This window comes from Vibrio sp. V08_P9A1T1 (genome assembly GCF_963874405.1).
GTDB classification, from domain to species: domain Bacteria; phylum Pseudomonadota; class Gammaproteobacteria; order Enterobacterales; family Vibrionaceae; genus Vibrio; species Vibrio anguillarum.
The window spans coordinates 1-48,023 of record NZ_CAWNIB010000272.1; the positions used below are offsets into that span (position 1 = coordinate 1).

At 47.1% G+C, this 48,023-nt stretch carries 38 protein-coding genes and 1 pseudogene; 28 read left to right on the top strand and 11 right to left on the bottom strand.

All coding sequences use genetic code 11. From position 1 onward, the window contains the following. Positions 1-94: 94 nt before the first annotated feature. The 8 genes from arcA (at position 95) to AACT21_RS12885 (ending at position 8,980) form a co-directional block, all read left to right on the top strand. Complete coding sequence (gene arcA, locus AACT21_RS12850) at positions 95-1,318, top strand: arginine deiminase (protein ID WP_017046788.1); 1,224 nt, start codon at positions 95-97, stop codon at positions 1,316-1,318. Positions 1,319-1,391: 73 nt separating this feature from the next. After that, positions 1,392-2,303: a carbamate kinase gene (arcC, locus tag AACT21_RS12855; RefSeq protein WP_013855827.1), complete on the top strand. Its 912-nt coding sequence runs from the start codon at positions 1,392-1,394 to the stop codon at positions 2,301-2,303. A gap of 115 nt (positions 2,304-2,418) precedes the next feature. Further along, entirely contained in the window at positions 2,419-3,429 is a 1,011-nt protein-coding gene (locus AACT21_RS12860; RefSeq protein WP_013855826.1) for an ornithine carbamoyltransferase, read from the top strand. A 441-nt stretch (positions 3,430-3,870) separates the two neighbouring features. After that, positions 3,871-4,800, top strand: a complete 930-nt coding sequence (pyrB, locus tag AACT21_RS12865; RefSeq protein ID WP_017042200.1) for an aspartate carbamoyltransferase — start codon at positions 3,871-3,873, stop codon at positions 4,798-4,800. Between the two features lie 15 nt (positions 4,801-4,815). Further along, complete coding sequence (pyrI, locus tag AACT21_RS12870; RefSeq protein WP_017042201.1) at positions 4,816-5,280, top strand: aspartate carbamoyltransferase regulatory subunit; 465 nt, start codon at positions 4,816-4,818, stop codon at positions 5,278-5,280. Positions 5,281-5,687: 407 nt separating this feature from the next. Beyond that, a complete protein-coding gene (locus tag AACT21_RS12875) occupies positions 5,688-6,146 on the top strand; it encodes an arginine repressor (RefSeq protein ID WP_088718009.1) in 459 nt (152 codons plus the stop codon). Between the two features lie 160 nt (positions 6,147-6,306). Then, the gene (locus AACT21_RS12880; protein ID WP_094164659.1) at positions 6,307-8,109 is read left to right on the top strand and encodes a protein-disulfide reductase DsbD; all 1,803 of its coding nucleotides are present in this window, start codon (positions 6,307-6,309) and stop codon (positions 8,107-8,109) included. Positions 8,110-8,350: 241 nt separating this feature from the next. Next, positions 8,351-8,980: a response regulator transcription factor gene (locus AACT21_RS12885; RefSeq protein WP_013855820.1), complete on the top strand. Its 630-nt coding sequence runs from the start codon at positions 8,351-8,353 to the stop codon at positions 8,978-8,980. 4 nt (positions 8,981-8,984) lie between these two features. On the opposite strand, the gene AACT21_RS12890 is transcribed toward AACT21_RS12885, so the two are convergent. Next, on the bottom strand, positions 8,985-10,730 hold the full coding sequence (locus AACT21_RS12890) for a potassium/proton antiporter (RefSeq protein ID WP_013855819.1): 1,746 nt from the start codon (positions 10,728-10,730) through the stop codon (positions 8,985-8,987). 387 nt (positions 10,731-11,117) lie between these two features. Here AACT21_RS12890 and AACT21_RS12895 point away from each other — a divergent pair, with 387 nt between their 5' ends. Next, entirely contained in the window at positions 11,118-11,384 is a 267-nt protein-coding gene (locus AACT21_RS12895) for a DUF4212 domain-containing protein (protein WP_013855818.1), read from the top strand. Between the two features lie 12 nt (positions 11,385-11,396). After that, positions 11,397-13,100: a sodium:solute symporter family protein gene (locus tag AACT21_RS12900; RefSeq protein ID WP_013855817.1), complete on the top strand. Its 1,704-nt coding sequence runs from the start codon at positions 11,397-11,399 to the stop codon at positions 13,098-13,100. A gap of 97 nt (positions 13,101-13,197) precedes the next feature. On the opposite strand, the gene AACT21_RS12905 is transcribed toward AACT21_RS12900, so the two are convergent. Then, entirely contained in the window at positions 13,198-16,632 is a 3,435-nt protein-coding gene (locus AACT21_RS12905) for a PAS domain-containing hybrid sensor histidine kinase/response regulator (RefSeq protein WP_094164660.1), read from the bottom strand. Positions 16,633-16,718: 86 nt separating this feature from the next. Next, entirely contained in the window at positions 16,719-17,909 is a 1,191-nt protein-coding gene (locus AACT21_RS12910) for a 3-phenylpropionate MFS transporter (protein WP_088732921.1), read from the bottom strand. Between the two features lie 202 nt (positions 17,910-18,111). On the opposite strand from AACT21_RS12910, the gene AACT21_RS12915 reads away from it, so the two are divergent. The 10 genes from AACT21_RS12915 (at position 18,112) to AACT21_RS12960 (ending at position 29,779) form a co-directional block, all read left to right on the top strand. Next, on the top strand, positions 18,112-19,938 hold the full coding sequence (locus AACT21_RS12915) for a DUF294 nucleotidyltransferase-like domain-containing protein (protein ID WP_094164669.1): 1,827 nt from the start codon (positions 18,112-18,114) through the stop codon (positions 19,936-19,938). Between the two features lie 13 nt (positions 19,939-19,951). Continuing rightward, the gene (locus AACT21_RS12920) at positions 19,952-20,584 is read left to right on the top strand and encodes a 3'-5' exonuclease (protein ID WP_026027882.1); all 633 of its coding nucleotides are present in this window, start codon (positions 19,952-19,954) and stop codon (positions 20,582-20,584) included. Between the two features lie 141 nt (positions 20,585-20,725). Then, positions 20,726-22,675 (top strand): acetate--CoA ligase, encoded by a 1,950-nt coding sequence (gene acs, locus AACT21_RS12925; RefSeq protein ID WP_026027881.1) that lies wholly within the window; start codon positions 20,726-20,728, stop codon positions 22,673-22,675. Positions 22,676-22,960: 285 nt separating this feature from the next. Continuing rightward, complete coding sequence (aroQ, locus tag AACT21_RS12930; RefSeq protein WP_017048888.1) at positions 22,961-23,410, top strand: type II 3-dehydroquinate dehydratase; 450 nt, start codon at positions 22,961-22,963, stop codon at positions 23,408-23,410. A gap of 83 nt (positions 23,411-23,493) precedes the next feature. After that, positions 23,494-23,949 (top strand): acetyl-CoA carboxylase biotin carboxyl carrier protein, encoded by a 456-nt coding sequence (gene accB / locus AACT21_RS12935; RefSeq protein ID WP_013855810.1) that lies wholly within the window; start codon positions 23,494-23,496, stop codon positions 23,947-23,949. 14 nt (positions 23,950-23,963) lie between these two features. Next, a complete protein-coding gene (accC, locus tag AACT21_RS12940) occupies positions 23,964-25,310 on the top strand; it encodes an acetyl-CoA carboxylase biotin carboxylase subunit (protein ID WP_013855809.1) in 1,347 nt (448 codons plus the stop codon). A gap of 113 nt (positions 25,311-25,423) precedes the next feature. Next, positions 25,424-26,311, top strand: coding sequence for a 50S ribosomal protein L11 methyltransferase (gene prmA, locus AACT21_RS12945; RefSeq protein WP_013855808.1), 888 nt, complete (start codon positions 25,424-25,426; stop codon positions 26,309-26,311). A 139-nt stretch (positions 26,312-26,450) separates the two neighbouring features. Next, complete coding sequence (gene dusB / locus AACT21_RS12950) at positions 26,451-27,419, top strand: tRNA dihydrouridine synthase DusB (RefSeq protein WP_010320339.1); 969 nt, start codon at positions 26,451-26,453, stop codon at positions 27,417-27,419. 23 nt (positions 27,420-27,442) lie between these two features. Then, a complete protein-coding gene (fis, locus tag AACT21_RS12955) occupies positions 27,443-27,739 on the top strand; it encodes a DNA-binding transcriptional regulator Fis (RefSeq protein ID WP_010320338.1) in 297 nt (98 codons plus the stop codon). A 399-nt stretch (positions 27,740-28,138) separates the two neighbouring features. Beyond that, positions 28,139-29,779: a methyl-accepting chemotaxis protein gene (locus AACT21_RS12960; RefSeq protein ID WP_017048451.1), complete on the top strand. Its 1,641-nt coding sequence runs from the start codon at positions 28,139-28,141 to the stop codon at positions 29,777-29,779. 28 nt (positions 29,780-29,807) lie between these two features. Here AACT21_RS12960 and zntR read toward each other — a convergent pair whose 3' ends face one another. After that, entirely contained in the window at positions 29,808-30,206 is a 399-nt protein-coding gene (zntR, locus tag AACT21_RS12965; protein ID WP_017046798.1) for a Zn(2+)-responsive transcriptional regulator, read from the bottom strand. 164 nt (positions 30,207-30,370) lie between these two features. On the opposite strand from zntR, the gene purH reads away from it, so the two are divergent. Continuing rightward, positions 30,371-31,981: a bifunctional phosphoribosylaminoimidazolecarboxamide formyltransferase/IMP cyclohydrolase gene (gene purH / locus AACT21_RS12970; RefSeq protein WP_094164661.1), complete on the top strand. Its 1,611-nt coding sequence runs from the start codon at positions 30,371-30,373 to the stop codon at positions 31,979-31,981. A 53-nt stretch (positions 31,982-32,034) separates the two neighbouring features. Next, positions 32,035-33,330 (top strand): phosphoribosylamine--glycine ligase, encoded by a 1,296-nt coding sequence (purD, locus tag AACT21_RS12975; protein WP_094164662.1) that lies wholly within the window; start codon positions 32,035-32,037, stop codon positions 33,328-33,330. A 119-nt stretch (positions 33,331-33,449) separates the two neighbouring features. On the opposite strand, the gene AACT21_RS12980 is transcribed toward purD, so the two are convergent. Further along, on the bottom strand, positions 33,450-34,139 hold the full coding sequence (locus tag AACT21_RS12980) for a DUF1481 domain-containing protein (protein WP_017046802.1): 690 nt from the start codon (positions 34,137-34,139) through the stop codon (positions 33,450-33,452). 42 nt (positions 34,140-34,181) lie between these two features. Further along, on the bottom strand, positions 34,182-34,454 hold the full coding sequence (gene hupA / locus AACT21_RS12985) for a nucleoid-associated protein HU-alpha (RefSeq protein WP_010320328.1): 273 nt from the start codon (positions 34,452-34,454) through the stop codon (positions 34,182-34,184). Positions 34,455-34,940: 486 nt separating this feature from the next. On the opposite strand from hupA, the gene AACT21_RS12990 reads away from it, so the two are divergent. Both AACT21_RS12990 and AACT21_RS12995 read left to right on the top strand, forming a co-directional pair. Then, positions 34,941-35,996: a CNNM domain-containing protein gene (locus AACT21_RS12990; RefSeq protein ID WP_017048893.1), complete on the top strand. Its 1,056-nt coding sequence runs from the start codon at positions 34,941-34,943 to the stop codon at positions 35,994-35,996. A 17-nt stretch (positions 35,997-36,013) separates the two neighbouring features. After that, positions 36,014-36,370 (top strand): endonuclease domain-containing protein, encoded by a 357-nt coding sequence (locus AACT21_RS12995; protein ID WP_094147270.1) that lies wholly within the window; start codon positions 36,014-36,016, stop codon positions 36,368-36,370. 385 nt (positions 36,371-36,755) lie between these two features. Here the strand turns inward: AACT21_RS12995 and AACT21_RS13000 are convergent, their stop codons facing one another. Then, the gene (locus AACT21_RS13000; protein ID WP_094164663.1) at positions 36,756-37,343 is read right to left on the bottom strand and encodes a YjaG family protein; all 588 of its coding nucleotides are present in this window, start codon (positions 37,341-37,343) and stop codon (positions 36,756-36,758) included. Positions 37,344-37,414: 71 nt separating this feature from the next. Here AACT21_RS13000 and AACT21_RS13005 point away from each other — a divergent pair, with 71 nt between their 5' ends. Then, a complete protein-coding gene (locus tag AACT21_RS13005; RefSeq protein WP_094164664.1) occupies positions 37,415-38,341 on the top strand; it encodes a D-2-hydroxyacid dehydrogenase in 927 nt (308 codons plus the stop codon). A gap of 168 nt (positions 38,342-38,509) precedes the next feature. Continuing rightward, positions 38,510-39,745, top strand: a complete 1,236-nt coding sequence (locus tag AACT21_RS13010; RefSeq protein ID WP_013855795.1) for a mechanosensitive ion channel family protein — start codon at positions 38,510-38,512, stop codon at positions 39,743-39,745. 66 nt (positions 39,746-39,811) lie between these two features. Here the strand turns inward: AACT21_RS13010 and AACT21_RS13015 are convergent, their stop codons facing one another. From AACT21_RS13015 to AACT21_RS13030, 4 genes and pseudogenes are all read right to left on the bottom strand, one after another. Continuing rightward, entirely contained in the window at positions 39,812-41,701 is a 1,890-nt protein-coding gene (locus tag AACT21_RS13015; RefSeq protein ID WP_094164665.1) for a methyl-accepting chemotaxis protein, read from the bottom strand. 227 nt (positions 41,702-41,928) lie between these two features. Then, the gene (locus tag AACT21_RS13020) at positions 41,929-43,245 is read right to left on the bottom strand and encodes an MBL fold metallo-hydrolase RNA specificity domain-containing protein (RefSeq protein WP_094164666.1); all 1,317 of its coding nucleotides are present in this window, start codon (positions 43,243-43,245) and stop codon (positions 41,929-41,931) included. Between the two features lie 181 nt (positions 43,246-43,426). After that, the gene (locus AACT21_RS13025) at positions 43,427-45,364 is read right to left on the bottom strand and encodes a polysaccharide biosynthesis protein (protein WP_094164667.1); all 1,938 of its coding nucleotides are present in this window, start codon (positions 45,362-45,364) and stop codon (positions 43,427-43,429) included. A gap of 81 nt (positions 45,365-45,445) precedes the next feature. After that, a pseudogene (locus tag AACT21_RS13030) lies at positions 45,446-45,595 on the bottom strand (sugar transferase); the annotation flags it as partial. 230 nt (positions 45,596-45,825) lie between these two features. Between AACT21_RS13030 and AACT21_RS13035 the strand changes: the two are divergent. Together AACT21_RS13035 and AACT21_RS13040 are read left to right on the top strand one after the other, a co-directional pair. Continuing rightward, the gene (locus AACT21_RS13035; RefSeq protein ID WP_094164671.1) at positions 45,826-46,992 is read left to right on the top strand and encodes a nucleotide sugar dehydrogenase; all 1,167 of its coding nucleotides are present in this window, start codon (positions 45,826-45,828) and stop codon (positions 46,990-46,992) included. Positions 46,993-47,045: 53 nt separating this feature from the next. Then, positions 47,046-48,023 (top strand): NAD-dependent epimerase (locus tag AACT21_RS13040; protein ID WP_094164668.1); only part of this gene is annotated, 978 nt, incomplete at its 3' end.

Consider the following 48,023-nt stretch of genomic DNA (forward strand, 5'->3'; position numbering starts at 1 on the left):
CTACAGAAATAATTATGTATTTATCCAGAACAAGTTGAATTTAATGTCAAAAATATAACGGCATAAATGCATATAAATTAAGAGAGATACTATTATGAGTAAGTTATATGTTGGTTCTGAAATTGGTCAATTACGTCGAGTTCTTGTTCACCGCCCAAGACGCTCACTCACTCACCTAACACCATCCAACTGTCACGACCTTTTGTTTGATGATGTATTGGCCGTAGAGCGTGCGGGGAAAGAGCATGATGCGTTCACACAAACGCTACGTGACCAAGGTGTTGAAGTTTTACTGCTGACCGATCTATTAGCCGACACGCTAGCGGTTCCCGTCGCAAAAGAGTGGCTGCTTACTCAACAAGTATCGGATTACCGCCTTGGCAAAACATTTGCGAATGACGTGCGCTGCTACCTCAGCGATCTGCCAAACCTTGAATTGGCAAAAATCCTGACAGGTGGTTTGTCTTACGCTGAAATGCCAATGAAATCCTCTTCAATGATGCAAGGCTTGCATGCACCAACCGATTTCATCATTGAACCACTGCCAAACCATCTATTTACTCGCGATACGTCTTGCTGGGTATACGGTGGCGTGTCAATCAACCCGATGGCAAAACCTGCACGTCAACGTGAAACCAACCATGTGCGTGCGATTTACCGCTGGCATCCAAGCTTTGCGGGCCAAGACTTCATTAAATACTTCGGTGATGACGAGAGCATTAATTACGATAATTCAACCATTGAAGGTGGCGACGTTCTTGTGATTGGCAAAGGTGCAGTACTGATTGGTATGTCTGAGCGCACCACAGCGCAAGGTGTTGAACACTTAGCTGCGGGCCTATTTAAACATGGCCAAGCGAAGCAAATCATTGCGATGGAACTACCAAAACACCGCTCTTGCATGCACTTAGATACCGTCATGACACACATGCGTGAAGACACCTTCTCTGTTTACCCAGAAGTAGTACGCAAAGATGTGAAATGCTGGAGCCTCACAGGCGATGAGTCTGGTGCCGTGAACGTGAAAGAAGAAGGTTACTTCGTTACCGCCATCGAAAAAGCACTTGGCGTTGACAAGCTCAACCTAATCACAACGGGCGGTGACAACTTCAACGCAGAACGTGAACAGTGGAACGATGCAAACAATGTCCTAACCGTCAAACCTGGCGTAGTGATTGGCTATGAAGGCAACACCTATACCAATGAAAAATACGACAAAGCAGGCATCACCGTTCTGTCTATTCCTGGTGACGAATTGGGCCGTGGCCGTGGCGGTGCACGCTGCATGAGCTGCCCAATTGAGCGTGACGGTATCTAGCCCTTAGGTTAATCAAATGGGTTGAGGAAAATCTCCTCTGCACGCCTCAACCCACCTTAGAAGAGATAGAATTATGAGCAAACAAACTGTTGTTGTTGCATTAGGTGGAAACGCGCTACTTCGTCGTGGTCAGCCATTAGAAGCAGATGTTCAACGTCGCAACATTGAAATTGCAGTCAAAACCATTTCCGAAATAGCCAAACACTATAACGTGGTGCTAGTGCATGGCAATGGCCCTCAAGTTGGCCTGCTGGCACTACAAGGTCTCGAATACAAAAAAGTAGCGCCGTACCCACTCGACGTATTGGGCAGTGAAACTCAAGGGATGATTGGCTACATGTTGATGCAAGAGTTCAAAAACATGCTGCCTGAACGCAACATTTCGTGCATGTTGACCCAAATGATGGTCGACCCGAAAGACCCTGCATTTGCCAACCCAACTAAACCGATTGGCCCAGTTTATCAAGAAGCAGAAGCGCGTGAATTGGCTGAGAAATACCACTGGACAGTCAAGCCCGACGGCCAATACTTCCGCCGTGTGGTTCCGAGCCCTCAACCGATAGGCATCGTCGAACATGATGCGATTTCCCAGCTTATCAGTGCCGGTCATTTAGTGATTTGCACTGGTGGTGGCGGTATTCCAGTCAAACGTGAAAACGGCAAATTAGTCGGTGTAGAAGCAGTGATCGATAAAGACATGTCTGCTGCCTTTCTTGCCAAACAATTGAACGCCGACGCGCTGCTCATTTTGACCGATGCTGACGCCGTTTACCTTGATTGGGGTAAACCAACCCAACATGCGCTGCGCAGCACAACGCCAAGCGAGCTTGCCAACTATCAATTTGATGCTGGTTCTATGGGGCCAAAAATTGAAGCCTCGTGCGAATTCATTCAACAAGGCGGGAAAGTCGTTGGGATCGGCGCGTTAGAAGATGGCCTACGCATCTTAGAAGGCACAGCAGGTACCAATATTACGCGTGACTAAAACATTGTTTTTAAAATCTATTTTATAAACCGAATCTGTTTTTAACTTTAAACAAATATTAACGCTTTCTTCCACCCTCTCATCAGAAGCAAGCGTTGCAAATGAGGAAAAGATCATGGCTTTTAACTTACGCAATCGTAACTTTCTAAAACTTCTTGATTTCACTCCACGCGAAATCCAGCACCTATTGGATCTATCCCTTGAGCTGAAAAAAGCCAAATACAACGGTTATGAGCAGCCTCGTCTCAAAGGCAAAAACATTGCACTTATCTTTGAAAAAACCTCAACTCGCACTCGCTGTGCATTCGAAGTAGCAGCATTTGACCAAGGTGCTCAAGTCTCCTACTTAGGCCCATCAGGTTCACAAATTGGCCACAAAGAGTCGATGAAAGATACCGCGCGCGTCTTAGGCCGTATGTATGACGGCATCGAATATCGCGGCTTTGGTCAAGAGATCGTTGAAGAGCTTGGTGCCTACGCTGGCGTACCAGTATGGAACGGCTTAACTGACGAATTCCACCCAACACAAATTCTGGCTGATTTCCTTACCATGATCGAACATGGCCGTGGCAAACGCCTCCATGAAATGAAATTTGCCTACCTCGGTGATGCACGCAACAACATGGGTAACTCCTTGATGGTGGGCGCTGCGAAAATGGGCATGGACATTCGCCTTGTTGCACCAAAAGCGTTCTGGCCAACCGAAGAATTAGTCGCGGAATGTCGCACTATTGCAAAGCAAACAGGCGCGAAAATTACGCTTACAGATGATGTTCAAGAAGGCGTTCAAGGCTGTGATTTCCTTTACACCGATGTTTGGGTATCGATGGGTGAAGCGAAAGAAGCATGGGCAGAGCGCATTGAATTGATGCTGCCTTACCAAGTGAATATGGCGATGTTAAAAGCCACTGGTAACCCACATGTGAAATTCATGCACTGCTTGCCTGCTTTCCACGGCGAAGATACCACCGTTGGCAAAGAGCTTGCGAAAAACTACCCAGTGCTTGCCAAAGGCGTTGAAGTGACCGATGAAGTGATTGAATCTGAGCATTCCATCGTGTTCGATGAAGCTGAAAACCGCATGCACACCATCAAAGCCGTGATGGTGGCCACCTTAGGTAACTAACTTAGGTAACGAATAGTAGATAATGAATCGTCTACTTTATCTCTTTGATGTTGAATCGATGCGAGCTTGAATAAAGCTCGCATTTTTTTTCAGTCAATAACACTCACAAATCACGCTTATGCTTTAGCTGTAAACGCGTAGTAAATAACATCGAAATCAAGCTAATTTCGCATAAAAATCCATTTTCTGGATATTTTCCAAAGAGTATTGCCAGCGTGTTTTTTGTCCGTATAATCCTTCGCAATTTGTCTAAACGGAGCAGAAAATGAACCGCAGCACTCCCCATCAACGCCATCCATTACACCCGGCGCCGGTCGAGTTAGCTGTTTTGTTTTTCTGTTCTGAACGTTATTGAAGCCTCCTATTTTAGGGGGCTTTTTTTTAAGCAAAATTTCGCAAAGGCTAGTAGCCAAAGCGAACCATACAGAGGGAAGACACGTTATGGCGCATTCGTTATTTAACAAGCACATCATTTCCATTCCAGAACTGAGCCGCGCGGAACTGGAGCTGATTGTTGAAACTGCAACAAGGCTTAAAGCGGAACCAAACCCTGAACTTCTCAAAAATAAAGTAGTAGCAAGCTGCTTCTTTGAACCTTCTACACGTACCCGCTTGTCGTTTGAAACGGCAGTGCAGCGCCTAGGCGGCACAGTGATTGGTTTTGATAATGGCGGCAATACGTCACTTGCCAAGAAAGGGGAAACCTTAGCTGACTCGGTGCAAGTTATTTCCTCTTATGTCGATGCATTTGTCATGCGCCACCCACAAGAAGGCGCTGCACGTTTAGCCTCTGAGTTTTCCAACGGCGTTCCCGTAGTCAACGGTGGCGATGGTGCTAACCAGCATCCCACTCAAACCTTGCTCGATCTGTTTTCCATTTATGAAACGCAAGGCAGGCTCGATAACCTTAACGTCGCGTTCGTCGGCGACTTAAAATATGGCCGCACCGTCCATTCGCTCACCCAAGCCTTATCGAAATTCAACAATGTACGTTTCTTTTTTATCGCCCCAGAAGTGCTGGCGATGCCAGATTACATTTGCGAAGAACTCTCAGAGGCTGGCATTGCGTTTAGTTTGCACGCTAGCATTGAAGAGGTCGTGCCTGAACTGGATGTGCTGTACATGACGCGCGTACAAAAAGAGCGCTTTGATGCATCCGAATACGCACACATGAAATCGGCTTACATCTTAACCGCAGAAACATTAAAAGAAGCTCGCCACAATTTAAAAGTGCTGCACCCACTGCCTCGGGTCGATGAAATCACCACCGATGTCGATAAAACACCTTACGCCTACTATTTCCAACAAGCCGAAAACGGCGTTTATGCGCGTGAAGCTTTATTAGCCCTTGTTCTTAACCCAACCTTATAAGTAGGAGATAACATCATGGTAAAAGAGACCCAATTGCAAGTTGAAGCGATTCGTAACGGTAGCGTGATTGACCATATCCCTGCCAACCTTGGGATCAAAATTCTCTCTTTGTTTAAGTTAAATGAAACCAATCAACGTGTGACGATTGGCCTAAACCTACCCTCTTCTGCGTTAGGTAATAAAGATCTGATTAAAATAGAAAACCTTTATCTCACCAAAGAGCAAGCGAACCAATTAGCACTGTATGCCCCGAAAGCCACCGTCAATCAAATTGAAGAGTATAAAGTGGTCAACAAACTGACCCTCACTTTGCCAGAGAGAATTGACAGCGTATTTCGTTGCCCAAACAGCAACTGCATCTCTCATGGCGAGCCTGTCGAGAGCCGCTTTAAAGTGCAACTCAAACAAGAGAATGTGCATCTCAAATGCCACTATTGTGAGAAAGTATTCTCGCGCGAAATCATGACTGAACGTTGCTAAAACAGCACTAAGCGCGCATCCATCGCGTTTACAGCCCTGCCAGCCTCCAGCGTCCTAACTCGGCGCTGGACAACTTCCGAATCTTGCATATTTCCGTGCATATTATTCCATCAAATCAACATAAAACGCCAAAAATCAATCGGTAATCTAGTTTATTATTTGGTGATCCCCCGCAAAAAGCGACACATTGATTAATGTTAAGCTACAGGCATCAATAATAATCCCCCACCACTTATAGAGGGGAAAAGAGCAATGCTCAACCGTTGCGCCATTGGCGTCAAACATAACGTGAACTCACACTCTATGGCTTTGGGAGTGTGCTGGCATGGTAAGGATCACCGATACCCCAGACGCAGTAGCGTGTATAAAAGGAACCGCCCGTGAACAGAAAAATCCCCCACGGCGCAATGCAAACCGATGACAAAACGTTAGCTTCCGCTTGTAAAAAAATCCTACAACAACAAAGTTTTGCTAACCAAAATGAGCTACGACTCAGGCTAATAGAGCTCGGCTACGAAGGCATTAGCCAATCCACTGTGTCACGCTTGCTTTCCCAACTTGGTGTGGTGAAAGTGCAAAATGCGTGCGGCAAAAAAGTGTACTGCATTACGGTCGAAACCGCGCCAGTGCGTGTTGAGTCATCTATCGCCTCACAAATTGAGTTTATCACTCACAATCAATCCACTGTGGTGGTGAAAACTCATCCTGGAAGTGCTCAATTGGTCGCGCGATTGGTTGATATTGATCCCCACACTGAGATTTTAGGAACGGTCGGTGGTAATGACACTGTGCTTATTATTCCCAAAGACATCAATAATATTGAAGCGTGTGAAGCGGTGGTGAAAACTCGCCTAGGTGTCGCTTAACCCCCATCGCCCAGCCAAGTGAGGTCCACAACCTCACTTGGCTTTTCTCGCTTCACTGCCTCATCAGCGACGATTTTTCCATCACTGTGAAACTTATTGCGCCGAAAAGCGGTCTGATTGGGTTAAGATGACACTCACCTAATGAAGACTCGATTTTTGTATGCGCCTACTCTTTTCCTTTGTACTGCTAGCTCTGCTGACACTTTCCCAACCTGCGTTGGCGGTCTTCGGCAATGACAATCCATTCAATAGTGGTAACAACCTCGGTTTGGCCTCAGCCGACAATCAATTTGTCCCAGTTGACCAAGCGTTTCCTTTTCATGCCGAGCAGCAAGGTAAGCAGATCTTCTTAGATTGGCAGGTCAAGCAGGGCTATTACCTCTACCAAGATCGGATCAGTATCAGCGCCGAAAATGCACAGCTTGGTGAAATCGAGATGCTCGATGGTCAGCCATATCACGATGAATTTTTTGGTGATGTGAAGATTTATACTGAGCCACTGTTTGTCGACGTACCGCTCCTCAGTGCAGCAGCGAACGCCAAATTAATTATCCAGTACCAAGGGTGTGCAAAAGCGGGCTTTTGCTATCCACCAGAAACGCGAATTATCGACCTTCAAGCTGTGGCAAGCGATACTCGCTCTGACAACAACACGGCGGCCAATATGGCGAAAAGCGAAACAGATTCGCCAAAAGCGCCCGTGGCTGAACAAGACGGGCTAGCAAACCGCCTCGCCGATTCTTGGTGGACACCGCTACTCTTTTTAGCACTTGGCGTTGGCCTAGCCTTTACCCCTTGCGTACTCCCGATGTACCCAATCCTCACCAGTATCGTGCTTGGCCGTGGTCAACTTTCACAACAGCGCGCGTTGATTTTATCGTTTATTTACGTGCAAGGTATGGCGCTCACTTATACCGTACTTGGCCTAGTCGTCGCTTCGGCTGGGTTACAATTTCAAGCCGCGATGCAGCACCCTTATGTACTGATTGGCCTCAGTACCCTATTTGTGCTACTCGCCCTGTCGATGTTTGGCGTTTATACCTTGCAACTGCCAAGCAAAGTGCAGACGTGGCTAAACAGCCTGAGTAATAAGCAGCAAGGCGGGAACAGTCTTGGCGTGTTTGCCATGGGCGCGATTTCCGGTTTGGTTTGCTCACCGTGCACCACCGCGCCTCTTTCTGGCGCGCTGCTGTATGTCGCGCAAAGTGGCGACCTATTCACAGGGGCGATTGCACTGTATGCCTTAGCTATGGGCATGGGGATTCCGCTGATTTTGGTCGCCGTATTTGGTAACAAACTACTCCCTAAAGCCGGTGGCTGGATGGAGAGAGTCAAAACACTATTTGGCTTTATTTTACTGGCTGCGCCGATCTTCTTACTAGAACGCTTATTACCACCAGTGTGGTCAACGGCGCTCTGGTCCGCGCTTGGGATCGCCGCGTTTGGTTGGCTCTATCATTGTAAAAACAGCTTGCCGTTTGGTGGCTGGAAACAGAGCATGGTTGGCATTATTGCGGTATTGGGTCTGTTTGCTTCAGCGCAACCTGCGTTGGATGTGTGGTTTAAGCCAGAACAAACCAACCTAGCAAGCCGTAGCCATGTCGAGTTCATTCGGGTGAATAATATTGCCGAGCTCAACTTGCAGTTGAGCCAAGCCAAATTAGCAGGTAAACCCGTCATGCTCGATTTCTACGCCGACTGGTGCGTGGCGTGTAAAGAGTTTGAAAAGTACACTTTCCATCAGCAAGAGGTCGCGCAGAAACTGCAAAACTTTGTGCTATTGCAAGCGGACGTCACCAAAAATCAGCCACAAGATATTGAGCTGCTCAAGGCGATGAACGTGCTAGGGTTACCGACGATTGATTTTTGGAATGCGCAAGGTGAACGCGTTTCAAACGCACGTATCAGCGGTTTTATGCCAGCCGATCGCTTTTTAGCGCACCTCACCGCCCACCAGCTTTAAGGTTTACCGATTATTGCCGCCTGTTTGAGCAAGCCATTGCAACCGTCGGCAATAATAGCGCGTGAACGCCATCACTTCTTCTCGAACCGCTTGGCATGCACCACTCTCAGATCAGGCTCAGTCACTACTAAGTATCAGACAAAAAGTGGATACAGTTCAGACTTTTAGCGTATAAAGATTGTTCAGTGAGAGATCGCGGTCAATAATCGATTTAACGACATTGCTAAAAGTGTAAAACGTCATGGATTCGACCTACACCATCATCATTGCTGACGACCACCCTCTGTTTCGCAATGCGCTATTTCAATCGGTGCATATGGCGATAAGCGGTGCCAATTTATTGGAAGCGGATTCGCTAGATGCCCTGTTAGCCTTATTAACCAAACAGAGCGATGTGGATTTGCTGCTGTTGGATCTCAAAATGCCAGGCGCAAATGGGATGTCAGGGCTGATTCACTTGCGAGCCGAATACCCTGATTTACCGATTGTGGTGATTTCAGCCAGTGAAGAACCTTCAGTGGTGGCGCAAGTAAAAAGCCACGGTGCCTTTGGTTTTATTCCTAAATCGAGTGACATGCGTGCGCTGATCTCGGCGCTCAATCAAGTCCTAGCCGGTGACCCATTTTTCCCTGAAGGGCTAATTGCCAATCACGCCGCATGCAATGATTTAACCAAGAAAATTGCCGCCTTAACCCCGCAACAATACAAAGTATTAGGCATGCTCTCTGATGGGCTACTCAACAAACAAATCGCCTATGAGCTTAATGTTTCTGAGGCGACCATCAAAGCGCACATGACGGCTATTTTCCGTAAACTTGGGGTTAAAAACCGCACTCAAGCAGTAATTTTACTCAATGAGTTGGGCGAGTAGTCGGCTACTCGCTCGCTTCATCTAACGTCTCTTCTAAAGGTAATCGTAAACCGACTTTGGTTGCTTGCCAATCGGCCACGTCCGCCACGACCAGATACAGACCTTGCCATTCAAAATGGTCACCCAATACTTGTGTGGCTCCGAGCTCTTGGATCAGCAAATCGTTGAGCGTCATCTCTTGATTGAGGTGTTCAATCGTCAAACCATAATAGGCAGCAACGTCAACGAGTTTTGCATCCACATCCAAAAAGAAGTCACCAAAGAAGCGCTCTAACGAGGCTTTTTCTGGCGCTTCACTAAATAGGTTGCTCAGTGATTCGAGATCTTTCTCCTGTGCTAACACGCACAAGACATCGCCCTCTTGCAACTTGGTGCTGCCCGATGGGTGAAGCAGTTGCTCGTCACGAAACACAGCGGTAATACGTGTTCCTTCAGGCATAGAAAGGTTGCGTAATGGCTCACCAATACACCATTTATCTTGCTTGAGTTTATAGACCAACATTTCCCATTCGCTGCACGGGTATATCTCAACACCGGTACGTGAAATTGGCTCAGGTTTGGGCGGTAGTTCAACGCGAGCCAAAGCGGCCGCTTTCATCAAGGTTCCCCCTTGTACCACTAGCGACACCATCACCACGAAGAAAGCTAAGTTGAAATAGAGCTGCGCATTCGGCAAACCGGCCATCATTGGGAAAACCGCTAAAATAATGGGTACAGCGCCGCGCAGTCCAACCCAAGAGATAAACCACTTTTCACGTGCAGTAAATGCTTTGAATGGCAATAAACCAATCCATACAGAAATGGGGCGCGCAAACAAAATCATACCAAAGGCGAGCGCAAAGCCCGGCACCGCAATGGTCAGCAATTCAGAAGGTGTGACCAATAACCCAAGCACCAAGAACATGCCAATTTGGCTAAGCCACGTCATCCCATCCAGTACGTTCAGAATGGAATAGCGGCAACGAGTCGGTTTATTGCCCAGCAATAAACCCGTCAAGTAGATGGATAGAATACCACTGCCGCCGAGTGAATTGGACAGCGCAAAGATAATCAAACCGCCACTGATGGCCAAAATGGAGTAGAGCCCTTCTGGAAGTTGATTGCTATTAATCAGCTTCCAGAGCAGCCAACCTCCGGCTAATCCAAATAAAGCCCCTAGACCAAATTGCTGGATAAAACTCAGCAGCAAGAATCCTGCGCTGAGATCATCGCCTTGGCTACCCAGAACCGCAATTAATGTCACGGTTAAAAACACCGCCATTGGATCGTTAGTGCCCGATTCAATCTCTAACGTTGAACCGACGCGCTCATTCAAGCTTCTCCCTTTAAGCAGGGAAAAAACCGCCGCCGCATCGGTTGAGCCAACAATCGCACCCACCAAAATACCTTGCAGCAATTCCAAATTAAACAGCCACGCCGCCATCAAGCCGGTGAGAATGGTGGTGATCGCCACCCCAAACGTCGCTAACGAAACTGACGGCCAAAAGGCAATCCGAAAACTGGCAACACGGGTACGCATGCCGCCATCCAATAAGATGATGGCAAGCGCTAAGTTACTGACTAAATAAGCAATCGGATAATTATCAAATAAGATGCCACCGGGGCCATCCTCCCCAGCCAACATACCCACCAATAAAAAAACGAGCAGAATAGGAATTCCTAACTTAGAAGAGACTGGACTTAACAACACACTTAATGCAATCAGCAAAGCACCTACGAGAAAAAAACCATTGATAGCGATTGCATCCATATTCCTTCCTTATTGATTTAATTATTATTGATTGAATAACCAACATAAATTCGCGTTCCATTGTGCCTTAGTTTAATCCGTTTTTAAGACAACTTTATGTAAACATTGATCGTTTTTATCGCGGCATGAATAACCAACCACATAAAAAATCGTTAACTCGCCATGAGCAATTTTCCAATCAAGAGCTTATGATCTTATACTTTTGGCTAATTTAACATTTACTCAACATAAGAAAGGCCTTCTAAATTGAGGAATTTCATTTAGTTACAATGAATTAAAAAAAACAACCTCCCGACTAAAGTTGCACAGACCCACCACCCTTTCACTGCTATCTTAATTTCGTAACATTAAATTAACACTACGATATGCAAACCGAAGGAGAAGGTCATGGCGTTCCAATCAACCGAACATGCTCAAGCCTACTGGAAGGAAAACTTGGGAATTATGGGCTCACTGCTGGCAGTGTGGTTCTTGGTATCATATGGTGCAGGCGTTCTTTTCGTCGACGCACTTAATACGATTCATTTAGGCGGGTTCAAACTAGGGTTCTGGTTCGCACAACAAGGGTCCATCTATACCTTTGTCGCCTTGATCTTTATTTACGTTGTGCGCATGAATGCGCTCGACAAGAAATACAACGTGCAGGAAGACTAAGAGGTTTACGAAATGGATATTCAAACTTGGACGTTTATTCTGGTCGGTATTACGTTTGCACTCTATATCGGCATTGCCATTTGGGCCCGTGCAGGATCGACCAGTGAATTCTATGTTGCTGGCGGTGGTGTTCACCCTGTTGCCAACGGCATGGCAACCGCAGCGGACTGGATGTCAGCCGCTTCATTTATCTCAATGGCGGGTATCATCTCGTTCATTGGCTATGATGGTACCGTGTACTTGATGGGCTGGACAGGCGGCTATGTGTTATTGGCGCTTTGCCTTGCACCTTACTTGCGTAAATTTGGCCAGTTCACCGTGCCAGATTTTATCGGTGAGCGATACTACTCAAAAACCGCGCGCATGGTGGCGGTATTTTGCGCCATCTTTATCTCGTTTACTTATGTTGCGGGGCAAATGCGCGGCGTCGGGGTGGTATTCTCTCGTTTCCTCGAAGTGGATATTAACGTTGGTATCGTCATCGGTATGGGGATCGTGTTCTTCTATGCGGTACTCGGTGGCATGAAAGGCATCACTTATACGCAAGTTGCACAATTCTGCGTGCTCATTTTCGCCTTCCTTGTTCCCGCCATTTTCACCTCGATCATGATGACAGGTAACCCTCTGCCACAAATTGGTATGGGCTCAACCATTACCGGTACCGATGTTTACCTACTCGATAAACTCGATGGCTTAACTCAAGAGCTCGGCTTCACCGCTTATACCGAAGGCAACAAGAGCACGGTTGACGTGTTCTTTATCTGCGCAGCCTTGATGGTGGGTACTGCTGGTCTTCCTCACGTCATTATTCGCTTCTTCACTGTGCCTAAAGTGCGTGATGCGCGTATCTCAGCAGGTTGGGCATTGCTGTTCATCTCTTTGTTATACACCACAGCGCCAGGTGTTGCTGCTTTTGCTCGCGTGAACATGATTGAGACCATTAATGGCCCAGACATGCAAGGCGTACCCGCAACAGACGCGCCTACTTGGTTTAAGAACTGGGAGAATACTGGCCTTGTAAGCTGGAAAGATAAGAACAACGACGGTCGTATGTTCTACTCTGGCGATGAGCGCAACGAGATGAACATTAACCGTGACATCATCGTATTGGCGTCTCCTGAACTGGCAAAACTGCCAAACTGGGTGGTTGGCTTGCTCGCAGCTGGGGGTTTAGCTGCTGCGCTTTCGACAGCTGCAGGTCTTTTATTGGTTATCTCGACGTCAATTTCTCACGACTTATTGAAGAAAGGCTTCAAACCAAACATGACCGATAAACAAGAGCTGTTAGCCGCACGCTTAGCCGCCATCATTGCGATTGTGGGTGCTGGTTACCTAGGCATTAACCCACCGGGTTTTGTGGCTCAGGTGGTAGCGTTTGCCTTCGGATTGGCAGCCGCCTCCTTCTTCCCGGCCATTATTTTGGGCATCTTCTACAAGAAGATGAATAAAGAAGGCGCGATCGCGGGCATGGTCGCAGGGATTATCTTTACTGCAACCTACATCATCTACTTCAAATTCATTAACCCGGCAGCCAGCACGCCAGATAACTGGTTGTTTGGTATCAGCCCTGAAGGCATTGGTACGTTAGGTATGTGTTTGAACTTCGTGGTATCGATTGTGGTGAATAAATTTACCGCAGAAGTTCCAACCGAAGTGCAAGAAATGGTGGAGTCAATCCGCTTCCCGAAAGGCGCGGGGCAAGCTCACGACCACTAATCTTCACCTGCGAGCGTCATGCTCGATGTTCGCTCCGCAGTGAAGTGTGATAACAACCATAAAGCCGATGCCCACGCATCGGCTTTATGCTGCATGCTTAATTGACTCGATTCAACAGCGCGCGCAGTTTGAGTGGTTTTATTGGTTTGGGAATAAAGCTAAAGCCATTGGATTTAATCGCATCCATCATCTCTTCAGTGCGATCAGCGCTGATGATGACCCCTTCAAAGCTATCTCCAAGCCGCAAGCGACACTGCTGCAACACTTCTAAACCAGTGCGACCATTATCTAAGCGGTAATCCGACAAAATAACATCAGGCAACCAATTGTTTTCTAATGCTTTCAGGCTTTGCAGTAAGTCCGCTGCTACTTTGACATCACACCCCCACCTTGCGAGCAGATCGTTCATGCCGACTAAAATATCAGCTTCGTTGTCCACACACAGTACGCGCAGATGATTGAGATCAGATGGCATACCTTGCTCTATCGCCAGGGTCGGAGCCTGTTTGACAGCTTCAGCTCGCGTCAAAGAGAGCGAAAACACGCTGCCTTTTCCATGCCAAGAGCGCATCGAAATTTCATGACCCAGCACATATGCAATGCCTTTTGAAATCGCTAAACCGAGCCCCAAACCTTGGTCAGAACGGACTTGGCTACCACGGTTAAACTCTTCGAAGATTTCTTGCTGCTTATCTTGCTCGATACCAATGCCGTTATCCCAAACATCAATCCTGACCTGATCTCGCACTCGGCGTACACCCAGCACCACTTTACCTTTAGGGTTGTAGCGAAACGCGTTAGTGAGAAAGTTTTGTACCACGCGACGCAATAATTTAGGGTCAGACATCACATAGAGTGAGGATGGGATCACTTTAAAATCAATCCCTTGCTGCTTAGCTAAAGCGCTAAATTCAGCGTTAAGATTCGAAAATACATCATTAATAGCAAAGCTATGAGAATGCACATCGAGCTTGCCGGACTCTAAACGTGAAATATCCAGCAAATCACCAATCAGATCTTCAGCCGCGCCCAGAGCACTCTCTATATAACCCGCCAACGTTTTCACTTCCGTCTCTTTAGCCACTTCCGAGAGCGAGGAAGCGAACAGGCGCGCAGCGTTCAACGGCTGCATTAAATCGTGGCTGACGGCGGCCAAAAAGCGCGATTTTGATTGCGATTCTTGGTCTGATTTTTGAGTTGCCGCCACCAAGCGTTTGTTGAGGGTTTCAAGCTCTAGGGTGCGTTGGTGCACGCGCTCTTCCAAGGTCTCATTAGCCTCTTTTAATGCCTGCTCCGCCTCGCGAAAAACGGTGATGTCGCTAAAGCTCATCACAAACCCGCCGCCCGGCATCGGGTTGCCTTGCACTTCAATAACTCGTCCATCAGGACGAATACGCGCCGAGGTGTGTCTGGTTCCTTGCTCAAGGTGATACACCCGCCGCCGCACGTGATCCTCAGGGTCACCAGGGCCGCATAATCCGTGTTGCGCGTTGTGCCGTATCACATCCGCAATCGGCCGCCCCACTTGAATCAGCCCAGCGGGAAACTCAAACAGTTCGAGATAGCGTTGATTCCACGCCACCAGCCGCAGCTTTTTATCGACCACGGTAATTCCTTGACCAATATGCTCAATGGCCCCTTGCAATAAGCCGCGACTAAAGTCGTACAGCTCGGATGCTTCATCAACAATGGTCGCCACTTCCTCAAGCTGCATGTTGCGTCCTTGCAGCGCGGAAGTGAGCACCAATTTGGCCGAAGAAGCACCAAACACCCCCGCCAGCACTCTTTCTGTATGACGGATTAAGGTAGATGGCGCTTGTTGGTTAGGTAGTAACGTCTCTCTCTGCTGGCTCCAATATTGGCGAAAGGCAGTGCGAACACGAGTGCGCCCCACAAAACGAGCGGCCAACATTTCAAGCTCAGCCACTGTCACGCGGCTTTGATACAAGCTGAGATTCTCACTCTCAGGCAGCGGCGTACCGACAAAAGAGGCCGATTGTAAACGCTCACTCAAACTCGGACGAGTCACCATAGAGACAACAACGTAGCAGAATGTGTTGAGCGCAACACTGAGCATCATGCCCCAATCTGAGTTTTTCAGCCCCATCTGCACCAACCAATCCGGCGGGGTGATCATCCATAACAGAACGTTACTTTGTGCATCGCCCGCCAGCATGTCGGTTTGGCTCATTAAGGTTACTAGCCACACAGTAAAACCGACCGCCAATCCAACATAAACGCCTTTGCGGTTGCCTTCACGCCAGTACATGCCACCAATCAATGAAGGGGCAAATTGGGTAATCGCCGCAAATGAGAGAAAACCGATCGCCGATAAAGAACCAATCGCATCCAGCGCCTGATAAAAACCCCAAGCGCCAAGCAGCAGCAATAGAATCAACCCGCGACGGATGTTGAGCAACAACCCAGATAAATGACGGTAGTTGCGCTGAGTTAAGCGCATGCGGCGCAACAGAAGCGGCATCACCAAATCATTAGAAACCATGATAGCCAATGCGATGGTCGAGACAATCACCATGCCGCTGGCCGCTGATGTGCCACCTAAAAACGCCAGTAACGCTATCTGCTCGGCGCCCACCGACATAGGCACGCTGAGTACATAAGTATCGGCAGGGCTGCCGCTTAGCAAACTTTGCCCAACCCATGCAATAGGTAGAACAAATAACCCCATCAAAGTCAGGTAAAGAGGAAATAACCAGCGCGCCGTGTGTAGATCTTGCGCGCGTTCATTTTCTACCACCATGGTATGAAACTGACGCGGTAAGCAGATGATCGCCATCATGGTTAATACGGTGTGGATCAACAGCGTTGGCCAGTTGGGCGCTTGATACGTCTGCTGGGCAATCGCACTTAGATCAACCGTTTCACGGCTTGAAGCCAGATAAATGATGAAACCGCCCACGGTTAAAAAAGCGACCAATTTAACAATCGATTCAAATGCAATCGCCATCATCATGCCGCGGTGGTGCTCGGTGTTATCAATATGCCGTGTACCAAACAGCATGGTAAATAGCGCTAAAGCCGCGACCACAAACCACGAGACGTGATAATTCTGATAACCAAATTGCGTAGCGAGGTTGGGGGCGACAATCTCAAGCCCCATAGTGATGCCGCGCAGTTGCAAGGCGATGTAAGGTAAAATGCCCACCACGGCAATCAAAGTTACGGTTACCGCTAATCCTTGCGATTTTCCGTAGCGAGCAGCAATAAAATCGGCGATGGAGGTAATATGTTCGCGCTTCGCAATCAAAATCAGCCGCGCCAACATACGCCAGCCAAGGGTAAACACTAAAATAGGCGCAATGTAGATAGGCAGAAATGACCAAGGGTTGCTAGCCGCTTGACCCACAGTGCCGTAAAAAGTCCAAGAGGTGCAATAGACCGCGATCGATAAGCTGTAGATCCACGGTCGCCATTTCGCCAGCCATTGGCTTTGTCTATCACCATACCAAGCGACGAGAAACAGCACGCCTAAGTAAGCGAGCGAAACGGGAACGACGATCCATCCTTGCATTTGATATCCTTATCGGTTCAAAAAAGCCTCTTCAAAGAAGAGGCTTCATTTAACTAAGGATAATTTTTAATCTCAATCAGTTAAGGTTAATTCTGTGCTTCAGGCGCCGCTTTCATTATCTCAGTACCTGACTCATTGGATGATGTGGGTTCGACTTTAATCAACAGCGCCAAGATGCCCATTGCCGCCATCGCCCAAAATACATTAGCGCCCCAGCGTTCATAACCCCAGCCACTCAAGGTGGTCATCAAAGCAATAAATGCCCCAAGTGGAATGGCGTTATACAGCGCTTGCATAGCCACCATTTTGCTTTGCGGTGCGTGCTGAATGTATTGAATCGCCGCTATATGCGCCATCGCAAACGTCACCCCATGCAGCAGTTGAATCGTCCCTAGCGCAAGCAGCGCGGTGGTCGACGCCATTAAGGTCCAGCGCACCACAACCCCAATCGACGCGACAACAAATAATGTGCGTAGTGACCAGCCTGAAAAAAGGCGTTTGCTGAGCGCAAATACCGCAACTTCAGCGGCAACCCCAAGGCTCCATAAATAGCCAATCAGCTCTTCCGAATGCCCCGCCGCTTTCCAGTGAATCGAACTGAAACTGTAATACGCCGCGTGACTGCCTTGGATCAGCGCCGCTAAAATCAAGAATTTTATCACTGGCCACTCACGCAATAACTGCGTCAGTTTCGGCCGGACGGCATGTGCATCACCAACCGTCACGGGCATTGGGTTGGGATTGCGCAAGCTAATCAGTAGCGAAACAAATACCCCAGCCAAGGCGGTGTAGAGGATCATGTCAGAACCATAACGTGCCACAAGTACGCCAACCACGGTAGAACCAGCGATAAAAGCCACCGACCCCCATAAGCGGGTGCGACCATAATCGAGCATTTTTAAGCGCGCATAATAGTTAGCCATCGCATCGGATAGCGGCACCACGGGGCCACAGCAGAGGTTGAACAACACAGTGGCTAATGCCATCAGCCAGAAACTGCCGCCCGTAAAGAAGTGAAAACCAATAAATAAAAACGCCGCCAAACTTAACCAACGCAGTGCTGGTAGAAGAAGCTCGGCCTTATGGATACGCGGCGTAATCACCAAATTAGCGACGCAACGCGTGGCAAAGCCCATACCGATTAATACGCCAATATCGGTTGCAGACACACCTTGGGTTTCAAACCACAGCGCCCAAAATGGCAAGTAAACGCCATACGCAAAGAAGAAACCAATAAAGTACTGCGATATCCAACCATATGGAGAGGGGTTAAGCATGATTCATCCTGAACAAAATGAGGGAGAGAAAACCGCCGTATTATGCAGGCAGTTTAGGCTTCTAAAAAGGGAAGTTTACTGACAAATCTGTTTCCTTATTCACAACCTTGCGGGTCATATCACTCATTAGACCAAAGTCGTCTGGAGGTAGTGGCGATTTTTGTCACACTTAGATAGGAATTTCTTCTGAGTGACGATCGTTATGCCTGACAAATTCAACATGCAGTCACCGCCCTTTGACCGCTTAACATTGCCGCAGCAACAGCGACTTCGCTCATCCTTGGATGTAGCGTATTTTCGTAGCAACGATCTGCTGCAGACCAGTGATAGACCCAGCGTGTATCTGCACGTACTGATCAAAGGCGCGGTCGAAGAACGCTCGCCAGATGGCAAAGAGATTTTTGCTCACTACGCCAACGATGACATGTTTGATGTACGCGCACTGTTTGAAGAAAAAGCCAAGCATCAGTACGTGGCGCTGGAAGATACCTTAAGCTATCTGCTGCCGAAAGCCGTCTTTCTCGAACTGTATAATGACAACGGTCAGTTCGCCGCCTACTTCGACAATAATCTCGCCAAACGCCAAGCTCTGCTTGATGTAGCACACCAGCAAAAGAATTTAGCCGAATTTATTTTAACTAAGGTGGATGACTCGATTTACCATCCACCGATGATTTTAAACCCAGATCAACCGCTCAACCAAGTGACACAGCAATTACGCGATAACGGAGTTGATGCGGCCTTAGTTCGTCTTGCTGAGCATGATCAACGCTTAATCGAAAACCCCAGTGCGCACCCCTATGCTATCGTCACGCGCACCAATATGCTTCATTCCGTTATGCTCGATAACCATCCGCTCGATACCCCTGTTGGGGAAATTGCTACCTTTCCTGTGCTGCACATCAACGATGGCGATTTTCTGTTTAATGCGATGATCGCCATGACGCGCAACCGCATAAAACGAGTGATGGTGTGTGATGGCCATCAAGCGGTTGGCATGCTGGACATGACACAAATTCTCAGTGCTTTCTCCACTCATTCTCACGTGCTGACGTTAAGTATTGCTCGCGCCAACTGCGTGGAAGAGCTAGCTCTTGCCTCCAACAAACAACGGCAACTGGTTGAAAGCCTAATCAACAATGGCATTCGCACTCGTTTTATTATGGAGCTGATTTCAGCAGTCAATGAACAGATCATCGAAAAAGCCTTTCATTTGGTTGTGCCACCCGCGCTGCATGATCACTGCTGCTTGATCGTACTCGGCTCCGAAGGCCGTGGAGAGCAGATCCTCAAAACCGACCAAGATAACGCGCTGATCATCAAAGATGGCTTGCAGTGGCATCAAATGGGGGTGGTCATGGACACGCTCACCCACACCTTACAGCAGCTCGGCTATCCGCTTTGTCCGGGCAATGTGATGGTCAATAATCCCAAATGGGTCAAAAGCCAAACTGAGTGGAAAACCACGCTTAGCCAATGGGTAAAAGCGGCCAAACCCGAGCAAGTGATGGACATTGCGATCATGGCCGACGCACACGCCGTCGCGGGCAACAAACACTTATTGGCCCCTATTAAACATCACTTGAGCCATTTAATGGCCGACCAAGAATTGATTTTGATGGAGTTTACTCGCCCCGCGCTGAGCTTTTCTGTACCACTCACGCTGTTTGGCACCGTAAAACACTCCAAATCTGGCTTAGATATTAAACAAGGTGGCATTTTCCCGATTGTGCATGGCATTCGCGCCCTAAGCCTTGAACATCAAGTTCAACAAAATAACACTTTTGAACGCATCGAGGCGCTAGTAGAGCAACGGGTTTTGGAAAAAGAAACCGCCGATAATCTCAGTGAAGCGCTCAAACAGTTCTTTAAATTGCGCTTAGCTCAGCAACTGAGCAATCAACACAGCACCAATAAACTCGATTTAAAACAGCTCGACCGAACCGAGCGTGACCTGCTCAGGCACAGTTTACACGTGGTGAAAAAATTCAAGCAGTGGCTTGGCTATCACTATCAAATTCGCGAATAGTGGAGGCGAACAATTGAATTGGTTTACACGCCATTATTGGTTTCACAAGCTGAAAGACTCGCCTTATCAGCCGTTGTTTGCGACGCCGATGCAAGGGGAATATGTGTCGCTCGATTGCGAAACCACCAGCCTTGACCCGAATCGCGCCGAGTTAGTGACGATTGCCGCCACCAAAATCATCGACAACCGCATTTTAACCAGCCAGCCATTTGAAGTGCGTTTGAGCGCGCCACAATCGCTCGACTCGGGTTCAGTCAAAATCCACAAAATTCGCCATCAAGATCTGGTCGATGGCATCGACGAGCAAGAGGCCATCACTCACCTATTAGACTTTATCGGCAACCGACCTTTAGTGGGCTATCACATTCGTTATGACAAAAAAATCCTCGACCTCGCTTGCCGACGACATTTAGGCTTTCCACTGCCCAATGCCCTCATCGAAGTAAGTCAAATCTATCATGATCAGTTAGAGAGAATGCTGCCGAACGCGTACATCGACCTCAGCTTAGAGGCGATTTGTCGCCATCTCGACTTGCCGATGCAGGATAAACACGACGCGTTGCAAGATGCCATCGCCGCGGCATTAGTGTTTGTGCGCTTGACCAAAGGTGATCTGCCTCCCTTTGTTGCACCTTACTCGCGCTAGCACTTACCCCACACTCATCCTAAAGTCTAATTGTAGAAAATCGCACTCTGACTGACAGTTACCCACATACAGATTTTCCTTTCAGCGCAATTTGATCGCCAATCAACAGGGAAATTGTTCGAATTCACAAGGAGAAAAGCAATGAGTGAAGCCCACGTTTATCCGGTAAAAGAGAACATCAAAGCCAAAACACATGCGGATAATGACACTTACCTAGCGATGTACCAACAATCAGTGACCGACCCAGAAGGCTTTTGGAGTGAACACGGCAAGATTGTGGATTGGATTAAGCCTTTCACTCAAGTGAAACAAACCTCGTTTGATACTGGCCATGTAGATATTCGCTGGTTTGAAGATGGCACATTAAACGTCTCCGCTAACTGCATCGATCGCCACCTTGCCACTCGTGGTGATGAAGTGGCGATTATCTGGGAAGGTGACGATCCGGCTGACGATAAAACCCTCACCTTTAAAGAACTCCATCAACAAGTGTGTCGCTTTTCTAATGTGTTAAAAGATCAAGGAGTTCGCAAAGGAGATGTGGTCTGTCTTTACATGCCTATGGTGCCAGAAGCAGCCGTTGCGATGCTCGCTTGTACTCGAATAGGCGCAGTGCATACTGTGGTGTTTGGTGGCTTTTCACCGGAAGCCCTTTCCGGTCGTATCATTGATTCCGATTCCAAAATAGTCATCACCGCCGACGAAGGTGTACGTGGCGGTCGCGCTGTGCCCTTGAAGAAAAACGTCGATGAAGCCTTGACCCACCCTGAAGTGAAAAACATCAGCAAAGTGATCGTCTTTAAACGCACTGGTGGCCAAATTGACTGGCACGAACATCGTGATGTGTGGTGGCATGAAGCAACCGCAAAAGCTTCCGACCACTGCCCAGCCGAAGCCATGAAAGCGGAAGATCCCCTCTTCATTCTCTATACCTCTGGTTCAACGGGTAAACCCAAAGGTGTGCTGCACACAACCGGTGGCTACCTTGTTTACGCGGCGATGACCTTCAAATATGTGTTTGACTATCAGCCAGGCGAAGTGTTTTGGTGTACCGCCGATGTGGGCTGGATCACTGGCCACACCTACTTGGTTTACGGTCCTTTGGCCAATGGTGCAAAAACCGTTCTGTTTGAAGGGGTTCCCAACTACCCAGACACCAACCGCATGAGTCAAGTGGTGGATAAACACCAAGTTAACATTCTTTACACTGCGCCGACCGCTATTCGCGCCTTGATGGCGAAAGGCAATGAAGCCGTCAAAGAGACGTCACGCACCAGTTTGCGCATTATGGGTTCGGTGGGAGAACCGATTAACCCAGAAGCGTGGGAGTGGTACTACAAAACCATCGGTAACGAAAAATCACCGATTGTCGATACATGGTGGCAAACCGAAACGGGTGGCATTTTAATTACGCCACTGCCGGGCGCGACGGCACTTAAACCGGGTTCGGCCACACGGCCATTCTTTGGCGTGCAACCAGCCTTGGTCGATAACATGGGCAACATCATTGAAGGGGCTGCCGAAGGTAACTTGGTTATTTTAGATTCATGGCCGGGCCAAATGCGCACGGTTTATGGCGATCATGACCGTTTTGAACAAACCTACTTCTCAACCTTCAAAGGTATGTATTTCACCAGTGATGGCGCACGCCGCGATGAGGATGGCTACTACTGGATAACGGGCCGCGTGGATGACGTGTTAAACGTTTCTGGTCACCGCATGGGCACCGCGGAAATTGAATCCGCTTTGGTTGCTTTTGATAAAATTGCAGAAGCAGCGATTGTCGGCGTGCCACACGATATTAAAGGCCAAGCCATTTATGCTTACATCACCTTAAATGATGGCGTCTACCCCAGTGCCGAGTTACACAAAGAGGTCAAAGATTGGGTACGAAAAGAGATTGGCCCAATTGCAACGCCCGATGTACTGCACTGGACCGATTCACTGCCCAAAACCCGTTCTGGCAAAATCATGCGTCGTATTTTGCGTAAAATCGCCACCGGCGACACCAGTAATTTGGGCGATACCTCGACACTGGCCGATCCTAGCGTAGTGGATAAATTGATCGCCGAAAAAGCAGAATTGTCTTAACGCTAACGATTCTACCTGCCGCGAGGCATTGAGATGATTAAGCCGTCACACTTGTGGCGGCTTTTTCTTTCCCTCTCAGTTCTTCTCATTCTGTTAACTCGGTTGCAGAATTAAATGAGTAAACTATCTGATAAGACCAGTAAATTGCTGCCATTTGCGCTGAATTAGCTATAATCTTGGGCAATTTCTTAAATTCAGGGAATTTTTGACGAAAAATTCACTCTGACCTAAGAATAATATGGGAATATTAATATTCGTTTCACGATATAGGGAGATGTCGACACAATGACTGCTAAATCTCGCATTCTGGTCTTAAATGGGCCAAATCTTAACCTGTTAGGGCTACGTGAACCTGCACATTATGGTTCTGACACCTTAGCGCACATTGCCGAGACATTACGCGAACAAGCGCAAAAAGCAGATATTGAGTTAGAACATCTTCAATCGAACCGCGAATATGAGCTGATCGAAGCCATCCATGCCGCTTACGGCAAGGTCGACTTCATCATCATTAATCCCGCCGCATTGACGCACACCAGTGTGGCACTGCGCGATGCGTTATTGGGTGTCGCCATCCCATTTATTGAAGTGCATCTATCCAACGTTCACGCACGTGAACCTTTTCGCCACCACTCCTATCTGTCGGATAAGGCGCAAGGGGTGATTTGCGGGTTAGGTGCACAAGGTTATGAATTTGCTCTTGCAGCTGCCATAAAAGCGCTACAGGCAAAATAACCCACAGACGATCAACGATAAACAAACACTCTACGGCCCAACCTTAAGGGCTGACGTATTCACAAGATAAAGAGAAAGAAAAGATGGATATTCGTAAAATCAAGAAGCTTATCGAACTGGTAGAAGAATCTGGCATTTCTGAACTAGAAATCTCTGAAGGTGAAGAATCGGTACGCATCAGTCGTAACACTGCGCCAGTACAGATGGCTCAGATGCATTACGCTGCACCAGCGCCAGCACAACAAGCCGCGCCAGTCGCTGCCCCTGCGCCAACGGCTGAAGCCGCCGCGCCTGTAGCGCCAAAAGGTCACCAAGTGCTTTCGCCAATGGTCGGTACTTTCTACCGCTCACCAAGTCCAGATTCAAAAGCGTTCATCGAAGTCGGTCAAAGTGTTTCAGTCGGTGACACACTATGCATCGTTGAAGCGATGAAAATGATGAACCAAATCGAAGCCGATAAAGCAGGTATCGTTACGGCAATCCTACTTGAAGACGGCCAGACCGTTGAATTCGACCAACCGCTTGTTGTTATCGAATAATCGAGGTCTGCTTTATGTTAGATAAATTAGTCATCGCGAATCGAGGTGAAATTGCACTTCGTATTCTGCGCGCATGTAAAGAGCTTGGCATCAAAACTGTTGCCGTGCACTCCACTGCCGATCGTGATTTAAAACACGTACTGCTGGCCGACGAAACCATCTGTATTGGCCCAGCACGTGGTATTGACAGCTACTTAAACATTCCACGCATTATTTCTGCAGCAGAAGTAACTGGCGCAGTAGCAATTCACCCCGGTTACGGTTTTCTTTCTGAAAACGCCGACTTTGCTGAACAAGTCGAGCGTTCAGGCTTCATTTTTGTTGGCCCGAAAGCCGATACCATTCGCATGATGGGTGACAAAGTGTCAGCCATCAGCGCAATGAAAAAAGCGGGCGTTCCTTGTGTGCCGGGTTCTGACGGCCCACTTGATGGCGATGAAGTTAAAAACAAAGCTCATGCGAAACGCATTGGCTACCCTGTGATCATCAAAGCTTCTGGCGGCGGCGGCGGTCGTGGTATGCGCGTGGTTCGTAGCGAAAATGAACTAACCCAAGCGATCGCAATGACACGTGCCGAAGCCAAAGCGGCGTTCAACAATGACATGGTTTACATGGAAAAATTCCTAGAAAACCCACGTCACGTTGAAGTACAAATTATTGCGGATGGTCAAGGTGGCGCGATTCACCTTGGTGAACGTGACTGCTCAATGCAGCGTCGTCACCAAAAAGTGGTCGAAGAAGCCCCAGCGCCAGGTATTACTGAAGAGATGCGTAAATACATCGGTGAACGTTGTACACGCGCTTGTCTCGAAATTGGCTATCGTGGTGCCGGTACGTTTGAGTTCCTATACGAAAACGGCGAGTTCTACTTCATTGAGATGAACACGCGTATTCAAGTTGAGCACCCAGTCACTGAAATGGTCACTGGCGTTGATCTCATCAAAGAACAGCTTCGCGTCGCCGCAGGTCAACCACTGTCGTTTACCCAAGATGACATCAAGATCCGTGGCCATGCAATTGAATGCCGTATCAACGCGGAAGATCCGGTTCGTTTCCTCCCTTCACCGGGCAAAATTGAACGTTTTCACGCGCCGGGCGGTATGGGCGTTCGTTGGGAATCGCACATTTATGCTGGCTACACAGTGCCGCCACATTACGATTCAATGATCGGCAAGCTCATCACTTACGGTGAAAACCGTGACGTGGCGATTGCGCGCATGAAAAATGCGTTAAACGAAATGATCGTCGATGGCATTAAAACCAATATCACCTTGCAGCAATCGATCATGCAAGATGAGAACTTCCAACACGGTGGAGCGAACATCCACTACCTTGAGAAGAAATTGGGTTTACAGCACTAATTTTCGCGTCGCGAGAGACCAAATGCTCACTTCGGTGAGCATTTTTGTTTTCGGCAGCCGAGTCAGTTTCTGCTAAACTCTGCGCCAACTGACGACATAACAGAGCAACTGACATGCCTTGGATTCAAATTAAACTGAACGCAACTAACGCCAATGCCGAGCCAATTGGCGACATGCTGATGGAAGAGACGGGCGCAGTATCCGTCACTTTTCTTGATGCTCACGACACCCCTGTTTTTGAACCGCTTCCGGGCGAAACTCGCCTTTGGGGCGATACCGACGTGCTGGCGCTATATGATGCCGAAGCCGATAGCGCATGGATCATTGACCAAATTCGCTCAAGCAAACTGCTGAGTGATGACTTTGCCTACAAAGTTGAACAGCTCGAAGATAAAGACTGGGAACGTGAATGGATGGACAACTTCCACCCGATGAAATTTGGTCAACGTTTGTGGATTTGCCCAAGCTGGCGTGAAATCCCAGAACCTGACGCTGTCAACGTAATGCTCGACCCGGGCCTTGCATTCGGTACAGGGACTCACCCGACGACCGCATTATGTTTAGAGTGGCTCGAAGGGCTCGATCTGACAGGCAAAACCGTCATCGATTTTGGTTGTGGTTCAGGCATCCTAGCCATTGCGGCGATCAAATTGGGCGCAGCCAAAGTCGTCGGTATTGATATCGACCCACAAGCACTGCTTGCTTCTAACGACAACGCAGGACGCAATGGTGTAGCTGACCAACTTGAAGTGTATTTACCACAAGATCAACCTGAAGGCTTAATCGCTGACGTGGTTGTGGCCAACATTTTGGCCGGCCCACTGCGTGACCTGAATGGTGTGATAAAAGGGTTACTTAAGCCCAATGGCCAACTTGCGATGTCCGGTGTTTTGGACACTCAAGCCGAAGAAGTTGCCAACCATTATCGTGACGAACTTCACATTGACCCGATAATTGAGCTCAATGAGTGGTGCCGCATCTCGGGTCGCAAGCAAGGCTAGATAAGACTTTGCGTGCTAATAGACTGTATTTTATACGATTTACTAAAACAAATTGTAAATGCTCAAATATTAGTCTTTTCACGCAGTAAAAAAATGCGTAAAATGCGCGCCCTTGCTGGTACAGAACTGTGATGACGTTTTGAAAATCGGAAACTATCAACTTAAGAACAATCTTATCGTTGCCCCTATGGCAGGAGTAACTGACAGACCATTTCGAGAGTTGTGTCTTCGCTATGGAGCAGGCATGGCCGTCAGTGAAATGATGTCCTCTAATCCTGCTCTATGGAATACGTCAAAGTCGATGCAACGTATGGTACATGAGGGCGAATCGGGCATTCGCTCGGTACAAATTGCGGGAGCCGACCCACAGCTTATGGCCGATGCAGCCCAATTTAGTGTTGAGAACGGTGCTCAGATCATCGACATCAACATGGGTTGCCCAGCAAAAAAGGTGAATAAAAAGCTGGCGGGTTCAGCCTTACTCCAATTTCCGGAGACGATTGAACAGATCTTGAAAGCGGTGGTGAACGCCGTTGATGTCCCAGTGACATTAAAGACCCGTACTGGCTGGGATACAGACAACAAAAACTGTGTCTACATCGCTAAATTAGCCGAAGACTGCGGCATACAAGCTTTAGCCCTGCATGGCAGAACCAAAGCGTGTATGTACAAAGGCGAGGCCGAATACGACAGCATTAAAGCGGTGAAAAACGCCATCTCTATTCCGGTTATTGCTAACGGTGATATCGATAGCCCAGAGAAGGCGAAATACGTGCTGGATTACACCGGCGCTGACGCTTTAATGATTGGACGCCCTGCCCAAGGTCGCCCGTGGATTTTCCAAGAAATCCAACACTATTTGGAAAACGGCACCACGATGTCTGAACTTCCGGCTGCGGAAGTGAAAGATATTATGCTTGGTCATGTACAGGCTCTCCACAGTTTCTATGGTGAGTATTTAGGCCCTCGCATCGCTCGTAAGCATGTGGGTTGGTATCTGAAAGAACATGAACAAGCGAGTGAGTTTCGCCGTACCTTCAACGCTATTGACGCAGCACCGCTGCAAATTGACGCGCTCGAAGGTTATTTTGATAACGTTGCATCATAATTAAGAGAAGAGCTAGACCGCATATGTTCGAACAAAACCTGACTTCAGAAGCTTTCACAGTAACAACCGTAACTTCACAAGATCAAATCACGCAAAAGCCACTACGTGATTCAGTTAAAGCATCTCTTAAAAACTACCTTGCGCAGTTAAACGGCCAAGAAGTGACAGAACTATACGAGTTAGTTCTTGCTGAAGTTGAACAGCCACTACTCGACACCATCATGCAGTACACTCGCGGTAACCAAACTCGCGCAGCAACCATGATGGGCATCAACCGCGGCACTCTTCGTAAGAAGCTAAAAAAATACGGCATGAACTAATCTAGCTACTGCACAAATCTAGCAACTAGATACCATCGCTTTTAAAACCGAGCTTCTGCGCTCGGTTTTTTCATTTTCACCCAACGGATAACTAAAATATCAACGGGCTGCTTTACTTTGCATTAATGCAATAAAGAGTTCTGATTGTTTGAGCGGGCTCTCTCTTCTTCTGTTGTCGCATTTACGCGACCGCAACAAACTGGTTACATTGTGCATGTGATGGAAATTTACCGACCGATCCCCAAATCACTTGTCGTGAACAGTGCATACAATGAGTAAGGCTTTATCCCCCAAAAATGGAGTGACTAAGATAAGCTCGGCGACGCAACAATCTAAACACCAAGTCAAATGGGCCTATAATGATAAAACCACTCGGAAGATTGACAAGGAGTGACGTCAATGAGCTTACTGAACTTGCGCCAGACCAAAATTAGAACGCGTTTATACCTGCTGACCACGGTCACCACACTGCTACTGTTGATCCCATTTGTCTCCATGCTCAATAGTTATCAACACGATTTAATGCAATCAAAACAGACAAAAACTCGCCACATCGTCGAAACAGGATATGGCGTATTAAGTTACTTCCACCAATTACAAATCGATGGCACCTTGTCCGAGCAACAAGCACAGACTCAAGCCAAACAAGCCATCGCGAAACTGCGCTACGAGGCTGATGATTATTTTTGGATCAACGACCTTCAGCCAAGTATGATCATGCACCCAATGAAGCCCCAATTGGACGGCAAAGATCTCTCCAATGCCGCCGACCCGACCGGAAAAAAACTGTTTGTAGAATTTACTAAAGTCGCTAAACAACAGGGTGAAGGCTTTGTCGACTATATGTGGCCCAAACCAGGTTCTAGCGTCGATGTGGGTAAAATCTCTTATGTAAAATTATTTAAACCTTGGGGTTGGATCCTCGGTTCTGGAGTCTACATCGACGATGTCAATGCGCTGATTTGGCAACGCCTACAATCGATATTGCTCATTCTTAGCATCGTCATTATTGTGATGCTGATTCTTTCAGTAGTGATAGGAAATAGCATCACTAAACCGTGTGAAGAAACCAAACAGGCACTCGAAGAAATCGCCAAAGGCGACGGTGATTTAACCAAAAAGCTCTCGGTGCAAGGTAGTGATGAGCTGTCACACATAGCGCAAGCCTTCAATGAGTTCACAGAGAAGATTCGTCATACCATTACCAATATCACACCGATCACCGACAATGTTAACCACTCGGCAAATGAGCTTACTCAACTCTCACAACATGCCTCAATCAAAGCCTTAGAGCAGCAGCAATCTGTCGATACGGTCGCATCAGCAATGAACGAACTGCATGCGAGCAATCAAGAAGTGGCTAATGCAGCGAGTAGTGCCGCGAAAGCCGCGCATACGGCCAGCAGCAAAGGCAAAGAAGGCAGCTCGGTGATTGGCAAAGCTTCTGATTTTATGGACTCCCTGTCTGCACTACTGACCACCACTGACACCACCACTAAAAACCTCGCGAAAGAGACACAAGATGTCGGAGCGATACTGGCGGTCATCCAAGGGATAGCTGAACAAACCAACTTATTGGCCCTGAATGCGGCGATTGAAGCAGCACGTGCTGGTGAACAAGGGCGAGGCTTTGCGGTCGTCGCGGATGAAGTACGGGCGCTGGCAACGCGTACTCAAACCAGCACCAACGAGATAGAGCAGATAATCAATAGATTACAGGCTCGCGCAAAAGAGCTGGGAGAATTTATGGCTCAAACGCAGCAACAATCAACCGCCACACAGCAACAAGCCGTTTTAGCGCAGCAAGTGCTCAATGAGATCGACGAGCAAGTAAAACAGATTCTCTCACTCAATGAACATATTGCTGAGGCAAGCGCCCAGCAAACCACCGCTACAGAAGAGATTAATCGCAATCTGACTCATATTGCCGAGCACAGCTCCCAAGCTGCAGCCCAAGCCGATCAAGTGTCGACAGCCAGTCAATATCTCTCAGACAGTGGCCAACAACTGAAACAGAGCATTAGCCATTTTAAAGTGTGAGTAACTCACGCCTTATCGGCTGATGAGATCACTCCAATGCCGCTAAAATTGAGCAGTGGCTGGCGTTGTCGTCTATATGACCGCAGCACGCATCGTTGATTTTTTTTAGCGCTTGACGAATCGCCGTTAACTCGGCGATTTTTTGATCAATCACCACCAGCTTAGCGCTGGTGATCGATTTCACTTCTGCACAGCTGTGTTCGGTCGCTTCCAGCTTTATTTCCAGTAACTCTTTGATCTCATCCAAACTGAGCCCTAGCTCTTTGGCTTTGAGAATAAAACTCACCTGCTGCTGATTTTTTTGATTATATAAACGATAACCAGACTCACTGCGCCCCGCCGGTTTTATTAGCGCATTTTTTTCATAAAAACGCAGCGTATCGGTTGAAACTTTACAGCGTTTGGCAAGTTCTCCAATTTGAAACATCTCATTCTCCTTTAACGTTTTTATTACGTTTGATACCCAATATCGCCGTTTTTATAAAAAATTTTGCGATGCCAAACGATTGCGCGAGCTTTTTGATGATTGTTTGGTTAGAATGTGCGCCATCAAATTTCCTATTAACTCCATGATTTGAGGAAGACCGAAGCATGAATAACGCTCGTCCTATTCACCGCGCATTGATCAGCGTATCAGACAAAACCGGCATTGTTGAGTTCGCTCAAGCTCTCGCGAAGCGCGGTGTCGATATTCTTTCTACTGGTGGCACCGCTCGCTTATTAGCAGACCACGGTATTGCTGTTACAGAAGTTTCTGACTACACCGGTTTTCCTGAGATGATGGACGGTCGCGTAAAAACATTGCACCCGAAAGTACACGGTGGCGTGCTGGGCCGCCGCGGTCAAGATGACGACATCATGCAACAACACGGTATTAAGCCGATTGATATGGTGGTCGTCAACCTTTACCCGTTTGCCGAAACCGTTGCTAAAGCAGGTTGTACCCTAGCTGATGCGGTAGAAAATATCGACATTGGTGGGCCAACTATGGTGCGTTCTGCGGCGAAAAACCACAAAGACGTGACCATAGTGGTGAATGCACATGACTACGACCGTGTCATTGCCGAGATGGATGCGAACGACAATTCGCTAACACTCGAAACACGTTTTGACCTTGCGATTGCCGCTTTTGAACACACCGCTGCTTACGATGGCATGATCGCCAACTACTTCGGCACTATGGTTCCATCCTACGGAGCCTCTTTACTTGATGAAGAAGGAAAGAAGGCTGATGAAGAGAGCAAATTCCCGCGCACCTTCAACCAACAATTCCTGAAAAAACAAGACATGCGTTACGGTGAGAACAGTCACCAAGCGGCCGCTTTCTATGTTGAAGCCAACCCAGAGGAAGCGTCAGTCTCTACGGCACGCCAACTCCAAGGTAAAGCGCTCTCTTACAACAACATCGCCGATACCGACGCCGCTCTTGAGTGTGTGAAAGAGTTCGCTGAGCCAGCGTGTGTGATTGTCAAACACGCCAACCCATGTGGCGTTGCCTTGGGCAGTGATATTCTTCAAGCCTACAACCGCGCTTACCAAACCGACCCAACGTCTGCCTTTGGTGGCATCATCGCTTTTAACCGCGAGCTAGACGCACAAACCGCAGCGGCGATTGTTGAGCGCCAGTTTGTTGAAGTGATCATCGCACCAACCGTTTCAGCGGAAGCGATTGAAGTGGTTGCGGCGAAGAAAAACGTGCGCCTGCTTGAGTGCGGTGAATGGTCAGCGAAAACCACGGGCTTTGACGTGAAACGCGTCAATGGTGGCTTACTGGTACAAGATCGCGATCAAGGCATGGTTAGCCTTGATGATCTCAAAATCGTAACCAAGCGCCAGCCGAGTGAAGAAGAGATCAAAGATGCTCTTTTCTGCTGGAAAGTAGCTAAATACGTCAAATCAAACGCGATTGTTTACTCAAAAGGTGACATGACTGTTGGCGTGGGCGCAGGCCAAATGAGCCGCGTTTATTCAGCCAAAATTGCGGGCATTAAAGCGGCCGATGAAGGCTTGCAAGTCGAAGGATGTGTGATGGCTTCTGATGCCTTCTTCCCGTTCCGTGACGGCATTGATGCTGCGGCGCAAGCGGGCATCAAGTGTGTGATTCAACCAGGCGGTTCGATGCGCGATGACGAAGTGATTGCCGCCGCCGATGAACACGGCATGGCGATGGTCTTTACTGGTATGCGTCACTTCCGTCACTAAAAACCTTGGTAAATAGCAACAAACAAACTCTATACGTTAAAGGATACTCATAGATGAACATTCTGATTATAGGTGCTGGCGGTCGTGAGCACGCTCTGGGTTGGAAAGTCGCTCAAAACCCAAATGTTAAAACTGTCTTTGTTGCTCCGGGTAATGCGGGCACAGCGCTTGAGCCTAAACTTGAGAACGTCAACATTGCAGTGGAAGACATTGCTGATTTGGTCGCTTTTGCTCAAGAAAAACGTATTGAACTGACCATTGTTGGCCCAGAAACACCCTTAGTGCTTGGCGTAGTGGATGCTTTCCGTAAGGCGGATTTACCCATCTTTGGCCCGACTCAAGCGGCAGCGCAGCTCGAAGGCTCTAAAGCGTTCACCAAAGATTTCTTAGCTCGTCATCATATTCCTACTGGGGCTTACGCTAATTTCACAGAAATTGAACCTGCTTTGGCATACGTCCGCCAGCAAGGCGCGCCGATTGTGGTCAAAGCCGATGGCCTTGCCGCTGGCAAAGGGGTCATTGTGGCGATGACGCTGCAAGAGGCCGAAGACGCGATTCAAGATATGCTCGCAGGCAATGCCTTTGGTCATGCAGGCAGCCGCGTGGTGATTGAAGAGTTCTTAGATGGAGAAGAAGCGAGCTTCATTGTCATGGTCGATGGTGTAAATGTTCTCCCTATGGCCACCAGCCAAGATCATAAACGCGTCGGCGATAAAGACACGGGCCCCAATACTGGCGGCATGGGCGCTTACTCGCCAGCTCCGGTGGTCACGCCCGAGATCCATGAACGCGTAATGCAAGAGGTGATTTATCCAACGGTGCGCGGTATGGCGGCAGAAGGCAACCCTTACACAGGTTTTCTGTACGCTGGGCTAATGATTGATGCGCAAGGCACACCGAAAGTAATTGAGTACAACTGCCGCTTTGGTGACCCTGAAACTCAACCGATCATGATGCGGATGCAATCGGATTTGGTCGAACTCTGCTTTGCCGCTCTAGAAGGCAAACTCGATCAAGTGGAGTCAAAATGGGACCCACGCGCTTCTATCGGTATTGTTTTGGCCGCTGGCGGTTACCCTGCCGACTACGCGAAAGGGGACGTCATTTCTGGCTTACCAACGCAAGAAGTCGCGGGTGAGAAAATCTTCCACGCAGGCACAAGCAACCAAGCTGGAGAAGTCGTCACCAACGGTGGTCGCGTGTTATGCGCAACCGCACTTGGTAACACGGTTTCACAAGCGCAGCTGCGCGCTTACCAATTAGCCAAACAGGTCAACTGGGATGGCATGTTCTATCGCAGCGATATTGGCTACCGCGCGATAGCTCGTGAACAACAGACAACAAAATAACAACGACAAAGCTAGGTTATGATCCAATAAGGCGCTCATTGAGCGCCTTATTTTTATACTTCATATTCATACTTCTGTATTGGCTTGGTGTTAAACCCACTTCGAGATGAACTTAATCATCACTTCAACAATTGCGGTTTGTCGACACAGCCATGATTCTCATCAGCAAGCATTAATAGCTCTTCGATATAGACACGGTTATTGCGGATTTTACCTAAAAATGCGATGTAGTTATCCAATGATGCTAAACGACTGACCACAAAACTGGGCAGCGTTTGGTTAAATTCCATCTGCGTGTATTCATGACCCGTGCAGGTTTCAAACACTTCTCCATCCCACACCCCTTGAATCAGTTCTAACCCTTGGTTGTCTTTATTTTTGGTTTCTGAGATCAGGTATTGTGCTTGTTGCAGGTAATGGGAAAGCTGTTCTTCATCGAGTGGCAGTATTTTTCCATCGACACGGTATTGTTGATAAATTGCTTCACCAGCGTCATTAAAACGTAAGTGAACCGAATAAGGTACGAGCGATTTCTTTTGTAGCTGCTCACCTTCACGCTTGAGCTCTCTTAATGTCCCTTCATCCCAGCGATAATTAGTTTTATACCAACCATAATCACCTGATGCGACATAATCGGCGGCGCTGTTTGGAGAGGCTGAACGCTCGATATACCAATAAAAACTGGTGGCATCACCCATGGTTTGCCCACTGGTATAATTGGAATATTGTTCGAGACTAGGCGTATGGCTAGAAGAGGAGCATCCTACTAAGACGAGGGGAAATAGAATGGATAAAAGAATTTTTTTCATGGGAGAAATCTACGCCGAGAGAGTATCTCGGCGTAGTATAAATTATTTCACTGAATCTTTCAGTGCTTTACCGGCTACAAATGCTGGAACGTTAGCTGCTGCGATTTGAATCTCAGCACCTGTTTTAGGGTTACGGCCAGTACGCGCTGCACGGTGGTTTACTTTGAATGTACCAAAACCAATTAGTTGAACTTGGTCACCCTCTTTGAGAGCGCCTTCAACTGCGCCTAAAGTCGCCTCAAGAGCAGCTTTTGCTTGTGCTTTAGATAAGTCTGCTTTTTCAGCGATAAAGTCGATTAATTGGGTCTTGTTCATTAGGTTTCCCTTCTCATGTGTTATCGAATTGACCTCACTCTAAAACATAAAGCCCCCGTCTGGCAAAGGTTTGTCGCTGATCTTTTGTCTCTATGCCGCACTTTTAACCACAATATGAGCAATAACTCACAATTTGTTACTGATTGACAAAGAATATCCGCTTGTTTTTGACGCTGTAAGCCCTTATTTATAGCGTACTTATGCTTGGATACCTGATATTTCAGGTCACTTAAGCGACCTAATATATCAGTGCAATCCTGCCCAGGCAGAGCAAATGCCACATACGCCAACGGTCTATACCCAAACAACTTGAAGTTGCAGGTAGGCGGCAAGTAAGTTCATCCCCATGAGCATAGATAAACTATGTGATTGGGGTGAGCGAACGTAGCCAACACCGCTGCAGCTTCAAGTGGGAAGGGTATATATTGGTATGAGGCAAACTCAACGCAGTATTGATTTGGTATAGATTAAAACTAAGGAACAATCATGTTTTTGCTTACGGTTTATATTGCCGTTGCCATCGGTGTCTCTTTTATCTGTTCGGTTCTTGAAGCTGTGCTACTGAGCATCACACCGAGCTACCTTGCTCAGTTGCGCCAAAACGCTCATCCTTCAGCGGATAAATTAAGCAAGCTCAAAGCGGATATTGACCGTCCCTTGGCATCGATTCTCACGCTCAACACCATTGCTCACACCATCGGTGCCGCCAGCGCAGGCGCACAAGCGGCGGTCGTATTTGGTAGCGAATGGCTCGGCGTATTTTCTGCGGTGCTAACTCTAGGCATTTTGGTGTTGTCGGAAATCGTACCGAAAACTATTGGCGCAACCTATTGGCGTCAACTTGCGCCAGCTTCTGCGGTAGTTTTACGCTGGATGGTGTGGGCACTGACACCTTTTGTCTGGTTTTCAGAGCAGATCACCAAACGCTTAGCGCGTCACCATGAAGCGCCCAAAATGCGTGATGAACTCTCCGCGATGGCCATGCTGGCCAATGAAAGCGGTGAGTTTGCCGATGGCGAATCAAAAATACTCAATAACTTGTTGGCTATCCAGCACGTCCCAGTGACTCAAGTGATGACACCGCGCCCGGTTTTGTTTCGCGCCAGCGCGCAACTCACTATCGACGAGTTTCTCGTGCAACATAGAGATACGCCCTTTTCGCGTCCGCTTATTTATGGCGAAAGCAAAGAGGACATCATCGGTTTTGTGCATCGCTTAGAGCTATTTAAACTGCAACAAAAGGGCCAAGGCAGTAAACGTTTAGAAGAAGTCATGAGGCCGCTTCATGCGCTGCTCAACAAAATGAGCTTATTAAAGGCCTTTGATCAAATGATGCAAAAACGGCTGCAATTGGCGTTAATCGTTGATGAATACGGCACAGTACAAGGCATTCTGACCTTAGAGGATATTTTTGAGTACCTACTGGGTGAAGAGATCATTGATGAAGCAGATAAAACCACCGACATGCAGCAGCTTGCTTACCAGCGCTGGGAGCGTTGGAAGAAAACACACGGCGTCATTGAAAACAGGGATGAGGAATAGAAAATAAAGGAAATAGAATGGAATCTAATCCTAAATCGACAAAAATGCGGCGTAGAACATTGCGTACTAACGCTACAGCATCAGAACAAAGTGTGTGGGCAAAGTTACGATGCCAACAACTAGGCACTAAATTTCGCCGTCAGTTTGGTATTGGTCCTTATATCGTGGATTTTTATGCGCCAAGTCATCGGCTGGTGATTGAAATCGATCGTGACTCTCATTTCAGCGAGTCTTCTTATATCTACGACCAAGCAAGAACTGATTATCTAGAGCAATTTGGCATTCGTGTTTTACGGTATACAAACGAGGAAGTACGAATACAACTTGATGATGTTGTTGAGGATATTTGTCGCTACTTAAACACCCCACCCTAACCCTCCCCTCAAAGGGGAGGGAATTTAAAAACGATCACTGTAATCAGCACCTTTCCGCACCGAAACGAACGCTTTTAGTCCCTCACCCTTTTAGGGGGAGGTTAGGAGGGGGTGTACAGAATTTAAAAGCGATCACTGAAATCAGCACATTTCAGCACCCAAAACGAACATGCTTTTAGTCTCTCCCCTTTAAGGTAGACGAGAGCGCTTTTAGTCCCTCCCCTTCTAGAGGAAAGTTAGGTAGATGTACGGAATTTAAAAGCGATCACTGAAATCAGCACATTTCAGCACCCACAACGAACATGCTTTTAGTCTCACCCCTTCAAGGGAGACGAGAGTGCTTTTAGTCCCTCCCCCTTCTAGGGGGAGGTTAGGAGGGGGTGTACTACAAACTCACACCAATATTGCTCACGCCTTCGTCGCGTAGCTCTTGGCGTAGGTCTTTAATCAAATCAATATCTCGCTCTACGGCTTCACGCAAAGGGCGGAAAATAACCCACTGCACATCCCATTCAGCGCAGACCGCTTCATTTTGTTTTTGATTGTCGTTGGTGATCTCTTCGCCCGTTTGCGCTTCTTCTAACTGCGCCACTGTCAGCACCGACACCTGACTGATTTTTTGCATGTTTTCATACAGATAATCGCGATCAAGCAGGCCGTGAAGTAGGTGAGACAAAGCCACACACGCATCAATTGCTGGGTACACAGCGTAAACATCAAAATCTTCTGAGCTTGGAATGATCTCTTCCAACTTCTCCAATTGGTTCTCGAAATTGATTTTGGCACTTTTTACCGTGAGCAATTCCCAAACACTGTCGAGAATATCTCGATATACTCGCGTGTGAGCAAATTCAGTATTGTCGCAAAACATGGCATAGTTCGGGTACATACGTTCACACAAACACGCCATAAAAGTAATTTGTTGCCAAGGTTCAAATTTCTCAAGACGAACCTGCAGAGGGTTTTGTAGCATAATCACTCAATCGCAGCAGAAAAAGACAGCGGAAGTGTACTTGATAACCAACAGGGAAAAAAGCAAAGCCGATGAACAATTTCACTCATAAACTCTATATTCTGACCGAACACAACGATATTTATCGACAAGCGATTGAACAGGCGCAGTTGAGCGGCTTAGCCATCACTGACGATCGCAGCGAAGCAACCATTTTGCTGGCCGCACCACCACTGGCGGCAAAGTATTTGGACGATTTTCCGCAACTGGAATGGTTGCACTCGGAATATGCAGGCGTCGACACCTTAATGTCGCCACAACTTCGTCAAGATTATGAGCTCACCAACGTTAAAGGCATCTTCGGCCAGCAAATTGCTGAATACGTTCTGGGCAACCTGATTGCACACTTTCGCCACTTTGCTTGCTACGCGCAGCAACAAGCGGCCAAACAGTGGCAAACCCACCCTTATCAATCGATCAATGATAAAACCATGGTAATCCTCGGCACAGGCTCGATTGGCAGCCATTTAGCGAAAGTAGCCAAAGCCTTTGGTCTGCACGTGATTGGCGTCAACCGCACTGGCATCCCAGCCAAAAACGGGGGTTTTGATAAAACCTATCACATTAACGAGCTTGCTACTGCCCTCGCTCACGCGGAGGTTGTGGTCAGTACGTTACCCAACACGCCGCACACCAAAGGCTTACTCAATCAAAGTACATTGAGCCATTGCCACAATGCATTGCTGTTTAATGTCGGGCGCGGTAAAAACCTTGTTGAGAGTGATTTGATTGCACTGATTGAAGAGGGTCACATTCAACACGCTTACCTCGATGTATTTGAAAAAGAGCCATTAAGCGAAGATCACCCGTTCTGGACGCACCCTGCCATTAGCCTTACCCCGCACATCGCAGCAGTGAGTTTTCCTGAGCAAGTGGTTGAGATTTTCACCCGTAATTACGGCTTGTGGCGCGACGGGTTCCAACTTGAAAACAGAATTGATTTTGAAAAAGGCTATTAGGTCAAATAGCGGTTAATAATCGGCACTAAGCCTAGGGAAACCTTAACTCAATGTTACTATAGACACGCAAACCACTTGCCATTGCTGTCGAGAATACACTGCTGCATCGAACACGAGTTAATGCGGTAAAACAGGAACGGTATCGCCTAATGACACAAGGAGCAAATCATGCCTTCAGCCATCACTTCGTGGCTACAATCACTGAACATTAATTTAGAACAACTGCTGCCGATTGCTGAAGCACTTGGGCTTATCGCGCTTATTTCTATCGTTATCCATTTAGTGTTGCACCGAGGGGTGAGCCTATGGCTACAGCGGCGCACAACCAACGCACAAGTTTTACAAAACATTCTGTTTAGCAAAAAGCTTTTCAGCCGCTTTGCCTTGTTAATTCAAGGGATTGTCATTTCAATCCAAACTCAGTTATGGCTTAGCCACGCCAGTGCGACTTACGAACTGCTGCATACATTAACCTTACTGTGGATTATTCTCTTTGGCCTGTTAAGCAGTTACGCCCTGCTCAATGTGGTGGAAACGCTACTTTATCGCAGCGCAACCAGCCGTAACATTCCGCTCAAAGGCATTATTCAAAGCATCAAAATCATCGCATTTGTTATCGCCGCACTGTTTGCGACGTCGATTTTAATTGGCAAATCACCAGTGCTACTGCTGAGCGGTTTAGGTGCGATGACGGCGGTCATCATGCTGGTATTTAAAGACCCGATTTTAGGATTAGTGGCGGGGATTCAGCTTTCAGCGAACCAAATGCTAAGCGTCGGTGACTGGCTAGAAATGCCCAAATATGGCGCAGACGGTAACGTCATCGACATTAGCCTGACCACAGTCAAAGTGCAAAACTGGGATAAAACCATCACCACTATTCCGACTTATGCCTTGATCTCTGATTCGTTTAAAAACTGGAAAGGGATGCAAGAATCAGGCGGCCGACGCATTAAACGCAGTGTATTAATTGATGCCAATAGCATTCACTTTCTGACGCCAGAAGAGCAAAGCTACCTACGCAAAGCACAACTTTTAGAGCCCTACTTGGCCGAAAAAGAACAAGAACTCAACGCCTATAATCAGATGAGCCAACTCGATTTAGCCTGCCGCATCAATGGCCGCCGCTTAACCAACATTGGCAGTTTTCGTGCCTATCTAGAACGTTACTTGCGTAACCATCCCCAAATTCACCAAGGCATGACATTAATGGTGCGCCAACTGGCCCCCACGCACGATGGCGTCGCGCTGGAGATCTATTGTTTCACCAATACAGTCGTGTGGGTCGAATATGAAGGTATTCAATCGGATATTTTTGACCACATTTACGCCGTGCTTCCTGACTTCGGCCTGCGCGTTTCGCAAGCACCAACTGGCAGTGACTTTCAAGCACTCGCAAGGTAAACATGACATTGCCTGAGTTTCCTCCCCCTAATGGGGGAGGTTTAATCGTAAAGTGATCGAGAAGGGTTACAGTTTAAAGCGGTTAATTTCTTGTTGAAGCTCTTTAGATAAGCTAGAAAGCAATTCAGCTTGTTGGGAAGCTTCTTGCGCTTCTTTTGCCAGTTCATCAGAGACGTCGCGTATACCTTGGGTATTACGCGTAATTTCCTCTGTGACTGACGCCTGTTCTTCTGCAGCGGTTGCAATTTGGGTTGCCATATCGCTGATCGTGCCGACCGCTTCACCAATTTTCACTAAGCTTTGCGCGGCCACGTTAGCATCTTCCACGCTACTTTCGGAAAGCTTGCTACTCTCAGTCATGATGTTCACGGCCTGAGTCGTGGTTTTCTGCAAGGTTTCAATCGTCTGTTGAATCTCTTGCGTCGAACTGTGCGTTCGTTGGCTGAGTACCCGAACTTCATCCGCTACCACCGCGAATCCACGCCCTTGCTCACCCGCCCTTGCCGCTTCAATCGCCGCATTCAGTGCCAGTAAGTTGGTTTGCTCAGCAATGCCCTGAATCGCTGACAAGATCGTATTGATGTTTTGTGCATGCTGGTTCAAGTTCTCAATGACCTCTTTGGCCACCGTCATCTCTTTCGATAACTCACTGATCGACTGTTGAGTATTTTTCACCTGCTCAACGCCGTGGTTAGAAATTTTCACCGTATCCAAAGACGTGGCCGCTGTATTATCTGCATTGCCTGCAATCTCTTGCGTTGCGGCCGCCATTTCGTTAATCGCAGTGGCCACCATGTTGATTTCATCTTGTTGCACCATAATGCGTCGGGTACGTTCATGGGCTTGCGCTGCGGTGTTTTCTGCTTGCAGTGTTAACCCTTGCGACACTTCATGGAAACGCTTGATCATGCCGTGCATATTACCGACGAACTGATTAAAGTTATTCGCCAGTGCGCCTACTTCATCTTGATAACGTGGTTCAATGCGCTGCGTAAGGTCAGCATCACCGTCTGCAATTTCCGCCAATGCTTGGGAGACTCGGCCCAAATCACGCAGTAAGAAGCCAACCAATGCCGAAAACACAATCACGACCAAAATTGTAATGGCGACTGATATCGAGGTTAACTGCATAAAGAGCGCGCCAATATTGGTGTACTCCACCTCTTTATCGAGCTCAATGCCGAGCACCCAGTCAGTCTCAGGAACGGCAGTAAAGAATAATAATTTTTCAACATCACCAACCATCACGGTTTGTATTTTGTTCTCTGCCATTGAGCGGTCGATGACTTGCTGCGTTAGGTTAGGACTATAAGAAGCCAGTGGTTTGAGAATCAAATCTTTATTACGGTGTGCAACAATTAACCCTGTATCACGGTTGACCAACATAGCGTTTGATTTTGCCCCTGCATCAATCGCAATGACATCCTTCACCAATTGATCAATTAATACATCAGCACCAATAACGCCCCAAAACTGTCCGTTTTTCTTAATCGGTTCAGCGAGCGTTACCATCAAAGCGCCCGTGATCGCATCAGCATAGGCGGCAGTTAATATCGTGCCGGAGCTATTTTTCGCTTCTTGATACCATCCTCTTGTCCGAGGATCATAGCTTGCATTGTCTGCACCTCGAGACGGAATAGAACGGTGCATGGTGCCTTGCTCAGTGCCGAAATAGAGTAAATCAAACTGTGCGCCTTGCTGAGCTTGCTGTAAAAAAGGCAGTGAATCTTCCTTCATTGTGTGAGGGATCACCGCACTAATGACTTTGCTACGAACATCTAACCATTGGGTAATCGAACTCGTTGCCGATTTCGAGATACCATACACTCTTTCCTTGATGCCACTCTCCGTTTCATCTTTCAATAAATTTGCCGACAGTAACGTCAACACCACCGCCATCACAATAACAACAAGCAAACTTGTCATTATCAACTTACCTTTTAACGATAGATTCACAACTCACCCCCATTGGTGAAATAGATTAGGTTTTGTTTGTAAGAATCGCCCACTACACATGTACACTTTGCACTCACACCGCGTCGTAATTAACCGACAAAAAGTCCAAGCCACAGTCTAAGCCACAAAGCGTTATCGTTTAGTTGCTAATGGATACAAATCTTTTACACCTATTAAAAGTAAGTTACTGCTATTAACAATGCAATTAACACGGCAAAACATTGCGCTCAATCTATCACCTCATAACCTAAACTGCGCAACGTAGCAGCAAAAGCTTGCTTTGTGGTGGGCTCTCCATGAATCAAATGAATTTGCTTAGGCTTAGTCGCAATGCCCTCAATAAAGCGCAACAAATCGGCTTGGTCGGCATGGGCAGAATAACCCGACATACTGTGAACCTGTGCATTCACAAGCGCTTCATCGCCATCTATCATCACCGAGTGATCGCCTTGCGCAATTGCTCGGCCCAGAGTGCCTTGTGCTTGGAAGCCCGCAAAGATCACATCGGTTCTTTTATCAGGCAACAGCGCTTTTAAATAGGCCATCACTCGGCCACCTTCACACATGCCAGACGCTGCCACCACAATCGCCGCTTCCCCTGTTGAGGCTAAACGGTTGACCAATGCTTGATGGCTTCGATAATCTTGAACGGTAATACACTGTTCAAACGCAAGCGGATGCCTTTGCGCATCCAAACGCTTTTTCGCCTCTTTTCCCCACAATTTTTTAAACTTTCGGTAAGATTTCGTCACCTGTTGCGCCATGGGTGAATCTAAAATAATCGGAATATTGCCATCGATTTCACCGCTGAAGATCAATTGTTCAATATCAAACAGCAGCTCTTGTGTTCGGCCCACACTGAATGCTGGAATTAAAATGGTGCCACCGTCTTGCAAAGAACGGTTGATGATGTCCTTTAAGCGCTGCGCCCGCAGCTGCACATTGTCGTGGGTTGTGTTCGCGTAGGTTGATTCAATTAGCAGATAATCGGCGCGAGGCGGAGAGATTGGGTCCGGCAATAACGGTGTGTTGCTGGGACCTAAATCCCCTGAAAACAGGACAATTTCATTATTTGGCAGTTTCACTTCAATAAACGCTGACCCTAAAATATGGCCCGCAGGCGTAAAGCGAAAATAAGTATTGTCTAAATCACGAGAAATACGCTGCCACACGCCATAATTCACCGGCTTTATTTGTTTATTCATTCTTTCTAATATTCTTGTACGCTGTGCTTTCCCTAAGCCAAGTTGAAGCTTTAACCCATCTTCTAACATTAATGGGAGTAATTCTGCGGTAGCGAGTGTGCAATAAATAGGCTGATGAAAACCACCCGCTAATAACCAAGGTATACGGCCGATGTGATCAATATGCGAGTGAGTTAACAACAACGCTTTGATGTGACGAACCGCAAATTCGATGTTAAGCGACTTTGAACTTTTCCCCTGCACTAAACCACAATCAATGAGCACGCCAACACCATTAAGATTAAGTTCATGGCAAGAGCCAGTGACCGTATGTTTTCCGCCATGATGAATAATGTTCATAAATTACACCCCTTAAATATTGACTGACAATTATGAAACCACACGAGCAATAAATAAGCTCATCACTATTATTCTTCGAGTTATATCGAAAAATAATCTGCCCGCTTTATCGCCAAAAACGCATCCTGTTGATATCAAACCCCATAAACTAAAAGAGTCCCAGCAATGGGACTCTTTGAAATTAATGTAGTATCTCGCAAGGTGGCTCACCGTCATCATGCAATCGATGCCAAACTAGATCGCAAATACCATCAGAAGGATTAAAGTCAGTCGGTGCTGAGATCAATAATTCGCGAATTTTCTCATGGTCAAAATGATGACAAGCAGAATCTAATTGCTCTAACAAGCACGTATAGTCCGACAATGGTAAAAACCTCTCACTCGCGGTCATGATCCTTTCATGAGCCGTTTGCTCGACATTATCGCCAATAAGAAGCTCTTCGAATAACTTTTCACCTGGACGTAGGCCTGAGAATTCAATTGAGATATCACCATAAGGGTTTTCTTCATTTTTAACTTCAAGGCCAGATAACCGGATTAGATTTTCCGCAAGATCAATAATCTTGACTGGTTCACCCATATCCAAGACAAATACATCGCCCCCTTTGCCCATTGCTCCAGCTTGAATTACCAACTGGGCCGCCTCAGGAATCGTCATAAAATAGCGGATAATATCAGGGTGAGTTACCGTTAATGGCCCACCTTTCAAGATTTGCTTCTTAAATAACGGAACAACAGAACCTGATGAACCAAGAACATTACCAAAGCGCACCATGCAAAAACGAGTGCCACCACTTTTCATTTTCTCTTGTTCAGCTAAGGCTTGAAGGCCTAATTCTGCCATACGTTTTGTCGTACCCATCACATTGGTCGGTCTGACGGCTTTATCGGTCGAAATCAACACAAATGATTCAACTTTAGCTTCAATCGCCGCTTTTGCAGTGTAGTAAGTACCAAACACATTGTTACGTACCCCTTCAACCACATTGTATTCTACCAAGGGTACATGCTTATAGGCAGCGGCATGATAAATGGTTTGGACTGCAAAACTTTTCATAACCACGGACAAGCGGTTGATGCGTTGAACAGACCCTAACAGTGGGATAATTTCAACATCGAGCCCTTTTTCTTTTGCAAGCAGATGTAGCTCACGATCTATTTGGTACAAGCCAAATTCAGACAATTCGAACAGGATGAGGGTTTTCGGTTTACATGAAAGAATTTGACGACACAATTCAGAACCGATCGAACCACCAGCACCTGTCACCAGCACGACTTTGCTTTTTATATTGGCTTCCATCAGTGACTGCTGTGGTGTGACTGCATCCCTACCGAGCAAATCTTCTATCGCAACATCTTTCAATTCATCAATTGTTGCCTTGCCTTCTACAATATCTTTCATATCCGGCACCGTGAGCACTTCAGCAGAAAGAGGCACTAGAGCATCTAAAATTTGCTTACGACGCGCACGCGACGCACTCGGCACCGCTAATAGAATTTGATGTACATTGTGTTTATCAACGGCAGCAGAGGCCTCTTTGAGATTCCTTACCGATAACCCCATGATCACGGTGTTTTCAAGGGTCGAATCTTCATCAATAAAACCCACGACTTTATGAGTTTCAGATGAACGCAACGCCCAAGCCAGTTGCCTACCAGCAGAACCGGCACCATAGATAAGAACGTTTTTCTTCCCTTTGCCATTAACTTGCGCGACCAGTACACGAACAATGAGCCGCGAACCACCACATAACAAACAAAGAAAGGTGCCATAGATAATAGGCACTGAACGCGGTATTGACGCATCAAAATAGAATGCAAGTATCGCAACCGTTGCCGCCGAGATTGCCGTACCAGCACTCACCACCGCTAGCGCATGAAAGGTCAAATAACGAAGCACAGCACGATATAGCCCAAGTCGCGTATAGACAAAAAGCGTCACCGCTAATGTACCTAGAATTACATAGCGAGTAGAAACATCATCAAGTGACTGAATATGACCAATACGAGTCCAATACGCAGCATAAAAAGAAGCAATAATGAAGAACGTGTCTATACATACGCTGATAATGCGTTTGTTAAACCTTGAGAGGTTCCAGATAAAATCAAGCCTAGCCATGTTATTTCTCTAATATAAACCAACGCCAGTATTGTACTGGCGTTGGTTTAAAAAGTCTTTGTAGATAAATTGAAAGCAGTGTTACTTCACAGCATCACCACTACCACTTCCCGTTGCTGTCATTAATATATACTTGAAGTAATCTTTTAGCGTCAAGGTATCAATCATCTGCTTATCTGTTTTTGCCAATAGCGGCGGTGTAGACATATCAATATTTTGCACCAGAGCAAGTTTAGCCTAGCCATGGGTGCTCTCGATCATTATAGTGATGAGAGTGTACTTAAATTCGCAACGGTTGCCAGCGTCTTTGCATGAAAGTGCTCAAGAGTATAATAAGCGGTTTAAGTATTCCACGAGATAAAGTCATTTCTGAATACCAACTACGTAACTTCCAGCTGAAAATGGAAATTGCTTTAGGTACAATCACCCAAGTTAATTATATTAATGGACATAATAAAAATATGAAAATTGCAATTGCTGGCACTGGCTATGTCGGCCTCTCTAACGCCATGTTGTTGGCACAAAATCATGACGTCGTGGCCGTGGATATCATTCAAGAAAAAGTTGAAATGCTTAACAACAAGCAATCACCGATTGTCGATGCCGAAATTAGCGACTTTTTATCCAATAAAACGCTTAATTTTACTGCAACTCTCGACAAAGAGCTCGCTTACAAAGAGGCGGAATATGTGGTAATCGCCACCCCGACCGATTACGATCCACAAACCAACTACTTCAATACCAAATCGGTAGAGGCGGTGATCCTAGATGTGATGGCCGTGAATCCCAACGCGGTAATGGTGATCAAATCAACAGTTCCAGTGGGCTATACCAAGCGTATTAGTAAAGAGTTAGGGAGCGAAAATCTGATATTTTCGCCAGAGTTTTTACGTGAGGGGCGCGCGCTCTATGACAATCTGCATCCATCACGCATTATTGTCGGGGAACGTTCAGAGCGAGCCAAAGTCTTTGCAGAGTTATTACTTGAAGGCGCACAAGAAATGGATGTGCCAGTACTATTTACCGACTCAACAGAAGCAGAAGCTGTAAAACTGTTCTCCAACACCTACCTTGCCCTTCGCGTAGCTTATTTTAATGAGCTTGATACATACGCCGAGACGCACGGTTTGAACACTCGCCAAATTATTGAAGGTGTTGGTCTCGATCCTCGTATCGGCAGCCATTACAACAACCCATCGTTTGGTTATGGTGGCTATTGCTTACCGAAAGATACTAAGCAGCTGCGCGCTAACTATGAAGATGTACCTAATGAGATTATTAGTGCGATTGTCGATGCCAACCGTACACGTAAAGATTTTATTGCAGATTCGATCATCAGCCGTAATCCCAAACGTGTGGGGATTTATCGCCTGATCATGAAAGCAGGATCGGATAACTTCCGCGCCTCGAGCATTCAAGGCGTAATGAAGCGTATTAAAGCAAAGGGTATTGAAGTGGTAGTGTATGAGCCGATGTTGAAAGAAGCCGAGTTCTTTAATTCACAAGTGCTCAATGACTTAGAAGAGTTTAAGCAAAGCTGCGATGTGATTGTTTCCAACCGAATGATGGATGAGATCCGCGATGTAGAAAACAAGGTCTACACGCGAGATTTGTTTGGGAGCGATTAGAACTTTTTAATCAGCGCTACACCTACTGTTAAGGTTTAATAACTGGAAAGAATATGAAATATTTAGTCACTGGTGCCGCAGGCTTCATTGGAAGTGCTACTGTTGAAAAACTCAACCAAGCTGGTCATGATGTGGTTGGCATTGATAATATCAATGATTACTATGATGTGAACCTTAAACATGCCAGACTAGAGCGGATAGTTAACTCTAAGTTCAGTTTTATCAAAATGGATATCGCAGATCGCCAAGCGATTGAAAAACTATTTGCTGATGAAAAGTTTGATAGAGTCATTCATCTAGCGGCTCAAGCAGGCGTTCGTTACTCTATCGAAAATCCGCATGCTTATGCAGAGTCTAACTTGGTTGGGCACCTAAATATTCTTGAAGGATGCCGCAAAGCTAAGGTCAAACATTTGGTTTATGCGTCCTCAAGCTCAGTATATGGCTTAAATACAAAGGTTCCATTTGCAACGAGTGATAGTGTAGATCACCCAGTGTCACTCTATGCTGCTACGAAAAAATCAAATGAGTTAATGTCTCATAGTTACGCTCATTTGTATGATCTACCAACAACTGGGCTACGCTTTTTTACCGTGTATGGTTCTTGGGGACGTCCAGATATGGCTCCGTTCATTTTTACAAAAAGAATACTTGATGGAGAGACAATTGATATCAATAACAATGGCGATATGTGGCGAGATTTCACTCATGTCGATGATATTGTTGAAGGAGTTGTGCGTATAGCGGAAGTGATACCTAAACGCTCTGATAAGTGGACAGTAGAAAATGGCACACCAGCTTCGAGCTCAGCTCCTTATGCGGTGTACAACATTGGTCACGGCTCACCAATCAACTTAATGGATTTTGTAACAGCTATTGAGAATGAGCTTGGTATTGAAGCCAAGAAAAACTTCAGAGAAATGCAGCCTGGTGATGTTTATCAGACTTATGCTGACACAACAGATTTATTCCATACGACGGGTTATAAACCTCAAATTGGTGTGGAAGAAGGCGTGGCGGAGTTTGTAAAC

Bases quoted from the DNA above. Each gene is read 5' to 3' on its own strand.
- arcA (WP_017046788.1), top strand. From the start codon at position 95: ATGAGTAAGTTATATGTTGGTTCTGAAATTGGTCAATTACGTCGAGTT.
- arcC (WP_013855827.1), top strand. From the start codon at position 1,392: ATGAGCAAACAAACTGTTGTTGTTGCATTAGGTGGAAACGCGCTACTT.
- AACT21_RS12860 (WP_013855826.1), top strand. From the start codon at position 2,419: ATGGCTTTTAACTTACGCAATCGTAACTTTCTAAAACTTCTTGATTTC.
- pyrB (WP_017042200.1), top strand. From the start codon at position 3,871: ATGGCGCATTCGTTATTTAACAAGCACATCATTTCCATTCCAGAACTG.
- pyrI (WP_017042201.1), top strand. From the start codon at position 4,816: ATGGTAAAAGAGACCCAATTGCAAGTTGAAGCGATTCGTAACGGTAGC.
- AACT21_RS12875 (WP_088718009.1), top strand. From the start codon at position 5,688: ATGCAAACCGATGACAAAACGTTAGCTTCCGCTTGTAAAAAAATCCTA.
- AACT21_RS12880 (WP_094164659.1), top strand. From the start codon at position 6,307: ATGCGCCTACTCTTTTCCTTTGTACTGCTAGCTCTGCTGACACTTTCC.
- AACT21_RS12885 (WP_013855820.1), top strand. From the start codon at position 8,351: ATGGATTCGACCTACACCATCATCATTGCTGACGACCACCCTCTGTTT.
- AACT21_RS12890 (WP_013855819.1), bottom strand. From the start codon at position 10,730: ATGGATGCAATCGCTATCAATGGTTTTTTTCTCGTAGGTGCTTTGCTG.
- AACT21_RS12895 (WP_013855818.1), top strand. From the start codon at position 11,118: ATGGCGTTCCAATCAACCGAACATGCTCAAGCCTACTGGAAGGAAAAC.
- AACT21_RS12900 (WP_013855817.1), top strand. From the start codon at position 11,397: ATGGATATTCAAACTTGGACGTTTATTCTGGTCGGTATTACGTTTGCA.
- AACT21_RS12905 (WP_094164660.1), bottom strand. From the start codon at position 16,632: ATGCAAGGATGGATCGTCGTTCCCGTTTCGCTCGCTTACTTAGGCGTG.
- AACT21_RS12910 (WP_088732921.1), bottom strand. From the start codon at position 17,909: ATGCTTAACCCCTCTCCATATGGTTGGATATCGCAGTACTTTATTGGT.
- AACT21_RS12915 (WP_094164669.1), top strand. From the start codon at position 18,112: ATGCCTGACAAATTCAACATGCAGTCACCGCCCTTTGACCGCTTAACA.
- acs (WP_026027881.1), top strand. From the start codon at position 20,726: ATGAGTGAAGCCCACGTTTATCCGGTAAAAGAGAACATCAAAGCCAAA.
- aroQ (WP_017048888.1), top strand. From the start codon at position 22,961: ATGACTGCTAAATCTCGCATTCTGGTCTTAAATGGGCCAAATCTTAAC.
- accB (WP_013855810.1), top strand. From the start codon at position 23,494: ATGGATATTCGTAAAATCAAGAAGCTTATCGAACTGGTAGAAGAATCT.
- accC (WP_013855809.1), top strand. From the start codon at position 23,964: ATGTTAGATAAATTAGTCATCGCGAATCGAGGTGAAATTGCACTTCGT.
- prmA (WP_013855808.1), top strand. From the start codon at position 25,424: ATGCCTTGGATTCAAATTAAACTGAACGCAACTAACGCCAATGCCGAG.
- fis (WP_010320338.1), top strand. From the start codon at position 27,443: ATGTTCGAACAAAACCTGACTTCAGAAGCTTTCACAGTAACAACCGTA.
- AACT21_RS12960 (WP_017048451.1), top strand. From the start codon at position 28,139: ATGAGCTTACTGAACTTGCGCCAGACCAAAATTAGAACGCGTTTATAC.
- zntR (WP_017046798.1), bottom strand. From the start codon at position 30,206: ATGTTTCAAATTGGAGAACTTGCCAAACGCTGTAAAGTTTCAACCGAT.
- purH (WP_094164661.1), top strand. From the start codon at position 30,371: ATGAATAACGCTCGTCCTATTCACCGCGCATTGATCAGCGTATCAGAC.
- purD (WP_094164662.1), top strand. From the start codon at position 32,035: ATGAACATTCTGATTATAGGTGCTGGCGGTCGTGAGCACGCTCTGGGT.
- AACT21_RS12980 (WP_017046802.1), bottom strand. From the start codon at position 34,139: ATGAAAAAAATTCTTTTATCCATTCTATTTCCCCTCGTCTTAGTAGGA.
- hupA (WP_010320328.1), bottom strand. From the start codon at position 34,454: ATGAACAAGACCCAATTAATCGACTTTATCGCTGAAAAAGCAGACTTA.
- AACT21_RS12990 (WP_017048893.1), top strand. From the start codon at position 34,941: ATGTTTTTGCTTACGGTTTATATTGCCGTTGCCATCGGTGTCTCTTTT.
- AACT21_RS12995 (WP_094147270.1), top strand. From the start codon at position 36,014: ATGGAATCTAATCCTAAATCGACAAAAATGCGGCGTAGAACATTGCGT.
- AACT21_RS13000 (WP_094164663.1), bottom strand. From the start codon at position 37,343: ATGCTACAAAACCCTCTGCAGGTTCGTCTTGAGAAATTTGAACCTTGG.
- AACT21_RS13005 (WP_094164664.1), top strand. From the start codon at position 37,415: ATGAACAATTTCACTCATAAACTCTATATTCTGACCGAACACAACGAT.
- AACT21_RS13010 (WP_013855795.1), top strand. From the start codon at position 38,510: ATGCCTTCAGCCATCACTTCGTGGCTACAATCACTGAACATTAATTTA.
- AACT21_RS13020 (WP_094164666.1), bottom strand. From the start codon at position 43,245: ATGAACATTATTCATCATGGCGGAAAACATACGGTCACTGGCTCTTGC.
- AACT21_RS13025 (WP_094164667.1), bottom strand. From the start codon at position 45,364: ATGGCTAGGCTTGATTTTATCTGGAACCTCTCAAGGTTTAACAAACGC.
- AACT21_RS13035 (WP_094164671.1), top strand. From the start codon at position 45,826: ATGAAAATTGCAATTGCTGGCACTGGCTATGTCGGCCTCTCTAACGCC.